This is a genomic window from Achromobacter veterisilvae, from assembly GCF_900496975.1.
Lineage (GTDB): Bacteria > Pseudomonadota > Gammaproteobacteria > Burkholderiales > Burkholderiaceae_B > Achromobacter > Achromobacter veterisilvae.
Genome location: NZ_UFQC01000017.1, coordinates 1 through 55781, shown reverse-complemented (window position 1 = coordinate 55781; position 55781 = coordinate 1). Strand labels below are relative to the sequence as shown.

The 55781-nt window shown below is 69.0% G+C and carries 51 protein-coding genes and 1 tRNA gene (1 of these 52 running past the window's edge); 30 read left to right on the top strand and 22 right to left on the bottom strand.

The annotated features are described in order from the left end of the window. Nucleotides 1-189: the final stretch of a metallophosphoesterase gene (locus tag AVE30378_RS17035; protein WP_129242051.1), read on the top strand. Its footprint begins 507 nt before the window's first position; 189 of the gene's 696 nt are visible here — the last part of the coding sequence; the start codon falls outside the window, past its left edge; the stop codon is at nt 187-189. A 141-nt stretch (nt 190-330) separates the two neighbouring features. On the opposite strand, the gene AVE30378_RS17030 is transcribed toward AVE30378_RS17035, so the two are convergent. Both AVE30378_RS17030 and xth read right to left on the bottom strand, forming a co-directional pair. Next, nucleotides 331-406, bottom strand: a tRNA-Ala gene (locus tag AVE30378_RS17030). Between the two features lie 65 nt (nt 407-471). Continuing rightward, on the bottom strand, nt 472-1254 hold the full coding sequence (gene xth, locus AVE30378_RS17025) for an exodeoxyribonuclease III (RefSeq protein ID WP_129242050.1): 783 nt from the start codon (nt 1252-1254) through the stop codon (nt 472-474). Between the two features lie 303 nt (nt 1255-1557). On the opposite strand from xth, the gene AVE30378_RS17020 reads away from it, so the two are divergent. Continuing rightward, complete coding sequence (locus AVE30378_RS17020; protein WP_129242049.1) at nt 1558-1785, top strand: hypothetical protein; 228 nt, start codon at nt 1558-1560, stop codon at nt 1783-1785. A 17-nt stretch (nt 1786-1802) separates the two neighbouring features. Beyond that, nucleotides 1803-2021, top strand: coding sequence for a hypothetical protein (locus tag AVE30378_RS17015; protein WP_129242048.1), 219 nt, complete (start codon nt 1803-1805; stop codon nt 2019-2021). A gap of 9 nt (nt 2022-2030) precedes the next feature. Here the strand turns inward: AVE30378_RS17015 and AVE30378_RS17010 are convergent, their stop codons facing one another. Both AVE30378_RS17010 and AVE30378_RS17005 read right to left on the bottom strand, forming a co-directional pair. Further along, nucleotides 2031-2813: a 3-oxoacyl-ACP reductase gene (locus AVE30378_RS17010; protein WP_129242047.1), complete on the bottom strand. Its 783-nt coding sequence runs from the start codon at nt 2811-2813 to the stop codon at nt 2031-2033. A gap of 18 nt (nt 2814-2831) precedes the next feature. Beyond that, nucleotides 2832-3635: a FadR/GntR family transcriptional regulator gene (locus AVE30378_RS17005; protein ID WP_129242046.1), complete on the bottom strand. Its 804-nt coding sequence runs from the start codon at nt 3633-3635 to the stop codon at nt 2832-2834. A 238-nt stretch (nt 3636-3873) separates the two neighbouring features. On the opposite strand from AVE30378_RS17005, the gene AVE30378_RS17000 reads away from it, so the two are divergent. Continuing rightward, on the top strand, nt 3874-5310 hold the full coding sequence (locus AVE30378_RS17000) for an aldehyde dehydrogenase family protein (protein WP_165360221.1): 1437 nt from the start codon (nt 3874-3876) through the stop codon (nt 5308-5310). Nucleotides 5311-5412: 102 nt separating this feature from the next. Further along, nucleotides 5413-6117, top strand: coding sequence for a riboflavin synthase subunit alpha (locus AVE30378_RS16995; RefSeq protein WP_129242044.1), 705 nt, complete (start codon nt 5413-5415; stop codon nt 6115-6117). A gap of 18 nt (nt 6118-6135) precedes the next feature. On the opposite strand, the gene AVE30378_RS16990 is transcribed toward AVE30378_RS16995, so the two are convergent. The 3 genes from AVE30378_RS16990 to AVE30378_RS16980 all read right to left on the bottom strand — a co-directional run bounded on the left by AVE30378_RS16990 (nt 6136) and on the right by AVE30378_RS16980 (nt 9923). Continuing rightward, nucleotides 6136-7629, bottom strand: a complete 1494-nt coding sequence (locus AVE30378_RS16990; RefSeq protein WP_129242043.1) for a M81 family metallopeptidase — start codon at nt 7627-7629, stop codon at nt 6136-6138. 179 nt (nt 7630-7808) lie between these two features. Next, on the bottom strand, nt 7809-9530 hold the full coding sequence (locus tag AVE30378_RS16985) for a methyl-accepting chemotaxis protein (RefSeq protein WP_165360216.1): 1722 nt from the start codon (nt 9528-9530) through the stop codon (nt 7809-7811). Between the two features lie 78 nt (nt 9531-9608). Next, nucleotides 9609-9923, bottom strand: coding sequence for a hypothetical protein (locus AVE30378_RS16980; RefSeq protein WP_129242042.1), 315 nt, complete (start codon nt 9921-9923; stop codon nt 9609-9611). Nucleotides 9924-10102: 179 nt separating this feature from the next. Between AVE30378_RS16980 and speG the strand changes: the two genes are divergently transcribed. After that, a complete protein-coding gene (gene speG, locus AVE30378_RS16975) occupies nt 10103-10687 on the top strand; it encodes a spermidine N1-acetyltransferase (protein WP_129242041.1) in 585 nt (194 codons plus the stop codon). A gap of 20 nt (nt 10688-10707) precedes the next feature. Here speG and AVE30378_RS16970 read toward each other — a convergent pair whose 3' ends face one another. After that, nucleotides 10708-13065: a heavy metal translocating P-type ATPase gene (locus AVE30378_RS16970; protein ID WP_167507614.1), complete on the bottom strand. Its 2358-nt coding sequence runs from the start codon at nt 13063-13065 to the stop codon at nt 10708-10710. A gap of 100 nt (nt 13066-13165) precedes the next feature. Between AVE30378_RS16970 and cadR the strand changes: the two genes are divergently transcribed. Next, on the top strand, nt 13166-13600 hold the full coding sequence (gene cadR / locus AVE30378_RS16965) for a Cd(II)/Pb(II)-responsive transcriptional regulator (RefSeq protein WP_129242040.1): 435 nt from the start codon (nt 13166-13168) through the stop codon (nt 13598-13600). A 101-nt stretch (nt 13601-13701) separates the two neighbouring features. Then, nucleotides 13702-14295, top strand: a complete 594-nt coding sequence (locus tag AVE30378_RS16960) for a nitroreductase family protein (RefSeq protein WP_129242039.1) — start codon at nt 13702-13704, stop codon at nt 14293-14295. A gap of 374 nt (nt 14296-14669) precedes the next feature. Here AVE30378_RS16960 and AVE30378_RS16955 read toward each other — a convergent pair whose 3' ends face one another. Then, nucleotides 14670-15257, bottom strand: coding sequence for a MarR family winged helix-turn-helix transcriptional regulator (locus AVE30378_RS16955; protein ID WP_129242038.1), 588 nt, complete (start codon nt 15255-15257; stop codon nt 14670-14672). Nucleotides 15258-15460: 203 nt separating this feature from the next. Between AVE30378_RS16955 and AVE30378_RS16950 the strand changes: the two genes are divergently transcribed. From AVE30378_RS16950 to AVE30378_RS16915, 8 genes are read left to right on the top strand one after another with little or no spacing between them, the layout of a single operon-like run. Next, nucleotides 15461-16495 carry an ABC transporter substrate-binding protein gene (locus AVE30378_RS16950; RefSeq protein WP_129242037.1) on the top strand — a complete coding sequence of 345 codons (1035 nt, stop codon included), beginning with the start codon at nt 15461-15463 and terminating at the stop codon, nt 16493-16495. 24 nt (nt 16496-16519) lie between these two features. Then, nucleotides 16520-17611 (top strand): ABC transporter ATP-binding protein, encoded by a 1092-nt coding sequence (locus AVE30378_RS16945; protein WP_129242036.1) that lies wholly within the window; start codon nt 16520-16522, stop codon nt 17609-17611. Next, complete coding sequence (locus tag AVE30378_RS16940; protein ID WP_129242035.1) at nt 17608-18456, top strand: ABC transporter permease; 849 nt, start codon at nt 17608-17610, stop codon at nt 18454-18456. The genes AVE30378_RS16945 and AVE30378_RS16940 overlap by 4 nt, the downstream gene beginning before the upstream one ends. Then, on the top strand, nt 18453-19244 hold the full coding sequence (locus AVE30378_RS16935; RefSeq protein WP_129242034.1) for an ABC transporter permease: 792 nt from the start codon (nt 18453-18455) through the stop codon (nt 19242-19244). The genes AVE30378_RS16940 and AVE30378_RS16935 overlap by 4 nt, the downstream gene beginning before the upstream one ends. 14 nt (nt 19245-19258) lie before the next feature. Continuing rightward, nucleotides 19259-20077 carry a polysaccharide deacetylase family protein gene (locus AVE30378_RS16930; protein WP_129242033.1) on the top strand — a complete coding sequence of 273 codons (819 nt, stop codon included), beginning with the start codon at nt 19259-19261 and terminating at the stop codon, nt 20075-20077. Beyond that, complete coding sequence (locus AVE30378_RS16925) at nt 20074-20820, top strand: SDR family NAD(P)-dependent oxidoreductase (protein ID WP_129242032.1); 747 nt, start codon at nt 20074-20076, stop codon at nt 20818-20820. The genes AVE30378_RS16930 and AVE30378_RS16925 overlap by 4 nt, the downstream gene beginning before the upstream one ends. Nucleotides 20821-20866: 46 nt before the next feature. Beyond that, a complete protein-coding gene (locus AVE30378_RS16920) occupies nt 20867-21604 on the top strand; it encodes an SDR family NAD(P)-dependent oxidoreductase (protein ID WP_129242031.1) in 738 nt (245 codons plus the stop codon). Between the two features lie 30 nt (nt 21605-21634). Further along, entirely contained in the window at nt 21635-23017 is a 1383-nt protein-coding gene (locus tag AVE30378_RS16915; RefSeq protein WP_129242030.1) for an amidase, read from the top strand. Nucleotides 23018-23026: 9 nt separating this feature from the next. On the opposite strand, the gene AVE30378_RS16910 is transcribed toward AVE30378_RS16915, so the two are convergent. From AVE30378_RS16910 to AVE30378_RS16895, 4 genes are all read right to left on the bottom strand, one after another. Further along, a complete protein-coding gene (locus tag AVE30378_RS16910; RefSeq protein ID WP_129242029.1) occupies nt 23027-23992 on the bottom strand; it encodes a Bug family tripartite tricarboxylate transporter substrate binding protein in 966 nt (321 codons plus the stop codon). 81 nt (nt 23993-24073) lie between these two features. Beyond that, nucleotides 24074-25261: a CaiB/BaiF CoA transferase family protein gene (locus AVE30378_RS16905; RefSeq protein WP_129242028.1), complete on the bottom strand. Its 1188-nt coding sequence runs from the start codon at nt 25259-25261 to the stop codon at nt 24074-24076. Next, nucleotides 25258-26361 carry a hypothetical protein gene (locus AVE30378_RS16900; protein ID WP_129242027.1) on the bottom strand — a complete coding sequence of 368 codons (1104 nt, stop codon included), beginning with the start codon at nt 26359-26361 and terminating at the stop codon, nt 25258-25260. Before AVE30378_RS16900 ends, AVE30378_RS16905 begins: the two co-directional genes overlap by 4 nt. 14 nt (nt 26362-26375) lie before the next feature. Continuing rightward, nucleotides 26376-28118, bottom strand: coding sequence for a TetR/AcrR family transcriptional regulator (locus AVE30378_RS16895; RefSeq protein WP_129242026.1), 1743 nt, complete (start codon nt 28116-28118; stop codon nt 26376-26378). A 182-nt stretch (nt 28119-28300) separates the two neighbouring features. Between AVE30378_RS16895 and AVE30378_RS16890 the strand changes: the two genes are divergently transcribed. The 5 genes from AVE30378_RS16890 to lpdA all read left to right on the top strand — a co-directional run bounded on the left by AVE30378_RS16890 (nt 28301) and on the right by lpdA (nt 34723). After that, nucleotides 28301-29491, top strand: coding sequence for an acyl-CoA dehydrogenase family protein (locus tag AVE30378_RS16890; protein WP_129242025.1), 1191 nt, complete (start codon nt 28301-28303; stop codon nt 29489-29491). A 215-nt stretch (nt 29492-29706) separates the two neighbouring features. Next, nucleotides 29707-30939 carry a 3-methyl-2-oxobutanoate dehydrogenase (2-methylpropanoyl-transferring) subunit alpha gene (locus AVE30378_RS16885; RefSeq protein ID WP_129242024.1) on the top strand — a complete coding sequence of 411 codons (1233 nt, stop codon included), beginning with the start codon at nt 29707-29709 and terminating at the stop codon, nt 30937-30939. Between the two features lie 2 nt (nt 30940-30941). After that, nucleotides 30942-31985, top strand: a complete 1044-nt coding sequence (locus AVE30378_RS16880; RefSeq protein WP_129242023.1) for an alpha-ketoacid dehydrogenase subunit beta — start codon at nt 30942-30944, stop codon at nt 31983-31985. A gap of 3 nt (nt 31986-31988) precedes the next feature. Then, entirely contained in the window at nt 31989-33320 is a 1332-nt protein-coding gene (locus AVE30378_RS16875) for a dihydrolipoamide acetyltransferase family protein (protein ID WP_129242022.1), read from the top strand. A 2-nt stretch (nt 33321-33322) separates the two neighbouring features. Beyond that, on the top strand, nt 33323-34723 hold the full coding sequence (gene lpdA, locus AVE30378_RS16870; protein ID WP_129242021.1) for a dihydrolipoyl dehydrogenase: 1401 nt from the start codon (nt 33323-33325) through the stop codon (nt 34721-34723). 79 nt (nt 34724-34802) lie between these two features. On the opposite strand, the gene AVE30378_RS16865 is transcribed toward lpdA, so the two are convergent. After that, the gene (locus AVE30378_RS16865; RefSeq protein WP_129242020.1) at nt 34803-35714 is read right to left on the bottom strand and encodes a LysR substrate-binding domain-containing protein; all 912 of its coding nucleotides are present in this window, start codon (nt 35712-35714) and stop codon (nt 34803-34805) included. A 91-nt stretch (nt 35715-35805) separates the two neighbouring features. On the opposite strand from AVE30378_RS16865, the gene AVE30378_RS16860 reads away from it, so the two are divergent. Further along, nucleotides 35806-37089, top strand: coding sequence for an amidase (locus AVE30378_RS16860; protein WP_129242019.1), 1284 nt, complete (start codon nt 35806-35808; stop codon nt 37087-37089). A gap of 1 nt (nt 37090) precedes the next feature. Beyond that, nucleotides 37091-38071 carry a Bug family tripartite tricarboxylate transporter substrate binding protein gene (locus AVE30378_RS16855; RefSeq protein ID WP_129242018.1) on the top strand — a complete coding sequence of 327 codons (981 nt, stop codon included), beginning with the start codon at nt 37091-37093 and terminating at the stop codon, nt 38069-38071. A 13-nt stretch (nt 38072-38084) separates the two neighbouring features. On the opposite strand, the gene AVE30378_RS16850 is transcribed toward AVE30378_RS16855, so the two are convergent. After that, nucleotides 38085-39245, bottom strand: coding sequence for a CaiB/BaiF CoA transferase family protein (locus AVE30378_RS16850; RefSeq protein WP_129242017.1), 1161 nt, complete (start codon nt 39243-39245; stop codon nt 38085-38087). A 116-nt stretch (nt 39246-39361) separates the two neighbouring features. After that, nucleotides 39362-40264: a LysR family transcriptional regulator gene (locus AVE30378_RS16845; protein WP_129242016.1), complete on the bottom strand. Its 903-nt coding sequence runs from the start codon at nt 40262-40264 to the stop codon at nt 39362-39364. 144 nt (nt 40265-40408) lie between these two features. Here AVE30378_RS16845 and AVE30378_RS16840 point away from each other — a divergent pair, with 144 nt between their 5' ends. Then, nucleotides 40409-41392, top strand: coding sequence for a tripartite tricarboxylate transporter substrate binding protein (locus tag AVE30378_RS16840; protein ID WP_129242015.1), 984 nt, complete (start codon nt 40409-40411; stop codon nt 41390-41392). Between the two features lie 28 nt (nt 41393-41420). Continuing rightward, entirely contained in the window at nt 41421-41882 is a 462-nt protein-coding gene (locus AVE30378_RS16835) for a MaoC family dehydratase (protein WP_129242014.1), read from the top strand. 82 nt (nt 41883-41964) lie between these two features. On the opposite strand, the gene argH is transcribed toward AVE30378_RS16835, so the two are convergent. Beyond that, nucleotides 41965-43386: an argininosuccinate lyase gene (argH, locus tag AVE30378_RS16830; RefSeq protein WP_129242013.1), complete on the bottom strand. Its 1422-nt coding sequence runs from the start codon at nt 43384-43386 to the stop codon at nt 41965-41967. A gap of 136 nt (nt 43387-43522) precedes the next feature. Between argH and AVE30378_RS16825 the strand changes: the two genes are divergently transcribed. The 3 genes from AVE30378_RS16825 to AVE30378_RS16815 all read left to right on the top strand — a co-directional run bounded on the left by AVE30378_RS16825 (nt 43523) and on the right by AVE30378_RS16815 (nt 47433). Then, nucleotides 43523-44845 carry a mechanosensitive ion channel family protein gene (locus AVE30378_RS16825; protein WP_129242012.1) on the top strand — a complete coding sequence of 441 codons (1323 nt, stop codon included), beginning with the start codon at nt 43523-43525 and terminating at the stop codon, nt 44843-44845. Nucleotides 44846-44901: 56 nt separating this feature from the next. Beyond that, nucleotides 44902-46962, top strand: a complete 2061-nt coding sequence (locus tag AVE30378_RS16820) for an NAD(+) synthase (RefSeq protein ID WP_129242011.1) — start codon at nt 44902-44904, stop codon at nt 46960-46962. Between the two features lie 132 nt (nt 46963-47094). Beyond that, nucleotides 47095-47433 carry a P-II family nitrogen regulator gene (locus tag AVE30378_RS16815; RefSeq protein ID WP_129242010.1) on the top strand — a complete coding sequence of 113 codons (339 nt, stop codon included), beginning with the start codon at nt 47095-47097 and terminating at the stop codon, nt 47431-47433. Nucleotides 47434-47625: 192 nt separating this feature from the next. On the opposite strand, the gene gspF is transcribed toward AVE30378_RS16815, so the two are convergent. Continuing rightward, nucleotides 47626-48831: a type II secretion system inner membrane protein GspF gene (gene gspF, locus AVE30378_RS16810; protein ID WP_129242009.1), complete on the bottom strand. Its 1206-nt coding sequence runs from the start codon at nt 48829-48831 to the stop codon at nt 47626-47628. Nucleotides 48832-49011: 180 nt separating this feature from the next. On the opposite strand from gspF, the gene gspD reads away from it, so the two are divergent. After that, nucleotides 49012-51582 carry a type II secretion system secretin GspD gene (gene gspD, locus AVE30378_RS16805; RefSeq protein ID WP_129242008.1) on the top strand — a complete coding sequence of 857 codons (2571 nt, stop codon included), beginning with the start codon at nt 49012-49014 and terminating at the stop codon, nt 51580-51582. Beyond that, entirely contained in the window at nt 51579-53006 is a 1428-nt protein-coding gene (gene gspE, locus AVE30378_RS16800; RefSeq protein ID WP_129242007.1) for a type II secretion system ATPase GspE, read from the top strand. Before gspD ends, gspE begins: the two co-directional genes overlap by 4 nt. Nucleotides 53007-53022: 16 nt before the next feature. Here the strand turns inward: gspE and gspN are convergent, their stop codons facing one another. From gspN to AVE30378_RS16780, 4 genes are all read right to left on the bottom strand, one after another. Continuing rightward, complete coding sequence (gene gspN / locus AVE30378_RS16795) at nt 53023-53772, bottom strand: type II secretion system protein N (RefSeq protein ID WP_129242006.1); 750 nt, start codon at nt 53770-53772, stop codon at nt 53023-53025. Between the two features lies 1 nt (nt 53773). Continuing rightward, nucleotides 53774-54358 (bottom strand): type II secretion system protein GspM, encoded by a 585-nt coding sequence (gene gspM / locus AVE30378_RS16790; protein ID WP_129242005.1) that lies wholly within the window; start codon nt 54356-54358, stop codon nt 53774-53776. Beyond that, nucleotides 54355-55347 carry a type II secretion system protein GspL gene (gene gspL / locus AVE30378_RS16785; protein ID WP_129242119.1) on the bottom strand — a complete coding sequence of 331 codons (993 nt, stop codon included), beginning with the start codon at nt 55345-55347 and terminating at the stop codon, nt 54355-54357. The genes gspM and gspL overlap by 4 nt, the downstream gene beginning before the upstream one ends. Beyond that, the coding region (locus AVE30378_RS16780; protein WP_165360214.1) for a type II secretion system protein GspK at nt 55344-55781 on the bottom strand (438 nt) is incomplete at its 5' end. The genes gspL and AVE30378_RS16780, both read right to left, overlap by 4 nt.

Below are 55781 nucleotides of genomic sequence, written 5' to 3'. Positions count from 1 at the left end.
GACCGCTATCGGATGCAGTATGCCCAGCCCGTCCGCAATGTGCGTGCCGTGGTCCATGGACACATGACGCTGCGCAAGCCCGCGCAACTCGGCAACGTCTACTACATCGATACCGGGGGATGGCAGAACGGCGGCAGGTTCACGTTGCTGGATCTGCATACGCTCAAGCCTTGGTCCCGCCGATCTTGATGGGGGGGGCTTGCGCGCCGGCGGGCGAGGGGAGGACCCCCAGGCAGTCCCGGGTTTGCCCCGAGCCAATGAAATCAGGCGTGCAGAAACAAAAAAGCCTTGGAACACATAGTGGTCCCAAGGCTTTTCCGTCTGGAATTATGGTGGAGCGGAGGAGGATCGAACTCCCGACCTTCGCATTGCGAACGCGACGCTCTCCCAGCTGAGCTACCGCCCCAAAAGCAAGACCGCAACTATACATAAAGCCAAGCGCGGACGCAAGCGATGTCCGCGATTTTTGCTTCAGACGAATTCCAGGGTGGCGACCACGGGGGCGTGGTCCGAGGGTTGCTCGTTGCGGCGGGGTTCCTTGTCGATGGCGCAGGCGATGCAGCGCTTGACCAGCGGGGCCGACAGCAGGACGTGGTCGATGCGCAGGCCGGCGTTGCGGCGGAACGCGAACTGGCGGTAATCCCACCAACTGAAGGATTTCTCGGGCTGCTCGAACAGGCGGAACGAATCGGTCAGGCCGAGGTCGAGGAGAGCGCGGAAGGCGGCGCGCTCGGGTTCCGATACGAGCACCTGGCCTTCCCACTTTTCCGGGTTGTGCACGTCTTCGTCGGCAGGCGCCACGTTGTAGTCGCCCAGCACCGCCAGGCGCGGGTACTGCTGGATCTCTTCGGCCAGCCACTTGTGCATGGCTTCGAACCAGTCCAGCTTGTACGCGTACTTGTCCGAACCGACGGACTGGCCGTTGGGGCAATAGGCGCAGACCACCCGGACGTCGCCTTCCGGGCCGGGAAAGGTCAGCGCCAGCACGCGCTGCTGCGGGTCTTCGTAGCCCGGGATGTTGCGTTCCATGGAGGTGCCGGGAACGCGCGAGACGATGGCGACGCCGTTGTACGTTTTCTGGCCGGCCCAGACGGCGTGGTAGCCGGCCTCGGTGAAGGCGGCTTCGGGGAACTTGTCGTCCGTGAGCTTGAGTTCCTGGATGCACAGCACGTCGACGGGATTGGCGGCGAGCCAGTCCAGTACTTGCGGCAGGCGCACGTTCAGGGAGTTCACGTTCCAGGTGGCTAATTTCATGTTTCGCGTAGACCGTTCATTGATGCGGCACTCAGGCCATCTGCGGGAATCGCGGCCAGCGGGCGGATCCCGCCGCGTCTGCCGCTCGGGACCGGGGCCGGTCGAACGTCGGATGATACCTCGCCATCATCCAGCCAGCGCTCCCGCCCGATATGTGAGCAGGTATGTCCCGGCGTGCGCCCGCTTCCATTCGAAGCCCAAAATCCGATCAATATACAAAATGTTCGATTTTCTCGGCATTACTAATACTTAAAGGTTCAATCAATGGATACGCTCCTAACCGTTCCCTGAACGGAGAGCGGCATGAAAGGCCTTGATTTGGAAACGGTTTCTCCCGGTGTCCCGATAGTCGGCTGGCTGCTGGACGGGCCGCAGCCCGAATTCACCGATGTGGTCAGCGTCGCGCGCCGGTGGATGTCGGACGGCCAGCGCGTCACGGAAGTGATACGCGCGGAGGACTGGCGGAGGATGCCGATGGCGGATCCGGGCCGGCACGTGATGCGCGCCTGCGGCCTCGCGGGCCGGCGTTGAGGCGCGGGGAAGCGGGCATGAGAACGGGAACGATCAGGCTGAACGGCTATCGGCTCGAATACGAGCTGCGGCCGCTTGCGGCCCGCACGGGCTACGAGGCCTGGGTGCGGACCGCGCCCCACCATGAATGGACCCGCATCGGGGTGGGCGATTCGACGTTCGTCAGCGAGGATGCCGCGCTCAAGGGCATCCGGTACGCCGCCGGCGAGATCAGCGCCCGCCGGCTTCAGGCATAGCGGCGCGGGTCAGCCTTTCACCAATCCGCCGTCCACGATCAGGTTCTGGCCGGTCACGGCCCGCGACCAGGGGCTGGCGAAGAACAGCACGGCGTCGGCGAACTGCGCGGGCGTGGTGACTTCGCGCAGCGGCGTGCCCGCAGCGATCATGTCGAACACCGCATCCGGCGTGGCGGCCGAGGCGTCGGTGGTGCGCAGCAGGCCGCCCGAGACCATATTGACCGTGATGCCGTCCGCGCCCAGTTCGTGCGACAGGGTGCGGGTGAAGGCCAGCAGCGCGGCCTTGGCGGCGGTGTAGTCGTGGTACGGCACGACCGGGTTCTGGACCAGGTTGGTGCCCACGTTGACGATGCGTCCGCCGCCGGCGGCGCGCATGCCGGGCAGGACGGCCTGCGTGGTGTTCAGCGCGGCGCGCACGCTGCCTTCGATCTGCGCATTCATCTGGGCCCAGTCCAGCGTGTCGGCGTGCGGCCGCGCGTCGCCATTGAACTGGAAGGAGGGCAGGGCGTTGTTGACCACCGTGCTGACGGGCTGGCCGAAGTGTTCGCTGGCCTGCGCCACCATGGCGGCGACGGCCGCCGCGTCGCGCACGTCGGCCCGCAGCGCCAGCGCTTGGCCGGGCGCGTCCGCGGCCAGCGCCTGCGCGCGTTCGGCGCTGTTCAGGTAGTTGACGACGACCTTGGCGCCTTCCCGCAGGAAGGCCCGCGCGATGGCGGCGCCCAGGCCGCGGCTGGCGCCGGTGACGATGACGAGTTGCTGGTCCAGATTCAGTGCGGGGCGTTGCGATGACATGGGTAAAGGGTTTCCTGCTCAGTGTTCCGGGCCGCTGTTCAACATGCGGCTGCGGGCTTTTTCGATATGGGCGCGCATGACGTTGCGCGCGCCTTCGGCGTCCTGTTCCTGGATCAGCCGGTAGATGTGGCGGTGTTCGTCGATGGCGGCGCGGGTGCGTTTCCAGGGTTCGCTGTGGACCAGGTGGCGCATGACGTTGACCGCGTGGCTGACGTCGTACTCCAGCGATTTCAGCACCTGCACGAAGCGCTGGTTGCCGGTGGCCGCGGCGACGGCGCGATGGAATCCGTAGTCGTGGTGGTGGGCGATGGCGCCGGACGCGTCGGCCTCTTCGTAGCCCGTCAGCATGCGGTCCATCTCGCGCAGGTCGTCGTCGGTGCGGCGCAGGGCGGCCAGGTAGGCGCATTCGGGCTCGATCACCATGCGCAGCTCCAGGCCTTCCAGGATGTGGCCGACCCGGCGCGCCGGGTCCACCGCGGGCATGCCGCCCATCAGGTCGGGCTTGGCGCGCACATACGAACCCGAGCCCCGGATGGAATCCACCAATTGGTCTTCGCGCAGGCGGTCCAGCGCCTGCCGCACCACCGGGCGCGACACCTCGAAGAGCGCCGCCAGTTCCAGCTCGGTGGGGAGCTTGCTGCCGGGCGCGATCTTGCCGGTGGCGATCGCGTAGAACAGGCTTTCGTACACGCGTTCGGCGAAGCGTTCGGCGCGCACGTAGCCCAGGCCGGACGCCACTTCCGCCAGCACGTCCAGTTCGGGGCGGGGGCGGTTCGCGGCTTCCAGCAGCGATGCCAGTTGCGGGTCACGCACATTGCTCATCGGCGCGCTCCTTCCTGTTTCAGTGTGGGGGCGGGCTTGTCAGTCGCCATGACAAGTCCGTTGCGGCGTTAAGCCGCTGAATTATTAGGGATAACCCGGGGTGACAGGAAAATATCCTGACCCTTGGGACAAAAGCTGTCAATTCAATTGACAAGTTATCGGCGGCTCCCGTAACTTGGTCCGATCGCGCAACGCACTTTTCCGCAACCGGCCGTCCGGCCGCTACTTTACTCCGCACATCGTGACTCAGAAGAACTTTATCGCCAACCAATGGGTGGCCGCCGCCACCGGTGAAACCATTCCCGTCCTGAACCCGTCCGATGGCAAGCCGTTCGAGGCGATCGCGCGTTCCGGCCAGGCCGACGTGGACCGCGCCGTGACGGCGGCCCGCGAGGCTTACGAAGGCGAGTGGGGCCAGATGGCGCCCGCCGCGCGCAGCCGCCTGCTCATGAAAATCGCCTTCGCGCTGCTGGACCGCCAGGAAGAGCTGGCGCAACTGGAATCGGCCGACACCGGCAAGCCCATCAAGCAGGCGCGCGCCGACGCCGCCGCCGTGGCGCGCTATTTCGAGTTCTATGCCGGCGCGGTCGACAAGCTGCATGGCGAGACCATTCCCTACAACCCGGGCTTCACGGTGCTGACGGTGCGCGAACCGCACGGCGTCACCGGCCATATCGTGCCCTGGAACTACCCCTTGCAGATCTTCGGCCGCAGCGTGGGCGCGGCGCTGGCCGCCGGCAACGCCTGCGTGGTCAAGCCCGCCGAAGACGCCTGCCTGTCGCTTCTGAAGCTGGCGGAGATCGCCGCCGAAACGGGCCTCCCCGCCGGCGCCCTGAACATCTGCACCGGCTACGGGCATGAGGCCGGCGCGGCGCTGTCCGCGCATCCGGGCATCGACCACATCTCGTTCACCGGTTCGCCGCAGACGGGCAAGATGGTCGCGCACGCCGCCGCCGAAAACCATGTGCCGGTCACGCTGGAACTGGGCGGCAAGTCGCCCCAGATCGTGTTCGACGATGCCGACCTGGACGCCGCCCTGCCGGTGCTGCTGGCCGCCATCATCCAGAACGCGGGCCAGACGTGCTCCGCCGGCAGCCGCGTGCTGATCCAGCGCGGCGTCTATGAAACCGTGCTCAAGCGCCTGTCGGACGCATTCTCGGCCACCGTCACCGGCCCGGCCGCGGCCGACCTCGACGTCGGCCCCCTGATCAACGCCCGCCAGCAGGACCGCGTGCGCGGCTTCCTGGCCGAAGCGGAAGGCGCCGGCATGAAGGTTGCCGCCCGCGGCAAGCTCAAGGAAGGCACGCCCGAGGCCGGCTTCTACCAGCCGCCGGTGCTGTTCCGCGACGTTCCGTCCGACAGCCGCCTGGCGCAGGAAGAAGTCTTCGGTCCGGTGCTGGCCGCCATGGTGTTCGACACCGAGGAAGAGGCGCTGGAAATCGCCAACGGCACGCTGTACGGCCTGGTGGCCGGCGTCTGGACCCGCGACGGCGGCCGCCAGTTGCGCCTGGCCCGCAAGCTGCGGGCCGGCCAGGTCTTCATCAACAACTACGGCGCCGGCGGCGGCGTGGAACTGCCGTTCGGCGGTTCGCGCCAGTCGGGCTACGGTCGCGAGAAGGGCTTCGAGGCCCTGTACGGCTTCACCACGCTGAAGACCATCGCCATCAAGCACTGAGCCTCTCCGGCTCGGGAAGACGCCGCGGCGGACCCTGGCAAAATATCGGTTAACGTTGATGTTTTGCTTGCAGGGGCCGCCGCGCCCGCTTCCAGGATTCCCATGTTCACAGGTATTGTCCAAGGCACCGCGAAGATCGCGAAGATCTCCGACCGCGAGGGCCTGCGCACGTTTACGCTCGATTTTCCGCCCGGATTCTGCGTGGATCTGGCGGTGGGCGCCAGCGTGTCGACCGACGGCGTCTGCCTCACGGTCACCGAACTGCTGGGCGAGAACCAGGCCACGTTCGACGTGATGCGGCAAAGCCTGGCCATCACCACGCTGGGCGGCTACCGGGAAGGCGACCGCGCCAACGTCGAACGCGCGGCCAAGGACGGCGCCGAAATCGGCGGCCATCCGCTGTCCGGCCACGTGGACTTCACCTCCGAGGTCCTGATGGTGAAGTCCTCGGACACCAACCGCCTGATGCGCTTCAGCATCCCCCCGGATTTCCGCAAGTACGTGTTCGCCAAGGGCTACATCGCCATCAACGGCGCCAGCCTCACCGTGTCGGAAGTCAACCGCGCGGAAGGCTGGTTCGAAGTGTGGCTGATCCCCGAGACCCGCCGCATGACGGTCTTCGAAGACAAGCAGGCGGGCGATTCCGTCAACATCGAGATCGAGCGCAGCACGCAGGTGGTGGTCGACACCGTGCGTGAAACCGTCCAGGAAAGCCTGGGCAGGCTGCAGCCGCTGCTGGAAGCCATCCTGAAGGAAAAGGGGCTGACGCTGGAGGATTTCGTCAGCCCGCAAGGCAAGTTGAAATAGCGGCTGCCGCCGGGCGGCTCAGTACGAGAACGCCCGGCCCAGCGGCCTGGTCCGCATGCCCGGCTGCAGCCGGGTCCAGGGCAGGTCCGCGGGGTCGGCCTGCATGGGGCCGGGCGCTTTGGCCACCAGCACCTCGTGCGCGATGGGCTGGAAGTCCGCGCGGAAGTGCACGGAACTCTTCACGACCAGGATACCCATTTCCTCGGGCTGCACGCCGCCGACGCGGAACAGGTTGCGGTCCAGCATCTGCGACTTGGTGGCGCTGACCACGACCCGCACCCCGCCGATCCGCAGGCCGGCCACCGCGCCCAGGTCCACGTCCATGCCGTTCATCATCGGCCCGTCGAAGCGCAGCTTGCCGGGCGACAGCGTTTCGACCGTGAACTCGCCTTCGAACGCGGCGTCGCCCGCGACGCCGGATTGGCCTCCCAGCTTCAGCCGGACCTTGCTGCCGATGCCGGCCTCGCTGGCCAGGCGCACCGCCTCCGGGTCGTAGAACAGCCCGAGCGCGGCATTCTGCGCATCGGCTTCGACCAGCGCGCGCAGCATGCCCGTGGTGTTGGCGTCGCCGCCGGCGCCCGGGTTGTCCTGCGTGTCCGCGATCACCACGGGGCGCGCCGCGCCCGCCGCCAGCGCCTGGGCGCGGCGCACGGCCTCGGCGGGTTCCAGGAAATCGGGCGACCACTGCGGTTCCAGTTCCAGCACGCGCTGGTAGAGGGTTTCGGTCACGCGCTCGACCGCCGCGGCGTCGGTGCCGTAGGCCCATACCACCGGCCCGCATTCGGGGAAGTCCGCGGCGGGAAAGCCCGGAGCGAACGAGATCGACGCCACGCCGGGCGTGCGCTCCAGTTGCACCAGCAGTTCGTACACGCCGCGCGACGGCTCCAGCATCGTGCACATGCCGTTGATCGGAATCAGGAAGGGCAGGCGGCGCTCGCTGCGGCTCCAGCCGCCGCCCGCGGCGTTGCGGGCCTGAAGCAGCCGCGCGGCGTGTTCGCCGGTGTCCGCCATGTCCACGTGCGGATAGGTGCGGAACGCGGCCAGGCCGTCGGCCGCCCGCAGCATCTGCGCGGTGACGTTGGCGTGCAGGTCCAGGCTGGCGATCACCGGCACGTCCGGCCCGACGATCTGGCGCATGCGCGCCAGCAGTTCGCCTTCGCCGTCGTCCAGGTGCTGGGCGACCATCGCGCCGTGCAGGTCCAGGTAGACGGCGTCATAGGTCCCGGCGCGCGCGGCGTCCAGGATTTCGCCGGCGATCCGCTCGTAGGCGTCGCGGGTGACGTGGGCCGAGGGGCTGGCGCCCGCCCAGATCACGGTCTGGACGGTGTGGCCCTGGGCCAGCGCCGCGTTGATGAAGCCGCCGGCGGGAATGTTGACTTCGCGCAGCGCCAGCATGCCCTCGCCGCGCACCATGGCCGGGAAGCCCTCGCCGCGGACGAAGTTCTCGTACCCCGCCAGGGACGGCGCGAAAGTGTTGGTTTCGTGCTGGAAGCCAGCAACCAGAATATGCATGATGGGTTTCCTGTGGGTTTGGAGGTCCGGCGCGGGCCGGTGGCCGCCGCTCCCTTCAGGTACTGGGAAGGGACTCCGCCCAGAATACCGTGTATCCGGCCCACAGGAACCCGGCAGCCGGCGCAATCGCGGTCAGGGAAAGCGCGAATTGCGGCGGCCGGCCACAACAGGGACGGCGCCTAGAATGTGCCCCAGTTCTGGTCCCCGGCGTTGCGCGCGGCCACGCCGCCCAGCGCCAGCGCGCTTTCCCGCGGGGCCTTGCCGCGGCGTCCGCCGGTGCCGGCGGCGATGGCCTCCGCGGGCGACGCGGGGCGCTTGTCCACGTGATGGGCGGGGACGTCGATGACGTCCGGGGCATTGACCTTGAACACGCTGACCGCCTTGCGCAGGCCCTGCGCCTGTTCCTCCAGCGATCCGGACGCGGCCGCGGCCTGTTCGACCAGCGCGGCGTTCTGCTGGGTCACTTCGTCCATCTGGGCGACCGCCCGGTTGACCTGGTCGATGCCGGAGGCCTGTTCCTCGGACGCGGCGGTGATCTCGCCCATGATGTCGGCCACGCGGGTAACGGACCTGACGATGTCCTGCATGGTGGAGCCGGCCCGTTCGACCTGGCCCGAGCCCGCCTCCACGGCGGCGGCCGAGTCGGTGATCAGCCGCTTGATTTCCTTGGCGGCCTGGGCGCTGCTCTGCGCCAGCGAGCGCACCTCGCCGGCGACCACGGCGAAGCCCTTGCCCTGGTCGCCGGCCCGGGCGGCCTCGACGGCGGCGTTGAGCGCCAGGATGTTGGTCTGGAAGGCGATGCCGTCGATGACCGACACGATTTCCACGATCTTGCTGGAACTGGCGGTGATGTTCTGCATGGTGTGGACGACTTCCGCCACCGCGGCGCTGCCGCGTTCGGCCACTTCGGAGGCGTCGGCCGCAAGCTGGTTCGCCTGGCGCGCGTTGTCGGCGTTCTGCTTGACGGTGGCGGCGATCTGTTCCATGGAGGCGGCGGTTTCCTCCAGGGAGGCGGCCTGTTCCTCGGTGCGGCTGGACAAGTCGTGGTTGCCGCTGGCGATCTGGTGGGCGCCGACGGTGATCTCTTCCACGCCCCGATGGACGGCCGAAACCGTGCGCGTCAGGCTGTCCTGCATGCGCTTGATGGCGGCGAACATCAAGCCGATTTCGTTGGCGTTGCGGACGTCGACCCGGCCCGTGAAGTCCCCTTCGGCGATTCTTTCGAAGCAGGCGCCGGCCTCGTGGAGGGGGCGCAGCACCACGCTGCGCAGGAACACCCACGCGGCCAGGGTCAGCGCCAGGGAAACCGCGATCATCGCAATGGCGATGGCGCGGGCGCGTTCGTGGTCGACGCGGGCGTCGTCGACCATGGCGTTGGTGGCCCTGTCGATGAAATCCAGGAAGCTCATGGCGGCTTCGTTGAACGTCAGCGTCACGCTGCGCGATTCCGCCGCCTGCGCGCGGAAGGCCTCGGTGTCCCGCGCGGCAAGCGCGCGCACCTGGGCATCGATCGCGCGGCGGTAGGACGCGGCGGCCTTCTCCAGTTCGGCGACGTGGGCGGCGGTGCCGTCCAGGTGCGGCGCGCGGATGAACGCGTCCAGGCGCTTGCTGGCTTCGGATTGCAGTTCGGTGGCGAGCTTCAGTTCCTCGTCGGCCTCTTTCTGCCGCTGTAGCTGCTGGTCCATGAAGGTGTTGGCGAGCAGCAGGCGCGCGCGCAGGAACAACAGGTAGGCGCCGTTGAGTTCGCTGGCCTGCAGCGAATAGGACTCATTGACCTGAGCCAGGTTGCGGTTGCTGGCATTAAGACTCAGCCATGATGTGCCGTTGGACACGAGCATGGCGCCAGACAGCAGGAACAGCAAAGCGAGTACGCAGGTGCGCACCTTGAGGTCACGGAACATCGGATTTCCTTTAGGGGGAGGGCAGGCGCGGCGCTGCCGGCGCCTGCGAGGGAATGCCGGCGAGGCGTCGCCGGCGCGTCACACATGCGAGCGCGGGCGCACCTTTTCCCACACATCCGCGGGAATCAGCGCGGAGAGCCATTCCTGACGCTGGCGCAGGGCGTCGTCGTGCTGGGGCGTGCCCAGCGCCTGCGCGAAATCGCCTTCGATGGAGCCGCCCAGCGACTGTTCGATCCGGCCCTGAAGCTCCGGCATGCCGTAGAGCGCGCCGTGCACGCCGATGACGACGGTGCGCAGGGCCTCCAGTTGCGCGTGGCTGAGCGCGACCGCGTTGGCGAGCTTGCGGACGGTGTCCGCCAGGGTGAGTAGAAGATCGCGTTCATTGATTTCCATGGCGCCGTCCCCTCCGTATGCCGACGGCCGGCCATGAGCCAGCGTCTTGCAGCAGCAAATTTAGTAAATCGTTGAAAAGAGTTGAAATGTTGCTGCATCTCCCGCGGCGCCGGGATAAGAATTTTCTGGAAATTCAGGGACGGGCAGGGAATAGAATGGATCCACTTCCGGAGGTATCCATGTCGGCCGTATCCGATATCAAACTGCGCCCGCTGGAGCGCGGCGACCTGCACTTCGTGCACAAGATCAACAATAACGACGTCATCATGCGCTACTGGTTCGAAGAGCCCTACGAGGCCTACGACGAACTGGTCGCCCTGTACGACCGCCACCTGCATGACCAGAACGAGCGGCGCTTCATCATCGAGCACGACACCGGCCAGCCCGCCGGCCTGGTCGAACTGGTCGAGATCGACTACATCCACCGCCGCGCGGAATTCCAGATCATCATCGCGCCCAGCTACCAGGGCCGGGGCTACGCCAAGGCGGCGACCCGCATCGCGGTGGGCTACGCCTTCCGCGTGCTGAACCTGCACAAGGTCTACCTGGTGGTGGACAAAGAGAACAGCGCCGCCGTGCACGTCTACGAGCGCTGCGGCTTCCGGATCGAGGGCCTGCTCAAGGAAGAGTTCTTTTCCAACGGCGCCTACCGCGACGCCTACCGCATGGCGCTGCTGCAGAAGGACCACCTGCGCGACGTCGGCCCCGGCGCGCCGGACGCGCCCGTGCTGCGCGACTGGCCGCAGGAAGAGCAGGCGGGCTGAAGCCCGCCGGCCCTGGTGCTTTACTGCGCGCCGGCGGGGTGCGCGGCCGGGGCCGCCCGCAGCAGCCGCAGGCCGTTGGCCACCACCAGCAGGCTGGCGCCCACGTCGGCGAACACCGCCATCCACAGCGTCGCGTTGCCCGTCATGGCCAGCGCCAGGAACACCGCCTTGATGCCCAGCGCCAGCACGATGTTCTGCATCAGCACGCGGTGCGTGGCGCGCGACAGGCGCAGGAAAGTGCCGATCTTGCGCAGGTCGTCGTCCATCAGGGCCACGTCGGCCGTTTCGATGGCGGTGCCGGTGCCGGCCGCGCCCATGGCGAAGCCGATATCGGCGCGGGCCAGCGCGGGCGCGTCGTTGATGCCGTCGCCCACCATGCCGACGCGGCCGTCGCGCGCCAGCTTGCTTTCGATGGCGGCCAGCTTGTCTTCGGGCAACTGGTCGCCGCGAGCCTCGTCGATGCCGACCTGGCGCGCGATGGCCTGCGCCGTGTGCGTGTTGTCGCCCGTCAGCATCAGCGTGCGCACGCCCAGGGCGTGCAGGTCCGCGATGGCGGCGGCGCTGGTGGGCTTGACGGTGTCGGCCACGGCGGCCAGCGCCAGCACGCGGCTGCCGTCGGTCAGCGAGATGACGCTCTTGCCCTGGCGTTCCAGTTCGTCCATGCGCGCTTCCAGTCCGGGGCTGGACACGCCCGCTTCGCGCATCAGGCGAAGGTTGCCTAGCTGGAAGCTCACGCCGTCGATGGCGCCGGACACGCCGCGGCCGGGCAGGGCGGCGAAATCGGCGACGTCCAGCAGGTTCTTGCCGGCGTCGCGCGCCGCGGCGGCGACGGCCAGGGAGACCGGGTGGTCGGAACGCGCGGCCAGGCTGGCGGCGACCAGCGCGGCCGGCTGGCGGCTCGAATCGGACGTTTCCCAGTCCTGCATGTCGGTCTGCACCGGCTTGCCGTGGGTGAGCGTGCCGGTCTTGTCCAGCGCCAGCCATTTCAGGTTGCGGCCTTCTTCCAGATAGACGCCGCCCTTGACCAGGACGCCGCGCCGCGAGGCCGCCGTCAGGCCGCTGACGATGCTGACCGGCGTGGAAATCACCAGCGCGCAGGGGCAGGCGATGATGAGCAGCGCCAGCGCGCGATAGATGGCGTCGAACCAGGGCTGGCCCCACAGCAGCGGCGGCGCCACGGCGACCAGCACGGCCACGGCGACCACGGCCGGGGTGTAGATGCGCGAGAAGCGGTCGATGAAGCGCTGGGTCGGCGCGCGGGCGCCCTGAGCCTGTTCCACCGCGTGGATGATGCGCGCCAGCGTGGTGTTGCCCGCCGCCGCGGTAACGCGGTATTCGAAGGAGCCGGAGGCGTTCACGGTGGCGGCGTAGACCGGATCGTCCTGCGCCTTTTCGACGGGCAGGCTTTCGCCGGTGATGGGGGACTGGTCCACGGCCGAACTGCCGCTGACGATGATGCCGTCGGCCGCGATGCGTTCGCCCGGCCGCACCCGCACGATGTCGCCCACGCGCAATCCGGCGGCGGGCATTTCGGCCCAGCCGCCGTCCGCCTGGCGCACCGTCGCCGTTTCCGGCGCCAGGTCGAGCAGGCCGCGGATGGCGTGGCGCGCGCGGTCCAGCGACCGCGCTTCGATGAGTTCGGCCACGTTGAACAGGAACATCACCATGGCCGCTTCCGGCCACTGGCCGATCAGCACGGCGCCGGTCACGGCGATGCTCATCAGCGCGTTGATGTTGAGGTTGCCGTTGCGCACGGCGATCCAGCCCTTGCGGTAGGTGCTGACGCCGCAGGCCAGGATGGCGGCCACGGCCAGGGCCGCGGTCGCGCCCAGCGGCCAGCCCGCGAAATGCGATAGCTCGGCCAGGGCCGCCAGCACGCCCGCGCCGCCGATCAGCCACCAGTTCACGCGCGCGGCCGCGGGTGCCGGCCCGCGAGGCGAGCCTTCGGCCAGGGGTTCCGGCGTCATGTCCAGCGACCGGATGGCGGCCATGATGCGGTCCAGCGCGCCTTCGGCGTGCACCACCGTCAGGACGCGCTGCATCAGGTTGAAGTCCAGCGCGTGCACGCCGTCCAGATCGCCCAGCTTCTTGCGGATCAGCGTTTCCTCGGTCGGGCAGTCCATCTGGCCGATGCGCAGGCGGGCCAGCGACTGGCCCGGGCCGGCGCTCAGCGCCGCCGCGCCGGCGTCGGACACCGTGAACGGCTGGGCGGCATGGTCGTGGCCGCAGCAGGCGGCCGCGGCTTGGGCGTGTTCCCCATGGCCGTGGCCCGAGTGGCCGTGTCCTGAATGGTCCTGCGCCTTGCCGTCGCGCCCGCAGCAGGCGGCGCCGTGGTCGGCGGACGCGTGTTCATGTTGTTTGACCGGAGGTAAAGACATCGTCCTCTGCCTTGAAATATGCTGGTGATGCTATTGGACACCTTGGAGTTACTATAGGGTCAACCCCCAATATCAATCGGATTCGATCCGGGAGGCAACGATGCGTATCGGCGAATTGGCCACGGCGACCGGCACCACGGTCGAAACTGTCAGGTACTACGAGAAGGAAGGGCTGCTGCCCGCGCCGGAACGGGGACTGAACAACTACCGCAGCTATGGACAGCCTCACCTGGAGCGGTTGCGCCTGATCCGCAACTGCCGGGCGCTGGACATGACGCAGGACGAAATCCGCGCCATTCTGTCCCTGGCGGACAACCACCAGACGGGTTGCGGCCCCATTAACGAACTGTTCGACGAACACATCTCCCACGTGGACGAGCGCATCGCCGAACTCACGCAACTGAAGGCCCAACTGACCGACCTGCGGCAGCGCTGCCTGTCGGCCCAGCCCGACGCGGAGAACTGCGGCATCCTGCACGGCCTGAACGAGATGCAGGTCGAAGAGCGCCACGAACGGCACACGCATCTGGGCTGAAGCCGTCCGGATGCCCTTGCTGCGCGCCGGGGGATCGGGCCCCCGGCCGCGGCCATCGCGTAATATGAGAATATGTTTCTTTCCTATTTGCGCAGGAATCCATGACCCTTACCCAGACCGCCACGCCGCTGCATGCGCTGATTTCCCGCCGTTCCTTCAAGTTCCTCCGCGCCCCGGCGCCCAAGCCCGAGGAACTCGAACAGATCCTGCAGGCCGCCATGTCGGCGCCGGATCATGGCGCCTTGCGCCCGTGGCGGTTCGTGGTGATCCAGGGCGAGGCCATCGGCAAGCTGGCCGATCTGGCGCTGGACGCGGTCAAGCGCAGCGGCGACCCGCGCATGACGCCCGAAAAGGAAAAGTCCGTGCGCGAATGGATGGCAAGCGTGCCGCTGTTCGTCGCGGTGGCGCAGAAGATCGCGCACGACAACACCAAGATCCCCGAGCAGGAGCAGTTGCTGGCCACCGGCGCGGCCACCATGAACCTGCTGAACGCCGTGCACATGCTGGGCTACGCCGCGTTCTGGAGCACCGGCGTCGGCACCTACGTGGAAGACGTGCAGAACGCGCTCGGCCTTGACGCCCTGGATTACCGCTTCCTTGGCTTCCTGGCCATCGGCACGCCGGCTTGCGCGGTGCCGCAGGCCAAGCGCCCGGATTTCCGGGAATTCGTCACGGAGTGGAATGGGCCGGCCTGAGCGGCGCTGTAGTCCCCGTGTCTGACACCCGTACGAGATGCGCATGGCCAGCGGCGATGCGGCCGGGTGTCTGACACCGAAGCGTTGTGCGCTTTTGCTGGTGTCTGACACCCGGCACCGTCTGCTTCAGCCGGACGGACATTTCGTACGGGTGTCAGACACTGGGGCGTGGCTTGCGCGGCGCTGTAGTCCCCGTGTCTGACACCCGTACGAGATGCGCATGGCCAGCAGTGGTGCGGCCGGGTGTCTGACACCGAAGCGTTGTGCTCTTCTGCTGGTGTCAGACACCCGGCACCGTCTGCTTCAGCCGGACGGACATTTCGTACGGGTGTCAGACACAGAACATTTCCTACGAGTGTCAGACACAGAACATCTCATGCGTCAGTGTTGGGCGTCTGCCCCAGTTCGGGGGCGTTGGCCACCAGCATCCGGCTGAGCAGCCGCGCCAGGGTGTCGCGTTCTTGCGGCGTGAACATGGCGAGCAGGTCTTGTTCAGCCTGCGCGTGCGCGGGCATGGCTTTGTCGGCGAGATGCTTGCCTTTGGTGGTCAGCGTGACCAGCACGCCGCGGCGGTCGGCCTTGTCGACCTCGCGGCGCACCAGGCCCTGGCTTTCCAGCCGCTTGAGAATGTTGGACAGGCCGCCCGAACTGCACAGCAGCCGCGCCTGCAATTGCGAAGGCGCCAGGCAGTAGGGCGCGCCGTCCACCCGCAAGGTGGTCAGCACCGCGTACTCGATGTACTTCAGGCCGTAGGGCTCCTGCGACGCGTTGATGGCGCGCAGCACCACTTCCTCTAGCCGGATCAGCCGGCCCACGACTTCCTTGCCCGAACTGTCGATGTCCGGCCGTTCGCGCCGCCACTGCGCGATGCCGCGGCCGATGAGATCGTCGTCGGGATTCAGGTGCGAATAGGGCGTGGCGGCGTCGGCCGCCGCTTGCGTCGGGTTGTCGCGATGCGTCATGGATGCGTCCGGGATCGCCGGGTCTGTCCTGTCTGGAGAAGCATTTAACGCATTCCCGACTGTCTTTGCAAGCAGCGTGAAAACCCTCATTGATTATATCTTTTCAAAAAGATAAATTTCCGAAAAGCACCAAATGCCAGGGGTTTCGCTTGACGGTTTTGTCAAAGTGGAAGCTTCGGCCCATCTTCCCGCGAGGAGGTTTCATGGACGTCAGGATTTCCAAGGCGCTTGCATGCGCCGCCGTGGTCGGCATGTTCAGTTGGGGCGGCACGGCGCTCGCGGCCGACCTGGTGGTGGGTCTTTTCGGCGGTTCGTTCCTGGACGCCTCGCGCGAATGCCAGATCAAGGCCTTTGAAGAAAAAACCGGCGCCCGGGTGCGCACCAAGCTGGGCAGTTCGGCCCAGTTCGCGGCTGCGGTCCGCGCCACTGGCGGCAAGTCCGACTTCGATGTGGTGTACCTCGACAATTCGCTTGCCACCCAGCTCAGGAACGAGAAACTGCTCGAACCCATCGACCGCGCGCGCCTCGCCAATGCGAAAGCGGTGTCGCCGTCGGCCTTCGATGGCGATTCTCCTTCCTATGTAAGCTTCATGACGGGCTCCACGGTCATTGTCTACGACACGACGCAGGTCAAGACGCCGCCCAAGTCCTGGAAAGACCTGGCCGACCCGGCATACGACGGCAAGCTGGCGATCGGCGACATCAGCGGCACGGCCGGCTCGCAATTCCTGCTGGCGCTGAACCGGATGCACGGAGGCACGCTCGACAACCTGGACGCGGGTTTCGCCGCCATCGCACCGCTGGCGAAGGCGTCGGCGCTGCTGTACACCCAGGCCGACCAGATCGTGTCCCTGTTCGAGCGCAAGGAAATCGCGGTGGCGGTCTGGTATTCGGACCGCGCCGGGTCGGCCATAGACAGCGGCCTGCCATTGGCGGTGGTCTACCCCGAAGAGGGCGCGGTGGGCATCCTGCCCTCGGTAGCGATTCCCAAGGGCAGCAAGAATCCCGAACTGGCCACGCAGTACATCGACGCGCTGCTGTCCAAAGAGGTGCAGACCTGCTTCGCCGAGAAAAAGTACGCGGGGCCGGTCAACACCGAGGTCCGGCTATCGGAGAAGGCGTCGCGGATCGTGGCGGTAGGCAAGCACTTCGACGAGCTGTGGCTGCCCGATCCGGCGGCGGTGGCGCGGGGCATGCCGGCCTGGGTCGGCCGCTGGCAGCGCGAGGTCGCGCGCTGAGGCGCCGGCATACGGGACATCATCATGCCTGCATTGACACTGGAGCGCCTGGAAAAGCGCTATGAGGGGCACACGGCCGCCGCCGGCGTATCGCTGTCCGTGAAGGACGGGGAGTTCGTGTCGCTGCTGGGCCCCTCGGGCTGCGGCAAGACCACGGTGCTGCGCATGGTGGCCGGGCTGATCGCGCCGACCAGCGGCCGCATCCTGGTCGACGACCGCGACATCACCCGCCTGCCGCCCAACCGGCGCCAGGTGGGGCTGGTGTTCCAGTCGTACGCGCTGTTTCCCCACATGACGGTCTTCGAAAACGTGGCCTTCGGGTTGCGCCGCCAAGGCATCGATGGGGCGTCCTTGCGGACTCGGGTCGAGCAGGCCCTGGCCAGCGTGCGTCTGTCGGGCCTGGGCGAGCGCATGCCCAGGCAGCTCTCGGGCGGCCAGCAGCAGCGCGTGGCGGTGGCGCGTTCGATCGCGCCGCGCCCGAGCATCCTGCTGTTCGACGAGCCGCTGTCCAATCTGGACGCGGTGCTGCGCGACGAGATGCAGATAGAACTCAAGCGCCTGCAGCGCGAGGTCGGCATTACCACGTTGTTCGTCACGCACGATCAGACCGAAGCCATGAGCATGTCCGACCGGGTCTGCGTGCTGGCCGGGGGCGTGGTGCAGCAGTTCGACACCCCCGAGGCCATTTACCACCGTCCGGCCACCGGCTTCGTGGCCGGTTTCATCGGGCGGCCCAATCGGCTCCAGGGCCGCCTGGCGATGGACGGCGACGGCCCGCAGGCGGAACTGCAGGGCGGGCACCGCCTGCCGGTGGAACGCGCCGACGGCCTGGCCGCGGGCGACGCGCTGGACGTGGTGCTGCGCCAGGAAGACCTCTCCATACAGCCCTTGAAGGACGCCGCCGGCGCGGGCCTGCCGGGCACGATCGCGCTGCGCTCGTTCGTGGGCGCGCGGGTCCAGTACGTGGTGGCGCTGAAAGGGGGCGGGGAACTCATCGCCGATACGCCCACCAACGGTCCGCAGTCCGGCCTGGCGGCGGGCGACGAGGTATGGCTGGGGGTGCGGCCGCGGCACGTATACGCCACGCGCCGCGCAGGCGCGGAGGCCGCGGCATGAGCCGGCGGCCGGCGGGCGCGCTGCTCGCGTCGCCTTTGCTGCTGGTGCTGCTGCTGGCCTTCGTCGGGCCCGCGCTGTTCATGCTGCCGTTGAGTTTTCGTGAATATGTGCCGGGTTCCGGCATCGGCGCGGGCTACACGCTGGGCAACTACACCCGGCTGGCCACGGATCCGTTCTACCGCGAAGTGATCCTGCGCAGCCTGGGGCTGGGTTTGAGCGTCACGGTGCTCTGCCTGCTTCTCGGCTATCCGCTGGCCTGGGTCATCGCGCATGCGCGGCCGCGCCTGAAACTGGCGCTGACGCTGCTGGTCATCTTCCCCATGCTGCTCAATCTGGTCGTGCGGTCTTTCGGCTGGATCGCGCTGTTGTCCAATCGCGGCCTGCTGAACAACGCGCTGATGGACCTGGGACTGATCGAGCGCCCGCTCAAGCTCATGTTCAACCTGACCGGCGTGCTGGTGGGCATGGCCCACATTTTCCTGCCGTTCATGGTGCTGATGCTGGTCCCCGTGATCCAGGCCGTGCCGCGGGACCTGCGGGACGCGGCCTACACGTTGCAGGCCGGCAGGCTGCGCACCTTTCTGTCCGTGACGCTGCCGTTGACGGCGCACGGCATCCTGGCCGGATCCATCATGGTGTTCGTGCTGACGATCAGCGCGCTGGTCACGCCGCGCATGCTGGGCGGGCCGACCTACAAGGTCATGGCCACCATGATCTACGACGATTTCCTGCTGACCCTGGACTGGCCGTCGGGCGCGGCGATGGCATTCACGCTGACGGCGTTGACGCTGGCGGTGATCGGCGTATCCAGCCGGGTATTGAAGCGCTGGGGAGGAGAACAATGAGCGAACGCCGCGCGAGCGGGCCGGTGCTGACCGGCATCGCCTTCCTGGTCGTGCTGTTCCTGCAGGTGCCGGTGCTGGTGGTGGTGCTCGCCGCCTTCAGCGACACGGCCTACCTGACCCTGCCGCCGAAGGGCCTGACCCTGAAATGGTTTGCCGCGGCCCTGAACGATCCCGACTACCTGGAGGCCGCCTGGACCAGCCTGTGGCTGGCGGCCGGCTCGACCGCGGCGTCGCTGATGCTCGGACTGGCGGGCGCTTGCGCCATCCAGCGCCGCATGGTGCCCGGAGCCGCCTGGCTGAACGCGCTGTTCATGGCGCCGCTGATCCTGCCTTCGGTGGTGCTGGGGGTGGCGCTATTGCAGTACTACGCGGCCGCGGGGCTGCGCGGCAGCAGCGTCGGCCTGTGGCTGGCCCACGTGGTCATCACCGCGCCCTACGTGGTGCGCGCCAGCCTCGCCAGCCTGGCGTCGGCGGACGAAGCCTTGGAGGACGCGGCATGCGTGCTCGGCGCCGGGCGCCTGGAAGCGTTCCGCCTGGTGACGCTGCCGCTTCTCAAACCGGGCCTGGTGGCCGGCGGCCTGTTCGCCTTCATCACCTCGCTCGACAACGTGCCGGTATCGGTGTTCCTGCTGTCCGCCAGCCAGAACACCCTGCCGGTCAAGATTTTCACGTCGGTGGAGCAAGGCGTGGACCCGTCCGTGGCGGCGGTTTCCGCGCTGCTCATCCTGGTGACGGGCATTGCCCTGGTGCTCGCCGAGCGCTGGACGGGTTTTCACAAGCATGTGTAACGCAAGGAGCGGCAATGTCCGTGACGAGTAAGGGGTTTCCATTGTTCCTGACGTTCGACGTGGACGCCGAGACCATGTGGACGGCGCGCGACGCCGCCTACGCCAAGCGTCCCATCCTGATGTCCCAGGGCGCGTATGGCTGGAAGGTCGGCGTGCCGCGCGTGCTGGCGCTGCTGGCGCGCCACGAGGTCAGGGCCACGTTCTTCGTGCCGGGCGTGGTGGCGCTCGCGCATCCGGACATGGTCCGCGTCATCGTCGATCACGGCCACGAGGTGGCGCACCACAGCCACACGCACCGCTGGATCGTCAACCTGACGCCGGAGGAAGAGCGCGAGGAAATGGAACTGGGCATGGACGCGCTGGTCCGCACCGCCGGCTACCGGCCGCGGGGCTGGCGTTCGCCCGCGGCGGAGTTCAGCGAGATCACGCTGGATCTGATCCGGGAATATGGATTCGACTATTCGTCGAATTTCTTCGACGACGATTCGCCCTATCTGCTGGAAATCGGCGGCCAGTCCACCGACATCGTGGAACTGCCGTTCCGCTGGGTGCTGGACGACGCGCCCTTTTTCCAGTATTCGATCGTGCTGCCCGGGCGCACGATGCAGTCGCCTTCCGCCGTGCTGGAGGCATGGAAGCGCGAGTTCGATCTGTTGTACGCCGAGGACCGCATGATGATGCTGGGCATGCACCCCGAAATCATCGGCCAGCCCTCGCGCCTGTACGTGCTGGACGAGATGATCCAGTATGCGAAGGCGCATGAGCGGGTCTGGATAGACCGTTGCGACGCGATGACCGACGATATCCGGCCACGCCTGCGGAGCGCGGCATGAGCGCGGGCCGGCGGTATCTGGTGGCGGGCGGCGCCAGCGGTATCGGCCTGGCGTTCGCGCGGCTGGCGGCGGGCCAGGGGGCGGCAGTGGCGGTCCTGGACCGGGATGCCGCCGCGCTGGCCGAGGCCGGCCGGGAACTGCCGCTGGCCGCCGCGCTGGCCTGCGACGTGACGGACAGCGCGGCCGTCGAACGGGCCGTGCAGGAGGCGGCCGGCGCGCTGGGCGGCATCGACGGCGTGGTCAATTGCGCGGGGATAGACCTGCGCTCCGACCTGGAGTCCACGCGGGACGAGGACTGGAACCGCGTGCTGGCCGTGAACCTGAGCGGGCCCATGCACGTCTGCCGCGCCGCGGTGCCGCATTTGAAGCGGGCGGGCGGCGGCAGCATCGTCAACGTGTCCTCGGCGGCCGGCCTCAGCCCGCTGCCGCAGCGCAGCGCCTATTGCGCGGCCAAGGCCGGGGTCAATATGTTCGGCAAAGTGCTGGCGATGGAGCTGGCCGCCTTCGGCATCCGGGTGGCCACCGTGTGCCCGGGCGCGGTGGACACGCCGCTGTTCCGCTCCAGCTACGAGGACGGCCCCGATCCGCAGGCCGGCCTGGCCGCCATCCGCGCGCGCTACGCCCTGGGGCGCATCGCCAGGCCGGAGGAGCTGGCCGAGGCCATTCTGTTCCTCAGCGGGCCCGGCGCCAGCTATATCACCGGCGCGACCCTGGCGGTGGACGGCGGCCGGAGTTTCCATTGAGGCGGCGGGGGCGGGCCGCCGCCATGAACGAAGCGAGGGCCGTGCCATGAACGCGCGTTTCGAGGGCAGGATCGTCGTCGTGACGGGCGGCGGGCAGGGCATAGGCGCGGCCGCGGTCCGCCGTTACGCGGCGGAGGGCGCGCGGGTGGCGGTGCTCGATCTCGACGTGGCCGAGACGCGCCGCGCGGGACTGGCGGCGCTGGCGGTCGAGGGCGACTGCACGGAGGCCGCGGTGATGGCGGATTTCTTCGCTCGCGTGGAATCCGAACTCGGTCCGCCGGACGTGCTGTTCAACAACGTGGGGCAGAGCGCGCGGGAACGGTCCGGCCCTTTCGCGGAATCGGAAGAAGCGACCTGGCGCTTCGTGCTGGAAGTGTCGCTGCTGACGGCGATGCGCGCGTCGCGGCTGGTTGCACCGGGCATGCGGGCGCGCGGCTATGGCCGCATCGTCAACATGAGCAGCGACGCCGCCTTCGCGGGAGACGCCGGGTTGGCCGACTACGCCGCCGCGAAGATGGGAGTCATCGGATTCACGCGTTCATTGGCGCGTGAATTGGCGCCCGCCGGAATCACGGTCAACGCCGTGAGCCCCGGCGCGGTCCGCACTCGCGCGCACGAGCGGCTGGCGCCCGAGATCCTGGAGCGCATCGTGGCGCAGACGCCGGCGGGTTTCGTGGGCGACCCGGACGACGTGGCGGCCGCCGTGGCATTCCTGGCGTCCGAAGAGGCGCGTTTCATTACAGGGCAGACCCTGTTGATCGATGGCGGCCGCTGGATGGTCTAGCGGCACACGTATGACGGAGACGGGAAGGCAATGGACGAATTGACGGGCATGGACGCGGTAACGCTGGCCGCCGCGATCCGGCAGGGGCGGGTATCGCCGGTCGAGGCTGTGTCGGCGGCGCTGGATCGCATCGCGGCGCGGAGCGATCTGAACGCGTTCATCACGGTGACGGCGGATTCGGCGCTGGCCGCTGCCCGCGAAGCCGAGAGGGCGGTGCGCCGGGGCGATGCGCTGGGGCCGCTGCATGGGGTGCCGTACTCGGTCAAGGACCTGACCCTGACCGCCGGCGTGCGCACGACGATGGGGTCCGCCATTTTCGAGCATTTCGTGCCGCGCGAGGACGCCGTGGCCGTGGCGCGGGCCAAGGCGGCGGGCGCGATCCTGATCGGCAAGACCACCACGCCGGAATTCGGGCACAAGCAAAGCACCGATGCGCCCCTCTTCGGCCGCACGCTCAATCCCGTCGATCCGCGCTACACCTGCGGCGCTTCCAGCGGCGGCGCGGCGGTGGCCGTCGCGGCGGGCATGGGGCCGCTGGCGCTTGGGACCGACGGCGGCGGGTCGATCCGCATTCCCGCCTCGTGCTGCGGCATCGTGGGCATGAAGGCGACGCTGGGCGCGATCCCCAATCTACAGCCGGCGGACCTGTTCGGCGCGAATTCCTACGTGGGGCCGATGGCCCGCAACGTCGCCGACACCGCCTTGCTGTACGGTGTGCTCCAAGGCGAGGACCGCCGCGATCCCTATGGCCAGCTTGCGCTTCCGGAACGCGCGCCGGCGCGGGCCACGCTGGCCGGACTGCGGGTCGCCTATCTGCCCGCTTGCGGCAACCCGGTAGACCCGCAGGTGCTGGCGGCCACGGACGCCGCGGTCCGGCTCATGGAGCAGGACGGCGCCCGCGTGGAGCCGGTGTCGCTGGATTTCGTGTCGCTGGAGCGGCATTTCCTGGTCATTCTCGAATCCGTGACGGCTTCGCGCGTGGGCGCCAGGCTGGAGGCGTTCCGCGAACGCCTGGACCCATCCCTGGTGGCGACGGTGGAGCGGGGCCGCGGGCACGGCGCGGCGGCGCTGCTGGATGCGGTGGCGGCGCGCACGCAGGCGTTCAGTGCCTTGCAGGCGGTGTTTGAACGCTACGACGTCCTGGTCTCGCCCACGGTTTCCGCGCCGCCGCTGCCGGTGGGGCAGGACCCAAATGGCATTGTCGAGATCGCCGGCAAGCCGGCGGGCACCATCCGCGGCGCCTGGTATCCCTATACCTATCCCATGAACCTCACGGGCCATCCCGCGCTGTCCATGCCTTGCGGCCGCTCGGCGGGCGGATTGCCCATCGGCTTGCAGCTTTGCGGCCGCTGGCACGAGGACTGGCGGCTGCTCGACGTGGCGGCGCGCGTCGAGCGGCTATTGGCCGGCTGACGGCGCGGGTCAGTTCGGCTGCACGTCGGCCTGCTTCATGACGTCCAGCCATTTCCTGTTTTCCGCCGCGGCGAATGCCGCGAATTCGTCGGCGTCCATTTTGCTGGGGATGATGCCCTCGGTGGACAGCCGCCGGACGACCGCGGGCATGGCGGACGCGTCGCGCATGCTTTGGTTCAGGCGCTCCACCACGTCGCGCGGCGTGTCTTTCGGCACCCAGTAGCCGTACCAGGAGGTCACGTCGAAGTCGGGAATGCCGGATTCGGCGATGGTGGGCACGTCGGGCAGGAGGTCGATGCGCGCGGCCGAGGTGACGGCCAGGGCGCGTAGCTTGCCGCCCTTGATCTGGGGCAGCGCGCTCGCGACCGAGGCGTAGAGGACCTCGACGTGTCCGCCCAGCACGTCCGTCAGGGCCTGGCCGGTGCCGTTGTACGGAATGTGGCTGATCCGCACGCCCGAGCGCACATTGACGAGTTCGCCCACCAGGTGAGGCAGCGATCCCAGGCCGCCGGAGGCGAAGGTGATGCTTGCGGGCTTGGCGCGGGCGGCTTCGATCAGGTCGCGAAAGCTCTTGATCGGAGACTGGGCCCGCACCACCGCCACCATGGGCGCGAAGCCGAACACGCCGACCGGCGTGAAGTCTTTCATGGGGTCGAAGTGCAGCGTCTTGAATATGCCCGGGTACATGACCTGGATGGAGGCGTTCATCAATCCGGTGTAGCCGTCGGGCTTGCTCAGCGCGACATCGCGCGCGCCGATGGTGCCGGCCGCGCCCGGGCGCGATTCGATCACGATCGGCTGGCCCAGCAGCGTGCTCATCTCGGGCGTGAGCATGCGGCCGAACGTCTCCGTGGTGGAGCCCGCCTGGTGCGGCACGACGATGCGGACGGGCTGCGCCGGAAAGGGGGTTGCGGCCATGGCGTTCGGACCGGAAATCAGGATAGCCGCAAGCAAAGGCAGGTGATGCAATTTCATGGTTGTCTCCCTGTTTGTCGTATTGCCGGATGCCGCTGTGCCGCGGTTTATCTGATGGACGGCATGGCGCGCCGCCGGAATTCAGCGGGGCGGGCCGAGCGCCCCGGTGTCTCGCAGGCGGGCGATGTCGGCCGCGCCGTAGCCGGCTTCCCGAAGCACGGCTTCGCTGTGTTCCCCGGGCAGGGGAGGAAGCGTCCGCAGCGCCGCGGGCGTGCGGCTCAGCTTGACGGGAAAGCCCGGCCCGCGGTATTCGCCCTGGGCGAGCGCCATCTCCCGGTGCGCCGCATGCGGCGTTGCGATGGCTTCGGCCACGTCGAGGATGGGCGCGACGGGCACGCCGGCGGCGCTCAGGGATTCGGCGAGCGCGCGGCCATCCAGGCCGGCCAGCAGGCGCGCAAGCGCCGCGCGCAGTTCGGCGCGGTTGGCAATGCGGTCCACGTTGCGCAGGAACCGCGGGTCCCGCGCCAGCTCGGGACTTCCCAGTTCCGCGCACAGCGTGGCGAATTGCCGCTCGTTGCCCACCGCGATATACACCGGAACCGTGGCGGTGTCGAAAGCATCGTAGGGCGCGATGTTGGGATGGCCGTTGCCGGAGCGTGCCGGCGTCTTGCCTGTCCATAAGTAATTGGCCAGGTGCGGGTGGGCGACGCTCAGCGCGCAGTCATGCAGCGCCACGTCGCACAATTGCCCGCGGCCGGAGCGGGCGCGCTCGGCCAGCGCCGTGAGGACGGCGATCGTCGCCTGCATGCCGGTGGCGAGGTCCACCATGGGCACGCCCAGCCGCAGCGGCGGACCGTCCGCTTCGCCGTTGACGCTCATCAGGCCGCAGGCGGCCTGCACCGCGGCGTCGTAGCCGGGCCGGCCGCCCAGGGGGCCGTCGTCGCCGAAGCCCGTGATGCGGCAGTGGATCAGCCGCGGATAGCGTTCGCAGAGGGCGGCGGGGTCGGGGATGCCCCAGGATGCCAGCGTGCTTGGCTTGAAATTCTCGATCAGCACGTCGGCGCCTTCCAGCAGGCGCCAGAAGACTTCGCGCGCGTCCGCGCGGTTCAGGTCCAGGATGACGCCGCGCTTGTTGCGGTTCAGGGCCTGGTAGTAGGCCGCGCCGCCGGCATTCACCGGGGGGCCGAACGTGCGGGTTTCGTCGCCGGCCGGCGGTTCGATCTTGATGACGTCCGCGCCGTGATCGCCCAACATCTGGCCGCAGTACGGACCGGCGAGCACGCGCGAGGCATCGATCACCCGCAAGCCGCCGAGGCTGGATCCCGTCATGTCCGGCCTCCGGGGATGGGGCCGACCAGGATGCCGCGCGGCGCGATGCGCCACTCGAATGCCCCTTCGCCCTGGTCCAGCCGGCGCGCGACCTTCAGGTCCAGCCGGCGATCGTGCGCCGACAAGGCGCCTTCCAGCAGGCAGTTCCAGGCGTCGAACGCCGCGCCGTGCAATTGGGTCAGGCCGGCCATCAGCTTCCAGCTTGTCTGGCGCACGCCGGGCGCGCCGCCGTCCGCGATCAGTTCGGCCTCGTCTCCTTGGGCCTGCGCCAGAGCCACCATGAAACGCGCGAAATCCTCCGCGGATCCCTGGTCCGGCAGGCCGAAGGCGGCGGCGGTATCGCTGTAGAACTGCATACCGACCAGCCGGGCGGCGATGCCGCCCAGCCAGGCGGCTTCGTGCGGGCCGTGCAGGGCGATGAGTTCGGGCAGGGCCGTGCGCACGTATTCCATGGCGTAGTTGCGCCGCGCTTTCTGCAGGCGGTCCTGCGGCCAGGTGGCGGTGGGCAGCGTGGGCGCGCGGGACGGGTCGAAGTCGGGAGCCTCTTCGCCGCGGGCGTAGCGCAGCCGCTCGTCCTCGGAGAGGTCCCGGTCGTACTCGCAGTAATAGCCTTCCAGGCCGGGCTGGCCATCCATGGCCTGCTTGGTGCAGACGAAGCCGAGCCGGCGCGTGCCCAGCGAGACGCCGTTGTGCGCGTGCCAGCCGCGCAGCACGGCGCGGGAGACTTCGCCGGGAATCGCGCAAAGCGCGGTGCCTTGCCAGGCCCAGCGCGGCGTCGGATAGCGCACCCAGACCTTGCGGGACGACTCCTCCATGTATTCCACGCGCACGCCGCCGATGGCGTTCGAGAGATAGTGGTAGCGCGCCGCGGCCACGGCGGGAGGCAGGCCGGCGATGCCCAGTTTTTCGAGGCCGGGCAGGAAGCGTTCCAGATGCTGGCGGCGGAAAATGTGGAAGACGAGTTCGGCCGCCTCGCGGCTGCCGAGGCGAGTGACCATGGTCATCACCAAGCCGGTGAAATAGGCGTGGTGCCACTCGGCGACGGCGGACCAGCGGGCCGCGTCGCTGCCTGGGACGGCATGGGCCGGGAAGGTTTGCATGGTTATCGTCCGAGTCAGTGTCGATGGGCGGCGTCGGCCGGAGCGTCTGCCTGCGTGCCGGCGGCGGGCTGGTAGGCCTGGGTCAGGCCGGACAGTACGAAGGTGGCCAGGTGCGCGGCCAGGCGCTCCCGGTCCGCCGCGGTTTCTCCGGGACGGGGCTGGTACCACATGGTGGTCCAGTTGATGGCGCCGAACAGCGGTTTCGCGGCCAGGCGGGGATTCTGGCGAGGCAGTTCGCCCGCTTCGATAGCTTGCGTCAGCACACTCACGAATAGCTCTTCGTAGTGGTCGCGCAGGCTGATGACTTCGTCCAGGCGCGCGCGCTGTTCTTCATTGATGCGGCCCATGAGGTGCGATTCCAGTCCCTGCACCGCCACGCGCTGGTAGGACAGGTGCTTCATCACCTGCATCGCGTGCGCATAGGCCATCCGGTACAGCCTGTCGATCGCGCGCGCGCCGGGCTGCCGGGCGATGGGCTCGACCGTGGCGATGTTCATCTCCAGGGCGCGCTGGTACACCGCGGTGAACAGGTGCGCCTTGCTCCGGTAGTGGTGATAGATGCTGCCCTTGGTGACGCCCAGCGCGTCGCCGATCTGGTCCAGGGTCGTGGCGTCGTAGGTCTGTTGCGTGAAGGCGTCGGCGGCGGCGTCGAGAATTTCCGCGACGCGGTCGGGCAATTCGGCGGTGCGGGGATTCGGGGCGTGAGGCATGGCGGATGAGGTTCTGGAAGCGGTGGGAGACAGGGAAGGGCGAATGCCGCCGGCAAGCAGGACGGTCTGAGCTTCTTGCGTGCCGGCGGTCGCCTGGTGGATATGGCGTGCGCGCAGCAGCGCCTGCAGTGCGGCGGGGTCGGCCAGGGGGGATGCGCCGGCGAACTTCATGGCCGCCGCCAGCATCCGCTCGGCCGACTCGCCCGCCGATAGCAGCGCCATGGCGCTCGGCAGCCGGATGTTCTGGCCGGCATGCGCCGCGGTTGCGGCTTCGTGCAGCAGCGCTCGCGCCGCGGCGAACGCGCTGGCGCAGACCGCCAGTTCCTGCGCGCCGAGGGACGGCGCGGCATCGTCGAGCGGCAGCGCGCCCGCTGCTTGCGCGTAGGCTGCGAGCGTGACGCCATTGGCTTGCGCGGCCGCGGCGAGTCGGCGCAGGGCGTCGCTGCGCAGCATGGCGTCGCGGGCCTGCCCGGCCGCACCCAGAAGGTGCCCCGGGCCCACGCTGAGATCCACTCTGGCCGTGCCGCTGGCGGGACCGGTTCGGTCCGATTCGATGCCAGGAGCGTCCACCGGCAGCAGAAAGGCGGAGATCGCGTCGGCCTCGGTGTGGTGAGCGAACACCAGGAGCGGCGCGCCGGTCTCGGAACCGATCCAGCGGCCTTCGCCCTGGACTCGCCAGGAACGGCCTTCCGCGCGGGTCAGGAAGGCCGGCCGGCCGCTGGCCGGGTCCAGCGCCTCGGCCAGGTTGGCGGCTGCGGCCGGCCGTTCCCGCCTGGCGCGCGTGGCGGCAAGCTCGCCCATCGCGGCCGCGGCGCACCAGGCGGCGGCCAGGGCGGCCGACAGCGCCGGCCTCGGCGCGGACAGGATTTCGATCACAGCCAGGAGGGTGGCGGGAGGAGATGGCTGTTGCCCGCCGCAGAGCGCGGCGAGGCCGGACTGCGCTACCGAGGGGAGCGCGCCAGCGTCTTCGGGCTGGGCGGCCAGCCGGCGCGCGTGCGCCAGCCAACGGGCGGGCACACCGGGAGCAGAAGGCCAAGAGAGTGTCATGGAGCGTGGATCCTTGTGCGTATCTAAGTCCATACTTGTGAGCATGGTAGGAGCAGGCCATCTATATTTCAATAGAAAAATAGGATTGATTTATAAAGGAAAACCCTTGGGTATGAAATTGACCATACGCATAAGTATGTAGTTAGACTTTGACTTCCACGACGACGAAACCGAGGACGTTCATGAACACCGCTTTCCTTCCCTTGCACCAGCGTGAATCGATGGATCTGCCCTTTTTCGAGGCTGCCCACAAGGACTATCTGCGGCGGGTGGAGGCCTTTGCCGACGGTCGCGACGATCCGCCGGCGACCGCCGCCAACGTCGACGCGAATTGCCGCGGCCTGGTGCGGGCGATGGGCGCCGCGGGCCTGCTGCGCGCCTGCGTGCCGCTAGCCTACGGCGGCGACGCGCCCGCCATCGAGTCGCGCCGGCTGGCGCTGGCGCGCGAAGCGCTGGCCTATCGGCACGGCCTCGCGGACTTCGCCTACGCAATGCAAGGCTTGGGCAGCGGCGCCATCAGCCTGGCCGGATCGGAGGCATTGAAGGCCGAGATCCTGCCCAAGGTCGCCAGCGGCCAGTGCATTCCGGCCTTCGCGCTGTCGGAGAAGGGCGCGGGTTCGGACGCCGCGGGCATGGCCTGCCGCGCCCGCCTCGAAGGCGGCCATTACGTCATCGACGGAGAGAAGACCTGGATATCCAACGGCGGCATCGCGGACGTCTACACGGTGTTCGCCCGCACGGAGGAGGCGGCCGGGACGCGCGGGATTTCGGCCTTTGTGGTCTATCCCGGCGATCCCGGGTTTTCCGTCAGCGAACGGATCGACGTCATGGCGCCGCATCCCCTGGCGACGCTGCGCTTCGAGAATCTGCGGATCCCGGCCGACCGGCTGCTGGGCGCCCAGGGGGAGGGTTTCAAGCTGGCCATGCGCACGCTGGATATCTTTCGTGTGTCGGTGGCGGGCGCGGCGCTGGGATTCGCGCGCCGCGCGTTCGACGAAGCCCTGGCCCACGTGCGCGAGCGCCGCCTGTTCGGCGGCAGGCTGGGCGATCTGCAGCTCACGCAGGCGAAGCTGGGCGACATGGCGGTCGCCATCGACGCGGCGGCGTTGCTGACGTACCGCGCGGCATGGCGCCGCGATGCCCAGGGCCTGCCCACCACCCGCGAGGCCGCCATGGCCAAGCTGGCGGCGACCGAGAACGCGCAGTCCGTGGTGGACATGGCCCTGCAACTGTTCGGCGCGCGCGGGGTGCGGGTGGGGGAAACCCTGGAAAGCCTGTACCGGGAGATCCGGGCGTTGCGCATCTACGAGGGCGCCAGCGAAGTCCAGAAGGTCATCATCGCCCGCGATGCCTTGAAGGCCGCGGCCGCATGACCGCCGGCATTGGGTTGCGAGGCACGAATGGCCCGCAGCGCCAGTCTCCATGCGGGTCGCCCAATGGCAACGGCGGCTGTGCTATTGTTTTTAACCGGCCGGCCACGATCATCATTCCGTGGTCGAGCCGGCGATGATGCGGCACGAGGCTACCTCCTTGCGCCGCGTCCTTGGCAAGAATAAACGCATGACACGATCAAGCGTGGAGACAATACATGAGCCAATATGGGCCGTTGAAGTTGCACGTCCCGGAGCCCACTGGGCGCCCGGGTTGCAAGACCGATTTTTCCTACCTGCACCTGTCGCCGGCCGGCGACGTGCCCAAACCCCCCATTGATGTTGCCGCGGTCGATACCGGCGGGCAGGCCTACAGCCTGGTCCGGGTGATCGACAACGACGGCCGCGCCGTCGGTCCCTGGGCGCCGGAGCTCAGCGACGATCTGCTGCGCGCCGGCATGCGGACCATGCTGAAGACGCGCATTTTCGACGGACGCATGCTGACGGCGCAGCGCAAGAAGAAGATCTCGTTCTACATGCAGAGCCTGGGCGAGGAGGCCATCGGGTCGGCCCACGCGATGGCGCTGGAGCAGGGCGACATGTGCTTCCCGACCTACCGGCAGCAGAGCATCCTGCTGGCGAGAGACGTGTCGCTGGTCACGATGATGTGCCAGCTCATGTCCAACGAGCGCGATCCGCTCAAGGGCCGCCAGTTGCCGGTGATGTATTCCGACCGGGAAAGGGGCTTCTTCAGCATTTCGGGCAACCTGGCCACGCAGTTCATCCAGGCGGTGGGCTGGGCCATGGCCTCGGCCATCAAGGGCGACACGCGCATCGCGTCCGGCTGGATCGGCGACGGCGCCACCGCCGAGGCGGATTTCCATACCGCGCTGACCTTCGCCCACGTGTACCGCGCGCCGGTGATTCTGAACGTGGTCAACAACCAGTGGGCCATTTCCACCTTCCAGGCGATCGCGGGCGGCGAAGGCGCCACCTTCGCGGGCCGCGGCGTGGGCTGCGGCATCGCTTCGCTGCGCGTGGACGGCAACGATTTCCTGGCCGTGTATTCGGCTTCAAGCTGGGCCGCCGAGCGCGCCCGCCGCAACCTGGGCCCGACCCTGATCGAATGGGTGACCTACCGCGCGGGCCCGCACTCCACCTCCGACGATCCCTCCAAGTACCGTCCCGGCGACGACTGGAGCCACTTCCCCCTGGGCGACCCGATCGAGCGCTTCAAGAAGCACCTGGTCCTGCGCGGCATCTGGTCCGAGGCCGAGCACGACGCCGTCCGCGCCGAGCTCGATGCCGAGATCCTGGCCGCGCAGAAGGAAGCGGAAAGCTACGGCACGCTGGTGGACGGCCACGTCCCCAGCGCCGCCAGCATTTTCGAAGACGTGTACAAGGACATGCCGGAACACCTGCGCCGGCAGCGCCAGCAGCTCGGAGTCTGATCATGGCAAACGATAACAACATCGGTCCGGCGTCCGCGTCGATGACCATGATCCAGGCTTTGCGCTCGGCCATGGATGTGATGCTGGAGCGCGACAACAACGTGGTGGTGTTCGGCCAGGACGTGGGCTATTTCGGCGGCGTGTTCCGCTGCACCGAAGGCCTGCAGACCAAGTACGGCAGTTCGCGCGTGTTCGATACGCCGATCTCCGAAGGCGGCATCGTGGGCGTGGCGGTGGGCATGGGGGCCTACGGCCTGCGCCCCGTCTGCGAGATCCAGTTCGCCGACTATTTCTATCCGGCGTCGGACCAGATCGTGTCCGAGGCTGCGCGCCTGCGCTACCGCTCGGTCAATGAATTCATCGCGCCCATGACGATCCGCATGCCCTGCGGCGGCGGCATCTACGGCGGGCAGACGCACAGCCAGAGCCCCGAGGCCATGTTCACGCAGGTCTGCGGGCTGCGCACGGTGATGCCGTCCAACCCCTACGACGCCAAGGGCCTGCTGATCGCGGCCATCGAGAACGACGATCCGGTGATCTTCCTGGAGCCCAAGCGGCTGTACAACGGCCCGTTCGACGGCCATCACGACCGCCCCGTCACGCCCTGGACCGGACGTCCGGGCAGCGTGGTGCCCACGGGCTACTACACCGTGCCGCTGGATTCCGCCGCCATCGTGCGGCCGGGCAGCGAGCTGACCGTGCTGACCTACGGCACCACGGTGCACGTGTCGCTGACCGCGGCCGAGGAAACCGGCATCGACGCCGAAGTGATCGACCTGCGCAGCCTGTGGCCGCTGGACCTGGACGCCATCGTCAATTCGGTGAAGAAGACGGGCCGCTGCGTGGTGGTGCACGAAGCCACCCGCACCTGCGGCTTCGGCGCCGAACTGATCGCGCTGGTGCAGGAACACTGCTTCCATCACCTGGAGGCGCCCGTCGAACGCGTGACCGGCTGGGACACGCCGTATCCGCACGCCCAGGAGTGGGCGTACTTCCCCGGCCCGCGCCGGGTCGGCGCGGCGTTCAAGCGCGCGATGGAGGGTTGAGAGATGGGTATTCATATCATCAAGATGCCCGACATCGGCGAAGGCATCGCGGAAGTCGAACTGGTGGGCTGGCACGTCAAGGTGGGCGATACCGTCGCCGAGGACCAGCCGCTGGCCGACGTGATGACCGACAAGGCCACGGTGGAGATCCCGTCGCCCGTGGTCGGCCGCGTGCTGGCGCTGGGCGGCGAGGTGGGCGAAGTGATGGCCGTGGGCGGGGAATTGATCCGCCTGGAAGTGGAGGGCGAGGGCAACGCCAAGCCGGGCGCGGACGCGCCGCCGGCCAAGGCGCCCGCCGCGGCTGCCGCCGTGGGCGAGGTGTCCGCAACCCAGGTGCCAGACACCCAGCCCGCGAAAGCGCCTCAAGCCCCCGCGGCCCAGGTGTCCGACACCCCCAGGCCCGCCGCACGCCAGCCCGCGCGCCAGGCGCCATCCGCCGCCGTCGCCCGCCAACCCGGCGAGAAGCCGCTGGCGTCCCCCGCCGTGCGCAAGCGCGCCTGGGACCTGGGCATCGAGTTGCGCTACGTGGCCGGCAGCGGCCCGGCCGGCCGCATCCTGCACGAAGACCTGGACGCCTACCTGCAAGGCCAGGGCGCGACGGGCCAGGCCCGCGGCGGCGCCGCATACGCCGAGCGCAACGACGAAGAGAACGTGCCGGTGATCGGCCTGCGCAGGAAGATCGCGCAGAAGATGGCGGAGTCCAAGCGCCGCATCCCGCATTTCAGCTACGTCGAGGAAATCGACGTGACCGAACTGGAGGACCTGCGCGTCCAGCTCAACCTGAAGTGGGGCGAGTCGCGCGGCAAGCTGACCTTGCTGCCGCTGCTGGCGCGCGCCATGGTGGTGGCGCTGCGCGATTTCCCGCAGATCAATGCGCGCTATGACGACGAGGGCGGCGTGGTCACGCGCTACGGCGCCGTGCACATCGGCATCGCCACGCAAAGCGACGGCGGCCTGATGGTGCCCGTCATGCGCCACGCGGAAGCGCGCGACCTCTGGTCGATGGCGGCCGAGATCGGGCGGCTGGCGCAAGCCGTGCGCACCGGCAGCGCCGGGCGCGACGAACTGTCGGGCTCGACCATCACCATCACCAGCCTGGGGCCGCTGGGGGGCATCGTCACCACGCCCGTCATCAACCATCCCGAGGTGGGCATCGTGGGCGTGAACCGCATCGTCGAGCGGCCCGCCATCCGCAACGGCGCCGTGGTGGCGCGCAAGCTGATGAACCTGTCGTCGTCCTTCGACCACCGCGTGGTCGACGGCATGGACGCCGCGCGTTTCATCCAGGCCGTGCGCGCGCTGCTGGAACAGCCCGCGCTGCTTTTCGTGGAGTAAGCATGAGCCAGACAACCAAGACGACAACCCTGCTGGTGATCGGGGGCGGACCTGGCGGCTATGTGGCCGCGATCCGCGCGGGCCAACTGGGCGTGCCCACCATCCTCGTGGAGGGCGAGCGCCTGGGCGGCACCTGCCTGAACATCGGCTGCATTCCTTCCAAGGCCCTGATCCACGCGGCCGAGGAATACGAAAAAGCGCGGCATTACGCGGACGGTTCGGCGCTGGGCATTTCGGTGACCTCGCCGTCCATCGACATCGCGCGCACCGTCGCGTGGAAGGACGGCATCGTCGGCAAGCTGACCGGCGGCGTGGCCGCGCTTCTGAAAAAGAACGGCGTGGAAGTGGTGCAGGGCTGGGCCCGCCTGCTGGATGGCAAGACCGCCGAGGTCGAGACGGCCGCCGGGCCGGTCCGCATCCAGTGCGAGCATCTGCTGCTGGCCGCGGGCTCCGAGCCGACGCCGCTGCCGTCCGTGCCCTTCGGCGGCATGGTGGTGTCGTCCACCGAGGCCCTGTCGCCCGCCGACATCCCGAAGAAACTCGTGGTGGTCGGAGGCGGCTACATCGGCCTGGAACTGGGCACCGTGTACCGCAAGCTGGGCGCGGAAGTGGCCGTGGTCGAAGCCCAGGACCGCATCCTGCCGACCTACGACGCCGAACTCACCAAGCCCGTGGCGGCCGCCTTGGCCAAAATGGGCGTCGAGCTGCACCTGGGCCGCAAGGTGCTGGGGCTGAACGGCAAGGGCAACGCGGTGCGGGTGCAGGACGCCTCCGGCGCCGAAACGCAGTTGCCGGCCGACCGCGTGCTGATTGCGGTGGGGCGCCGTCCGCGCACGCAGGGCTGGGGGCTGGAAAGCCTGCAACTGGACCGCCACGGCAATGCGCTGCGCATCGACGACCAGTGCCGCACCTCCATGCGCGATGTGTGGGCCATCGGCGACATTGCCGGCGAGCCGATGCTTGCGCACCGGGCGATGGCGCAGGGCGAGATGGTCGCCGAACTGGTGGCCGGCAAGCGGCGCCATTTCACGCCGGCGTCCATTCCGGCCGTCTGCTTCACCGACCCCGAGGTCGTGGTGTCGGGGCTGTCGCCCGCCGACGCGGAACGCGCCGGGCTGGACTGCCTGTCCGCTTCGTTCCCGTTCGCCGCCAACGGCCGCGCGATGACGCTGGAATCCACCGACGGTTTCGTCCGGGTGGTGGCGCGGCGCGACAACCACCTGGTGGTGGGCTGGCAGGCGGTGGGGCGCGGCGTGTCCGAACTGGCGGCGGCGTTCTCGCAGTCGCTGGAGATGGGCGCCACGCTGGAAGACGTGGCGGGCACGATACATGCGCATCCGACGCTGGGCGAGGCCGTCCAGGAGGCCGCGCTGAAGGCCTTGGGGCACGCGCTGCACATCTAGCGCGTGCGAGCAGCGTCGTCCGGCAGCGACGCTCCCTCCGGACAGGCCCGCCTTGCGGGCCTGTCCGGAGCCCCGGCCCCTAGCGGCGCGCGCCCGATTGCGCCAGCGCCGCCCTGAATCCTTCCACGGCGGGATTGCCCTGGTCGCGCAACGCGGCCAGCACGACCTGCGCCTTGACCCCCTGAATGTCCCGCAGCGGCAGGAACCGCAGCGAGTCGGCGCGCATCCGGCTCAGGGACAGCGGAACGATCGCCGGCCCCACGCCGGCCTCGACCAGCGTCAGCAGGGTGGGGATGACGCTTTCCTGCGCCATCCGCGGCTTTAACTGCGCGTGCGCGAAGAGTTCCTGGATCATGTGGCGGAAGTAGGGCGAAATGTCCTGCCGGTAGCCCACCAGCGGGTAGGCCAGCAATTCCTCCAGGGAGACGTCGCGCCGGTTGGCCAGCGCATGGTCGTACCGCAGCGCGACGCGCAAGGGTTCCTCGTGGACGACCTGGGTCTGGATGTCGCCATCCAGCGGATGCGGGCGCATCAGGGCCACGTCCACGACCCGCGCGCGCAGCGCGGATTCCATGTCCACCGAATTCATTTCGCGCAGGTCGATGCGGACTTCCGGATGCGCGTCGCGGTAGTGGCTCAGCGCCGAGACCAGCGGCGAACTGGCGGCGCTGGGGGTGATGCCGATCACCAGCGCGCCCGTTTCGCCGCGCGCGGCGCGGCGCGCCTGCCGCAGCATGAGCTGCGTGTCCGCCGTGATCCCGCGCGCCCGTTCGTACATGATTTCGCCGGCCGGCGTCAGTTTCACCGAGCGCGTGGTGCGCGCGAACAAGGGCACGCCCACGATCGCTTCCAGCCGCTTGATCTGCTGCGTGAGGGGCGGCTGGGTCATGAACAGCCTGGCGGCCGCCCGGCCGAAGTGGAGTTCCTCGGCCACCGTGCAGAACAGGACCAGCAGCCTTCCGTCGAGGAAGATTAATTCTGATTTCGACATAATAAAGGCGAAATTATAAATTGGACGTAGATTAGTCCAGTTCCTAAGATGCCGCATCGGTTCATTCAGCCAGGCATTCGCGGACTCTTTCATGCCCCTCGCTCCCTTTCCTTCCTCAGTCGTCGACATCGCCCGGCGGGTCCGGTCCGGCGAAGCCGGGCCGCTGGCGGCGGCGCGCCAGAGCCTGGCCGCCATCGCGCGGGAAGATGCGCGCATACAGGCATGGAGCCATGTCCTGCCCGCCGCGCGGCTCGACGCGGCGGATCCGGCGGGGATCGCGGCGGGCGCGCTGGCCGGCGTGCCCATCGGCATCAAGGACGTCATCGACGTGGCGGACATGCCGACCGGATTCGGCGCGCCGGCCCTGGCGCCCGGCGCCGCGGCTTTCGATGCGTGCGCCGTCGGGATGCTGCGCGCCGCCGGCGCCGTTCCCGTCGGCAAGACGGTGACCGCCGAATTCGCTTTCAGGACGCCGGGGCCCACGCGCAACCCGCACGCGCCGGCGCATACGCCGGGCGGATCGTCCAGCGGCTCGGCGGCGGCGGTCGCGGCCGGCATGGTGCCCGCGGCGCTGGGCACGCAGACGGGCGGCTCCATGATCCGTCCGGCCGCGTTCTGCGGCGTGGTCGGTTTCAAGCCCAGCTTCGGCCGCGTGTTCCGCGACGGCATGAAGCTGACGTGCGAATCGCTGGACACCATAGGCTGGTACACGAACGGCGTGGAAGACGCCCAGGCGATCGCGGACGTGCTGCTGGGAGACGCGGGCCCGGAGGGCCCCGGGGACCGGCCGCCGACGATCGCGGTGCAACTGGGCAACCCCCGCGCCAGCCTGAGCGCGGAGAGCCGGGATGAGATCGCGCGGGCCTGCGCCGCGCTGCGGGCGCACGGCGTGCAGTGCGTGCCCGTGGAGGCCGAGCGCGAAACGGCGCTGCTGCTGCAGGCGCACGACGTGATCATGCACTACGAATTCGCGCGCAGCCTGGCGCCGGTGGCCGAGCGCCGGGGAGAGGCGCTGAGCGCCGCCTTGCGCCAGGCCGTCGCGCACGGCCTGGCCATCGGGGCGGGACAGTACCGCGAAATGCGCGACGCGCAGGCGTCGCTGCGGCAAGGCTGGCGCGCGCTCTACGGCGGCGCCGACGCGGTGCTCACGCCCAGCACGCCGGGGCCCGCGCCGCGCGGCCTGGACCATACCGGCGATGCGTCGTTCAACAAGATCTGGTCGGTGCTGGGATGGCCCTGCCTGCACCTGCCCACCGCCTTCAACCGCGCGGGATTGCCTTTGGGCATGCAATTGGTCGGCGACTGGGAGGGCGACCGCGCGTTGCTCGCCCTGGGCCGGAAACTACATCATCTGCTGATACAGCAAGGGGAATGACATGGGATTCGACAGAATGAAGCGAGGCGCGCTGGCGCTGTGCGCGGCGGCCGCCTTCGCGGGCGGGGGCGGGGCGCAGGCGGCGGGCTTTCCCGACCGGCCGGTCAACGTCTTCGTGCCCACGGCCGCGGGCGGGACGGTGGACATCGTCGCGCGCATCATGGCCGAAAAGCTCGGGCCGGAGCTCGGGCAGCCGGTGGTGGTCATCAACAAGCCGGGCGCGGGCGGCGTGGTGGGCACGCAGGCGTTCCTGCGCGAGCCGCAGGACGGCTATACCGTGCTGTTCACGGCGAACAGCAACCAGTTGATCGTCCCGTGGGTCTACAAGGACGCGAAGTTCGATCCGCTCAAGGACTTTTCGCCCATCGCCGCCGTGGGGGAGGTGCCCAACGTGCTGTGCGTGAATCCCGCCTTCCCGGCGAAGAACCTGGGCGAATTCATGGCGCTGGTCAAGGAGAACCCGGAAAAATACCAGTACGCGTCCGCGGGCGCGGGGACCCTGAACCATCTGCTGGGCGTGATGCTGGACGAACTCGGCGGCCTGCGCATGCAGCACATTCCCTACCGCGGCGTGTCGCCGGCGATGGCGGACGTGATGGGCAACCAGGTGCCCATGCTGTTCGCCAGCCTGCCGTCGGCGGTCGAGGGCATCAAGGCCGGCAAGCTGCGCGCGCTGGGCGTCAGCAGCGAAAAGCGCAACGCGCTGTTGCCCGACGTGCCCGCCATCAACGAGGCCATACCGGGCTTCCGAGGCGACTTGTGGGTGGCTTTCTACGGCGCGAAGGATGCGCCGCCGGAGTCGGCCGAGACCCTGCACAAGGCGATCCGCAAGGTGATGGCCGACCCCGCGCTGCAACAGAAGTTCGCCCAGTTGGGCGTCACGATGATGCATGACGGCCCGGCCGAACTGGCGGCCCGCCAGGAGGCCGAGTTCATGCAGTGGAAGCAGGTGGTGCAGGCCTCGGGCGCGACCCCGGACTGAGGCATCGCGGGTCTTAGCGGCCGCCGTTCAGCCCCAACTCGGCCAGGATGGCGGCCGTGTGCTGTCCCAGCGCGGGCACGCCGCCCATCGCTGCGCCGGCCCCGGACAGGGTGGCGGGCGGCAGCAAGGCCTTGATCGGGCCGCCAGGCGTGGCCACGTCGCGCCAGCGCCCGCGCGCGGCGAACTGGGGATGGTCCCAGACCTCGTGCATGGTGTTCAGGGCTGAGTTGGCGATGCCGCCGCGGTCCAGCCTGGCCAGCACCTGTTCGCGCGACAGCGACGCGAAGCACTGCGCAATGCGTTCATCGAGCGCCTGGCGATGCCGCACGCGCAGCACGTTCGTGGCGAAGCGTTCGTCGCCGGCCAGCGCGGGGTCTTCCAGCACGTCGGCGCAGAAGTTCTGCCATTCGCGGTCGTTCTGCAGGCCGAATATCACCGGCTTGCCGTCGCCCGCCAGGTATTGCCCATAGGGCGCGATCGCGGGGTGCGCCACGCCGTTGCGGGCGGGTGGGGTGCCGCCGTAGTGCGCGAAGTTCAAAGCGTAGGACGTCCATTCCGTCAGCGCTTCCAGCATCGTCACTTCGACCCGCAGACCTGCGCCGGTGCGCGAGCGCTGTATCAGCGCGGAGAGGATGCCGGAGTAGGCGTACATGCCGGCCGCGATATCCGCGATGGAAATGCCGGTGCGCGCGGGCGCGTCGGGCGTGCCGGTCAGGGAAATCAAGCCGGACGCCGCCTGGATCAGCAGGTCGTAGGCCTTCTTGTTGCGGTAGGGGCCGTCGTCGCCATAGCCGGAGATGTCGCACACGATCAGCTTGGGGAAGTCCGCACGCAGGGTTTCGTAGTCCAGCCCCATACGGCGCGCGGCGCCCGGCGCGAGGTTCTGGATGAAGACATCGGCCCGGTCCAGCAGGCGCCGCAGCACTTCCGGCGCGCCGGGCGCCTTGGTGTCGAGCGTCAAGCTCTCCTTGCCGCGATTGGCCCACACGAAGAACGACGACTGGCCATGCACGGTGTCGTCGTAACCCCGTGCGAAGTCGCCCGCGTCGGGCCGCTCGATCTTGATGACGCGGGCGCCCAGGTCCGCCAGTTGGCGGCTGGCGAAGGGCGCGGCGACGGCGTGTTCAAGCGCGACGACGGCGATGCCGTCCAGGGGTCGGGATGCTGCGGTCATATCGTCCTGAGGTCGGGAAGCCGGGGCGCGTGCTGGACCCGGCGGCGGCGAAGCATTATGGAATGCCTCTTCTGCGCGCGGCCAGTCGATATTTTCAAAGCGGAGTTCGAGGTTTTCTAATCCTCGTCCAGCGCCGGATGCGGCTGCGTCACATAATTGACGAAAGCGCGCGCGTAACCGGGCAAGGAGTCCTGCCTGAGCATGACCGCGCGCTGTTCGCGCATGGCCCAGGCTTCTTCGATCTGCACACATTCGACTTTGCCCTGCGCCAGGGCGGTCACGGCGACCGAGCGCGGCACCAGCGAAATGCCGGCGCCTTCCTGCACACAGCGCAGCACGGCGTCGAAATTGGGCGCATGCACGCGGACCCGGGGCTTGAGCCCCATTTGCTCGGCCATCTGCTGCAGATACAGGAAATTGCTGCTCTTGCGGCCGATGGCGACCAGATCGTGCGACAGCGCGGTTTCGAGGGAAACGCGGGGGTGCAGGGTCAGCGGGTGGCGCGGTGGGACGATGAAGATCAGTTCGTCCTGGCCGTAGCGGATGAATTCCAATCCGCGCATTTCAATCGCACCGGCGACCAGCCCGATGTCTGCGCGGCCGTCCAGCACCGCCTTGACGGTTTCCTCGCTGAGATGCTCTTCGAGGTTCACGTTGACGTTCGGATAGGCGGCCAGGAACCGGCTCAGCGGCCCGGCTAGGCTGCTGAGGGTGCTGCTGTTGGCGTAGACGCGGATATGGCCTTCGACGCCGTCGGTATGGCGGCGCATTTCCGCCTGCAGCCGCTCGACATTGCCCAGTATGGTCTGCGCATAGCGCAGCACGGTCATGCCGGCGGCCGTGAGCGACATGCCTTTCTGGGTGCGCACGAATAGCGGCACGCCCATGGCCTGCTCCAGGTTCTTGAGGCGGTAGCTGGCCGACGGCGCGGTCAGGTGCAGGTCGGAAGCGCCGCCCGTGAGGCTTTTGGCTTCGGCAATGGCGACAAAGACGCGCAAGTCGGTCAGTTCGTAACGCAAGGCGGGCACCTGGGTTATGGCGGCGAAGCGCCGGGGCGGGCCGCTGTTAGAAAGGCTCTAAGCCGGATAAGAAACTTTCGACTATTCCTCGGTTCGGCCTCGTCTCTATATTGTGCCGCACACAAAAGACCAACGGAGACGAGCATGAAGCATGGATTTCCCTGGCGCGCGCTGGCAGGCGCCGCCGTGATCGCGTTGGGCGCGCTGGCCGCCGGCCCCGCGTGGGCGCAGGACTATCCCGCCAAGCCGGTGCGCCTGGTGGTGCCGTATGCGGCGGGCGGGCCCACCGACACCTTCGCCCGGGCGCTGGCGGAAAGCTGGAGCCGCAAGCTGGGCGCGACGCTGGTGGTTGAGAACCGGACGGGGGCGGGCACGCTGGTAGGCACGGAAACCGTGGCCAAATCGACCGCCGACGGCTATACCTTGCTGCTCACCACCGTGGCGCATGCCGTCAATCCCAGTATCCACGCCAGCCTGCCATACCGCACGGTGGAGGATTTCGCGCCCGTCGGGCTGGCCGCCAAGGCGCCGTTGGTGCTGGTCGTCAACAAGAACCTGCCCGCCGGCAATCTGCCGGAGTTCATGGCCTATCTCAAGGCCAATCCGGGCAAGGTCAACTATGGGTCGGCCGGAATCGGAAGTGCGCCGCACCTGGGCGGGGAGCTGCTGAACTACCTGGCCGGCGTGCGCGCCACGCACGTGCCGTACCGGGGTAGCGCGCCGGCCATGGCGGACGTCATCGGCGGCCACCTGGATTTCATGATAGACAGCGCGCCTACCGGTCTGGCGCAGGTCCAGGCAGGCACCGTCAGGCTGCTGGCGACGTCCATGGCGCAGCGCCTGCCGCAGACGCCCGATACGCCGCCCATGGCCGAGGCGGTGCCCGGCTACGAAGCCTACACTTGGAACGCCGTGTTCGCGCCGGCCGGAACGCCCGCGGCGGCCGTCGACAAGCTCAACGCCACGCTGCGCGCCGCGCTAGCCGATCCCGAATTGCGGCGGCGCGCCTACGACATGGGACTGGTGCTGCAGCCGGACACCACGCCGGCGGAACTGGCGGTCTTTCTGCAAAGCGAGCTCAAGAAGTGGGGCGAGGTCGCCCGCGCTGCCCACATGACCGCGAACTAGCACCCATCACATCGAAAAGGAATCTTGCATGATTAAGCACCAGCTTTGCGCGCAGCGCTATTTCGAGGATTTCGAGGTTGGCGAGGGTTTCCCGCTGCCTTCGCGCACCATGACCGACGCCTTGTTCGCCGCGTTTCAGCTTGCCAGCGGCGACAACCATCCCGTGCACTACGATGTCGAGTATTGCCGCGCCCACGGCATGCCCCACATGCTGGCGCACGGTTTCCAGGTCGCCATCCAGACCGCCGCCGGCGCGGGGCTGTTTCCGCACATGGTGGAGGACTCCCTCAAGGCGTTCCTGGAGCAGAGCAGCCGTTTCCTGAAACCCGTGTTCGTCGGCGATACGCTGTACGCGTCGCTGACCGTGTCGGAGCTTGCGCCGGGACGCACGACCGGCGTGCTGACCATGCGGAGCCTGGTGCGCAACCAGCGCGACGAAACGGTGATGGACGGGGTGCAGAAGTATCTGCTGCGCAAGAGGACGTCGTAGCGCGAAGCCCGCCGCCCGCCGTTCCCTGCGACAAGGCCCCCATGACGGGGGCCTTGCGGGGCAAGCGGGCCGGCAGCGGGAATCAGCCTTGGGCCGTTTCCGCCAGGACGCGCTGCGCTTCTTCCTTGACGCGTTCCGGCGCGGTGCCACCCACGTGCTTGCGGGCCGCGACGGAGCCTTCCAGGGTCAGGACCTCGTGGACGTCGTCGCCGATACTGGCGTGATAGGCCTTCAGGTCGGCCAGCGACAGGTCGGCCAGGTCGCAGCCGCGCTGTTCGCAGTCGCGCACCGCGTGCGCCACCACTTCGTGGGCGTCGCGGAACGGCACGCCGCGCTTGACCAGGTAATCGGCCAGGTCGGTGGCGGTGGCGAAGCCCTGCAGGGCGGCGGCCCGCATGTTGTCGGCCTTGACCTTGATGCCGCCGGCCATGTCGGCGAAGATGGTCAGCGTGTCGCGCACGGTGTCCACGGTGTCGAACAGGCCTTCCTTGTCTTCCTGGTTGTCCTTGTTGTAGGCCAGGGGCTGGCCCTTCATCAGGGTCAGCAGGGCGACCAGGTGGCCGTTGACGCGGCCGGTCTTGCCGCGGGCCAATTCGGGCACGTCGGGGTTTTTCTTCTGGGGCATGATCGAGCTGCCGGTGCAGAAGCGGTCGGCCAGGTCGATGAAGCCCACACGCGGGCTCATCCAGAGCACCAGCTCTTCGGACAGGCGCGACACGTGCGTCATGATCAGCGCGCCGGCGGCGCAGAATTCGATGGCGAAGTCGCGGTCGGACACGGCGTCCAGCGAATTGCGGCACACGCCGTCGAAGCCCAGCGTCTTGGCGACGCGTTCGCGGTCGATCGGGAAGGACGTGCCGGCCAGCGCGGCGGCGCCCAGCGGCAGGCGGTTCACGCGGCGGCGGCAGTCGGCCAGGCGCTCGGCGTCGCGGCCGAACATTTCGGCGTAGGCCAGCAGATGGTGGCCGAAGGTGACGGGCTGGGCGACCTGCAGGTGCGTGAAGCCCGGCATGATGGTGCCGGCGTTTTCCAGCGCCACGGTGGCCAGTGCGTGCCGCAACTGGCGCAGCAGGTCCTGCAGGTTGTCGATCTCGGCGCGCAGCCACAGGCGGATGTCGGTGGCGACCTGGTCGTTGCGCGACCGGCCGGTGTGCAGGCGCTTGCCCGCGTCGCCCACCAGTTCGACCAGGCGTTTTTCGATGTTCAGGTGCACGTCTTCGAGGTCCAGCAGCCATTGGAAGCTGCCGGCGTCGATTTCGGACAGGATCTGGGTCATGCCGCGCTGGATGTCGGCCAGGTCCTGGGCGCCGATGATGCCCTGGGCGGCCAGCATGTCCGCGTGCGCGAGCGAGCCCTGGATGTCGTAGCGCGCCAGGCGCTTGTCGAAATCCACGGACGCCGTATAGCGCTTGACGAGTTCGGAAACCGGTTCCGAGAACCGGGCGGACCAGGCCTGCGCCTTGTTGGCGAACTGGTTTTGATCGGGAGAGGGAGTCTTTGCCATGATGGGCGGAATTATAGGGCCTCGCGCGGAGCCGGGCGACGGCCGGCGGGGTTTTGCGGGCCGGGAGCGTGCAAGCGCGGCGACTTGGCCGATAATCCAGGGTTAGTTTCAGGACTTTAGAGCGAGAAGTAACCCTATGCCCTTGGAATGGGAAGAGCTGGTCACCCAATTGGATACCCACCTGCCGCGCGAAGCCTGGGCGCAGACGCTGATCGGGATCGGCGCGCTGATCCTGACCGCGCTGTTCGTCCAGTGGGTCGTGGCCCGGATCGTGCTGCTGCTGGCGCACCGCCTGCTGGTGGTGAGCGGCCGGGGGGACTGGGACAAGGCCTTGCAGCGCCGCCGCGCCTACCAGAATCTTTGGTACGCGGTGCCGTTCGCCGTGGTGTCGATGGGCATCGACCTGGTGCCGCACGTCGAGCGGGCGGCCACGGTCGTGGGGCGGCTCGCGCATGCGGGGGCCTGGATCTGCGTGTTCGTGGCGTTCTCGGGCGTGCTGAGCGCCTGGCAGGACACTTATTCGGCCACGACGCGGGCGCAGACCCGCTCCATCAAGGGCTACATCCAGATCGGCAAGCTGATCCTGATGGCGGTATGCACCGTTCTGGTGCTTTCCATCCTGATCGACCGCTCGCCGCTCTGGATGATCTCCGGCCTGGGCGCGCTGTCCGCCGTGCTGCTGCTGGTGTTCAAGGACACCTTGCTGTCCCTGGTGGCCAGCACCCAGCTCACCAGCAACGACATGCTGCGCATCGGCGACTGGATCGAGATGCCGCAGTCCAACGCCGACGGGTTCGTGAAGGACATCGCGCTGCACACGGTCAAGGTGCAGAACTGGGACAACACGGTCACCACCGTGCCGACCTACAAGCTGTTCTCGGAAAGCTACCGCAACTACCGGCACATGTTCGAGTCCGGCGGCCGGCGCATCAAGCGCACCCTGCGCATCGACGCGGCCAGCGTGCGTTTCCTGAGCGACGAGGAGTCGCAGCGGCTGATGCGCTTCCGCCTGCTGCACGACTATCTCCAGGCCAAGACCCACGATATCGCCCAGGCCAACCAGACCATGGGCGAACTGGCCAGCGTGCCGGCCAACCGCCGCCGCCTGACCAACATCGGCACCCTGCGGGCCTATGCGCTGGCCTACCTGAAGCAGAATCCGGAGGTCCGCCAGGACATGGCGATGATGGTGCGCATGATGGAGCCCACCTCCGAGGGCATCCCGGTCGAGGTCTATTGCTTTACCGCGGTGACCGCCTGGGTGGAGTACGAGCGCATCCAGGGCGACATCTTCGACCATCTGCTGGCCATCCTGCCGGAACTGGGCCTGCGCCTGTACCAGCAGCCGTCCGGCGCCGACATCGGCGCGATGGGAAGCTATCTGCGCGAGGGCGCCTTGCAGGCGGCGCTGGCTTCCCCGGCCGAACGGGGGCTGACCGACGCCAAGATGCCGCGCTAGCGCGGCCCGGGGCGCATGAGATAATTTGGCCTGTTGCCGTCAATGGGCCCTAGCTGATGTCGAACCCGTTCTTCAACCTGTATTCCCACGGCTTCGCCCGGGTCGCGGTCGGCGTGCCCGAATGCCGGGTCGCGGACCCGGCGTTCAACGCCGCGCAGACCATTGCGCTGGCGCAGCAGGCCGCCCAGGGCGGCGCGGTGCTGGCGGCGTTTCCCGAGCTGGGCCTGTCCGCCTACACCTGCGACGACCTGTTCCACCAGAAGGCGCTGCTGGATGCCTGCGAAGCGGCGCTGGCCGAGGTGGTGGCGGCGACGGCCGAACTGGACATCGCCATCATCGTCGGCGCGCCGCTGCGCGTGGCCCACCAGTTGTTCAACTGCGCCGTCGTGGCCGCGGGCGGCCGGGTGCTGGGCGTGGTGCCCAAGACCTACCTGCCCAACTACGGCGAGTTCTATGAAGCGCGCCAGTTCAGCGCCGCCGACTGCGCCGCCGCGGCCGAGATCCGCCTGCTGGGCCAGACGGTGCCGTTCGGGTCCGAGCTGGTCTTCCAGATGGAGCAACTGCCGCTGTTCCAGTTCCACGTCGAGATCTGCGAGGACGTCTGGGTGCCCATCCCGCCGTCCTCGTTCGCGGCGCTGGCCGGCGCCACCGTGCTGGTGAACCTGTCGGCATCCAACATCGTGATCGGCAAGTCGGAATACCGCCACCAGCTTGTGGCGCAGCAATCGGCGCGCTGTCTGTCCGCCTATATGTACACCTCGGCCGGCCGGGGCGAATCCTCGACCGACATGGCCTGGGACGGCCAGGCGCTGATCTACGAAAACGGCGAATTGCTGGGCGAAACCGAACGGTTCCTGGGCCATTCGCACCTGCTTTTCTCGGACGTGGACCTCGAACGCCTGTCGCGCGAGCGCATGCGCCAGACCACCTTCGGGCAGTCCGTGCGGCGCCACCAGGACGAGGTCCGCAAGTTCCGCACCGTGCCGGTTCCCGTGCAGCCGCCGCTGGACGACGCCGAACTGCCGCTCGAACGCCGGGTGGCGCGGTTCCCCTACGTGCCGGCCGACCCGCGGCGCCGCGACGCCCGCTGCAAGGAGGTCTACAACATCCAGGTGCAGGCCCTGGTCCAGCGCCTGTCGGCCAGCGGCATGTCCAAGGTCGTCATCGGCATCTCCGGCGGGCTGGACTCCACCCATGCGCTGCTGGTCTGCGCCGAGGCCATGGATGCCCTGGACCTGCCGCGCGCCAACATCCTGGCGGTCACGATGCCGGGCTTCGCCACCAGCACCCGCACGCTGCAGCAGGCGCGCCGGCTGATGGCGGTGGTGGGCTGCACGGCTTCCGAGATCGACATCCGGCCCAGTTGCCAGCAGATGCTCAAGGACCTGGGCCATCCCTACGCGGACGGCAAGCCGGTCTACGACATCACCTTCGAGAACGTGCAGGCCGGCGAACGCACCAACCACCTGTTCCGCATCGCCAACTTCAACAACGCCATCGTCATCGGCACGGGCGACCTGAGCGAACTGGCGCTGGGCTGGTGCACCTACGGCGTGGGCGACCACATGTCGCACTACAGCGTCAACGCCAGCGTGCCCAAGACCCTGATCACGCACCTGGTGCGCTGGGTGGCCGAGTCCGGCCGCCTGGGCGACGAGGGGGCGGGGGTGCTGCTGGACGTGCTGGGCACCGACGTCAGCCCCGAACTGGTGCCGGGCGGCGCCGACGACAAGCCGGTCCAGAAGAGCGAAGACGCCATCGGCCCTTACGAATTGCAGGATTTCAACCTGTACTACACGCTGCGCTACGGCTTCGCGCCGACCAAGGTCGCCTTCCTGGCGCTGGCCGCCTGGCGCGACCGCGAGGCCGGCGCCTGGCCCGAGGGCGGGCACGTGGCCCGCAACCAGTACGATCTGGCCGCCATCAAGCGCAACCTGAAGATCTTCCTGGACCGGTTCTTCCGCCTCAGCCAGTTCAAGCGCACCTGCGTTCCGAACGCCCCGAAGGTGGGCTCGGGCGGTTCGCTGTCGCCGCGCGGCGATTGGCGCGCGCCCAGCGACTCCGAGTCGGCGGTGTGGATGCGCGACGCCGACCGCATTCCGGACGAATCCGCCTAGGCAGCCGGGTTTTCCCGCCGCGCGCAAACCCCGCTTTTTCCCGGCGCGGCCGGTGGTATTCTCTTATCCATCGCGCCTTTCCGCCATGCCGCGGCGGGCGCCGAAACAGATCGAAAAACCAGGAAGACCAACGTGAAACAAGTCACCGCCATCATCAAACCCTTCAAGCTCGACGAAGTCCGCGAAGCGCTGGCCGAAGTCGGCGTCAGCGGCCTGACCGTTACCGAAGTGAAGGGTTTCGGCCGCCAGAAAGGCCATACCGAGCTCTATCGCGGGGCCGAATACGTGGTGGACTTCCTGCCCAAGATCCGCGTCGAGGTCGTGCTGCCGGACAACCAGGTCGAAGCCGCCATCGAAGCCGTCGTCAAGGCCGCCCGCACCGGCAAGATCGGCGACGGCAAGATCTTCGTCACCCCCGTGGAGCAGGCCATCCGCATCCGCACCGGGGAAAGCGACGAAGAGGCGTTGTAGGCGCTTGTTTGCGCGGGGAGGGTGTCAGACACCCTTTGAACGGCGGCGCAAGCCCGCAGGCTGTCTCCCCAGGGTGTCTGACACCTGACCTGGCCCAGGGTGTCAGACACCTGAGTTATGCCAGGTGTCTGACACCCCTACGAGACGGCCGTCAAGCAGCCACGACGCTTCCCGGGTGTCTGACACCCACCCCTACCGTATTAGCTGATTCATCTCCAGGATCGGCATCATCACCGCCAGCACGATCAGCAGCACGAATCCCCCCATCAGCAGGATCAGCGCCGGTTCCAGCAGGGCCGTCATCGCCATGGCGCGCCGCTCCAGGTCGCGCGAGAGGTTCTGCGCGCCGCGGTCCAGCAGCTCGGGCAGGCGGCCGGTCTTCTCGCCGCTGGCGATCAGGTGCACGAGCAGCGACGGGAAGACCTTCTGCGCGCCCAATGACGCGGACAGCGCCGCGCCTTCGCGCACGCGCGCCGATGCGTTGTCCACTGCCTGCCGCAGCACGTCGTTGCCCAGGGTGCGGCGCGCCGCCTCCAGCGCCGTCAGCAGCGCCACGCCGCTGCCCGACAGGATCGCCAGCGTGGAGGCGAAGCGCGCCGCGTTCACACCCAGCACGAAGCGTCCGGCCAGGGGCAGCCGCAGCACGCGGGCATGCCAGGCGCGCCGGGCCGCGGGCGCCCTCAGCGCATAGCGCCACAGCGCGATCGCCGCGGCCAGCGCCGCGCCGGTGGCCGCGCCCCATTCGCGCACGTAGTCCGACAGCGACAGCATCATCCGGGTCAGCAGCGGCAGTTCCTGCTTGGCCTGGCTGAACGCCGACACCACCTGCGGCACCACGTAGCCCAGCAAGAAGATCACGATGACCACCGACACGCAGGCCACGACCGCGGGGTAGATGAAGGCGGTCATGACCTTGCTGCGCAGGGCATTGCGTTCCTCGATGTAGTCCGCCAGCTTTTCCATCACTTGCGCCAGGTTGCCCGATTCTTCGCCGGCGGCGATCAGCGCGCGGTAGATCTCCGGGAAATCGCGCGGCCTGGCGGCCAGCGCCACGGACAGCCGGTGGCCGGCGCGCACGTCGTCGCGCACGCCGCCCAGGCTGGCGGCGATGTGCTTTTTCTCGGCCTGTTCCAGCGTGGCGCTCAGGGCCGCGTCCAGCGGCAGGCTGGCGGCCAGCAGGCTGGCGAGCTGGCGCGTGATCCAGGCGAGGTCGGCATCCGACAGGCGGGCGCGCAGCGAGGCGCCCAGCCCTTCGGCGCGCGCCGCCGGCGAGGTCGACAGCGGCAGCAGGCCGCGGCCGCGCAACTGGTTGCGGGCGCCGCGCTCGGAGTCGGCGTCGATCGTGCCGCGCACGAGTTTTCCCAGCGCGTCGGCAGCTTCGTAACGAAAGGATGGCATGGTCGCAAATACAAGGGGCCGCGCGCGCGTCCGATCGCGCGAAAGCCCCGTATTCAAAGGGTTTCCAGGCCGTCACCTTGCCTTTGGATTATGACCGGAGTGTTGCACTGCCACCCCGTATACTCCGACGCGCTTTCACGTTTTTCCACCTGTTTCCACGTTCCAGGCACCTATCCCGTCATGCGTCACATCGCGCAATTCAGCCTTGCGGTTCTGCTTGCGGCAAGCCAACTCGGACCCGCGGCCAGCACGGCTTACGCACAACAGGCCGACAATCGGGTCAGCCTGAATTTCGTCGACACCGACATTCCCGCCGTGCTGCGCGCGCTGTCGCTGTTCACGCAGCGCAACTTCCTGGTGGATCCCCGCGTCAAGGGCAAGCTCACGCTGGTGTCGGACCGGCCGGTGGACAGCGGACAGGCGCTGGCCATGCTCACGGGCGCGCTGCGCCTGCAAGGCTTCGCCATCGTCGAGGTCGGCGGCGTGACGCGGGTGGTGCCCGAGGCCGACGCCAAGCTGCAGGGCAGCGCGGTGGTGGGGGAACCCCGGCCGCCGGTGCCGGTGTCGGCGTTCGCCAAGGGCGCCGGCGGCAGCGGCGAAATGCTGACGCGCGTGTTTCCGTTGAAGTACGAGAACGCGGCCAACCTCGTGCCGGTGCTGCGCCCCATGGTGCCGCCGAACAATCCCGTCAACGCCTATCCGGGCAACAACACGCTGGTCGTGACCGACTACGCGGACAATCTCGAACGGATCGCCGCGGTCATCGCGCGCATCGACGTGCCCAGTTCCATCGACACCGACGTGGTGCCGGTGCGTTCGGGCATCGCGTCCGACATCGCGGTCCTGGCCGCGCAACTGCTGGACACGCAAAGCAGCGATCCCACCCAGCGCATCGCGGTCGTCGCGGATCCGCGCAGCAACAGCGTGCTGGTGCGCGCGGGCAGTCCGGCCCGCACGCGCCTGGCCCGCGACCTGATCCTGAAGCTCGACGCGCAGCAGAACCGGGCGGGCAACCTGCACGTGGTGTACATGCGCAACGCCCAGGCCACGCGCATCGCCGAGGTGCTGGGCGGCCTGCTGGCGGGGCAGGCCAATTCCGCGCCCGGCGCGGGCGGCGGCGCGGGCGGAACCGCGGCGGCCCAGCCCGGCGCGCGCGCGCAGAACACGGTCGGCAACAACACGGCGCAGGCGGGCCTGGGCATGTCCGGCGGATCGGGCTCGGGCAAGGGCGGCCTGTCGGGCGACCAGGAACGCATCGCGCGCGACGACCCGGGCACGCAAGCGGTGTCGTATTCGGCCGGCGGCGCCACGATCCAGGCGGACCCCGCGACCAATTCGCTGATCATCTCGGCCCCCGAACCGCTGTACCGCAGCCTGCGCGAAGTGATCGACCAACTGGACCAGCGCCGCGCGCAAGTGCTGGTGGAAAGCCTGATCGTGGAAGTGAGCGAAGAGAAGGCCGCAGAATTCGGCATCCAGTGGATGACGGGCGCGGGCAACATCAACAGCGGCGGCACCAGCTTCATCGGCGGCACGAACCTGGGCGGCAGCGGCCTCACGGGCGCCGGCCCGGCCTCCATCGACGCCCTGGCCAACGGCCTGAGCCTGGGCGTGGTCAAGGGCACGGTCGACGTGCTGGGCAACGAAGTCATCAACCTGGGCGTGCTGGCCCGCGCCATGCAGAACACGGGCGAGGCCAACATCCTGTCCACGCCGAACCTGCTGACGCTGGACAACCAGTCGGCCAGCATCCTGGTGGGCAAGACCGTGCCTTTCGTGACGGGGCAGTACGTGACGTCGGGCAGCAACGGCAGCTCCAACCCCTTTCAGACGATCGAACGCGAGGACGTGGGCCTGAAGCTGAACATCCGCCCGCAGATTTCGGAAGGCGGCGCGGTCAAGCTGGACATCTACCAGGAAGTCAGCAGCATCGACGAAACCCGCTCTTCGCCGACGACCGGCATCGTGACCAACAAGCGCGCCATCGATACCAGCGTGCTGATCGACGACGGGCAGATCATCGTGCTGGGCGGGCTGCTGGAAGACAGTGTGTCGCTCAGCTCGGACAGCGTGCCGGGGCTGGGATCGATTCCCGTGCTGGGCGCGCTGTTCCGCTACGACACCCGCAAGCGCACCAAGACCAACCTGATGGTGTTCCTGCGGCCCTATGTGGTGCGCGACGCGCGCCGCAGCGCCAGCGTCACCATGGACCGCTACGACTACATGCGCCGCGCGCAGGCGGTCGCCCAGCCGGGCAAGCACTGGCTGCTGCCGGACCTGCAGGCGCCGATGCTGCCGCCGCCGGGGTCGGCGCCGTCGGTGTCCAACAACGCCTACGACATGCGGCCGGAACAACTGGCGGACACGATGCGCCGGCCGCCTCCGGCCACGGTGGAGTCCTTCGCGGTGCGGCAATATCCCGCGGCGGCGCGGGCCAGCGATCCGTCGCTGCCGATCCGCGTGAACCTGCCGCGGGGCGTGAGCGTGGCGGTGGATCCCGAGTCGCTCTACGGCGAGGCGGACCGCGGCAGCGCCACGCTACAGTTCGCGTCCGTCGATTCGCGCGCCGACGCGGACAGGATCGCGCAGCGGGTCCGGGCCAGCGGCCTGCAGGCCTACGTGCAACTGGGCCCCGGCGGCACGGGCTACGTGGTGCGCAGCCAGGTGGCCAAGGATCCCGGCACCATTTCGACCGCCACGGCGCTGCTGCGCGAGCTGGGCTACAAGAGCGAAGTGGTCTCGCAGCTATGAGCGCGCATCCCTTGCCCTACGCCTGGGCCCGCGCGCAGCGCGCGGTGCTGTCGCTGCGGGGCGGGGCGGCGCAACTGACCGTCAGCCCGCGCACGCCGGAATGGGCGGTCCGCGAGATCCGCCGGTGCCACGGCGACGTCGCGCTGGCCCAGGTGGACGACGAGGCGCTGGAAACCCTGCTGACCGCGGCCTACAGCCATTCCGAGGACGCCGCGTCGGTCATGGGGGTGGCCGAGAACGAGATCGACCTGGACCGCCTGCTGCAGGACATGCCCGAGGTCGCCGACCTGCTGGAAGCGCAGGACGACGCGCCCGTGATCCGCATGATCAACGCGCTGTTCGCGCAGGCGGCGCGCGACGGGGCCAGCGATATCCACATCGAACCGTTCGAGACGCATTCGGTGGTGCGCTACCGGGTGGACGGCACTTTGCGCGACGTGGTGTCGCCGCGCAAGGCGCTGCACGCGGCGCTGATCTCGCGCATCAAGATCATGGCGCACCTGGACATCGCCGAGAAACGCCTTCCGCAGGACGGCCGCATCGCCTTGCGGGTGGGCGGGCGGCCGATAGACGTGCGCGTGTCGACCCTGCCCACGGGGCATGGCGAACGCGCCGTGCTGCGCCTGCTGGACAAGGAGGCCGGGCGCCTGCAACTGGAGCGGCTGGGGATGGCGCCGGGCGTGCTCGAACGGCTGGACCGGCTGATCCGCCAGCCCCACGGCATCGTGCTGGTGACCGGGCCCACCGGCAGCGGCAAGACCACCACGCTCTACGCCGCGCTGAGCCGGCTGGACGCGGCCACCAGCAATATCCTGACGGTGGAAGATCCGATCGAGTACGACCTGCCCGGCATCGGCCAGACGCAGGTGAACGCCAAGATCGACATGAGCTTCGCGCTGGCGCTGCGCGCCATCCTGCGCCAGGATCCCGACGTGATCATGATCGGCGAGATCCGCGACCTGGAAACCGCGCAGATCGCCGTGCAGGCGTCCTTGACCGGCCACCTGGTGCTGGCCACCCTGCACACGAACGATTCGGTGTCCGCCGTGACGCGGCTGACCGACATGGGCGTGGAACCGTTTCTCCTGGCTTCGTCGCTGCTGGGGGTGCTGGCGCAGCGGCTGGTGCGCAAGCTGTGCCCCGAGTGCAAGCGGCCGGCCATGCAGGACGGCGCGCGCGTGTTCCATCCGGCGGGATGCGCGGCCTGCAACCACACGGGCTACAGCGGGCGTTCGGGCATCCATGAACTCTTCACCGTGGACGACGAGGCGCGCCGGCTGATCCATGAAGGCCGCGACGAGCGCGAATTGCGGCGCGCGGCCGCGGCGTCGGGCATGCGGACCATGCGCGAGGACGGGCAGCGCTGGGTGGACGGCGGACAGACCTCGCCCGAGGAAATCGTCCGCGTCACGCGCGACGCGTAGGCGCGGCGCCGGGCGCCTACGCGCCGAATTCCACGCTGTCGCCCGACCGCCGCCCCAGCATGGACATCAGGCCGTCCAGCGCGGCGCGGTCGGCTTCGCCGGCCGAACCGGCGTAGCTCGCACGGCCCTGGAAGCGCAGGCCGCGGCGGCCGACGCTGCCCTGGCCCGTCACGTCCAGAAGGCCGCTTTCCGTGCTCAGCGCCAGCGCGGCGCCCATCTTGCCGCCTTGCACGCGCAGCAGGTAGGTGCCCACCGGCGCGACCGGCGAGAGCGCAGTGCCGGCGTTGCGCCAGCGCAGCGCCGCCAGCGGGCCGGCGGGAAGCGCGGCGCCCAGGCGCAACGGCTGCCAGGCCAGCTCCAGCATGCCCTGCGGCGCCAGCGTGTTCCACGGCGCGCCCAGCGCGGCCAGCACGGAGGCGGGCGCGCGCAGGGACTGGGCCGACAGCGACACGCCATTCCAGGCCAGCCCCGCATGGAGCGGGCCTTGCAGCCAGGGATGCGAAATTTCCACGGCCAGCGCATCCCAGCGCCATCGCCACTGCACCGGCTGGGGCAGCACGCGGCGCGCGCCCGGCGGACCCAGCGCGATCCAGGCGCTGCCGCGCCACAGCGTGCCGCCGGCATCCGCCAGCGCGACCGGCGCGTCGGCGGGCAGCGCGGCCAGCAGCCAGCGCGCGGGCATGACGGCGACGCCCGCCGCGGCCGCGCAGACCATGCCCGCCAGCCACAGCGCGGCGTTCTTTCGGGAAAAGCGCGATCCGGCCATGTCAGTGCTTCTCCGCCGGCGGAGTCAACGTGACTTTGCCGTTGACCAGTCCCGGTAGCGGGCGCCCGTAGGCGTTGGCGGCGCGCGCCAGGTCGGCCTGCTGGACGGCCAGGCCCCAGTCGCGGGCCGCGCCGTCCAGCCAGCGCAGCAGCGCCGAAGCGGGCGCCTGGGCCAGGGTCAGCAGCACGCCCGGGCCTGTCTCGGGTTCGCCCAGCGTCCATTGCGCGGCGGGCAGCCCGGCGCGTTCGAGCGACGCGGCAAGTTCGGCGCGCGTGGGCATGGCGCCGGCGGGCGCGGCGGAGCGCCGCCGCAGGGCCGCGGCCTGCGCGCCCAGGTCCGCGACGATGGCGGCCTGCGCGCGCAGCGCCGGCAGTTCGGCCTGGAGCTTGCGCACCGTGTTCAGGGGCGGTTCGATCAGGACGCTGAACGCCAGCGCGCCGCCCAGCAACAGCGCCGCGCCGGCCAGCAGCCGCCGTTCGCGCGGCGCCAGCGCGCGGTAGCGCTGGCGGGCGCGGTCCAACGCGGGATCCAGGGGTTTGCGGACGGACAGCCAGGCCGCGTGCAGGCGTAGCGAGAGAGCATTCATGGTTGAGCGCGCGCGATGCGCCAGGTGTGGTCGGTGTCGGCGCGTTCCAGTTTCAGGCCCAGGGCGGAAGCCTGCTGGATCAGCGCGGGCGTTTCGGCGATGCGCTGTGATGGCTCGCCGGCGTCGGCCAGTTGCAGTGTGAGTGTCTGGCCGGTGTAGGCCAGGCGGGCGACCTTGTCGGCGGCGAAGGGCAGCGCCTGGGCCGCGGCCCGGGCCAGCGGCAGGAAGTCGGCGGCGCCGGCCGCGCCCCGGCTGGCCTGCAGCGCGTCCAGGCCCTGCTGCGCCTGGCGCGCCGGGTCCAGCACCACGGGCAGGTCGGGGAAGGCGGCCAGCACCTGCCGGCGCATGCCGTCGCGCAGCGCGTCCGCTTCGGACCGGAGCTGCGACGCGTAGAGATTCAGCCCGCCTATCCATACCGCGGCGGCGGCCGCGCCCCAGCGCCACGCGGGGCGCCAGCGCGAGGTCCGCGCGGGCGCCAGTTGGGGCATGGCCAGCGACCAGGAAGGCGAGGGCGCAAGCCAGCGCGGATCGGCCGGATCGCGCAAGGGCGTCCGGGTTTCGGGGCCGAGGGTCTGCGGCGCGATGAGGGCGTGGGCGCGCAGGCCGTGCGCGTTCAGCAGGCTCCAGGCGCGGCGCACGGGCTCCCGCGCCGCCCAGGCCAGCGGCACCGACCCGTCGGCGGCCCTTGGCCCGTGGCCGACCGCCAGGGCGTCCAGGCCGCTCAGCACCAGCGGCTCCAGCGCGCCCTGGACGGCGGCGGCGTAGCGGGCGCGGGCGACGGCGGGGATCTGCACGGTGGCCGCGATCACGTCCGACGGATGCAGCACGGCTTCGCAGGCGGCCTGCGGGTATGCGCGGCCCAGGGCGCGCAGCGTCAGTTCGCCCTGCCGCGCGCAGCGGCCGCGCCGGTCGAACCAGGCATGGGGCAGGGGAGAGTCCTCGCCGAATTCGGCGAGGACGGGCAGCGCGATCCGCAAGGTGTTCTTCAAGGGGTTTCTCTTGTCCATATTGTGTCGGGCGCGGCCGGCGGGGCGCTGCGCACCAGGGCCTGCATGGAGATCCGCGCGCGCTCGTAGGCGACGGTGCCGCTGGCGAGGAACCAGCCGCTGCTGGTGGCGACGGCGGGCGCGGCGGTCTTGATGCCCGCGCCGGCCAGGCGGTTGGCGAAGTCGCCGGCGTTGTTGAACCAGTTGCCGCGGTCGCGCTCGCCCGCCATCGACCGGGCCTGGCTGAGCGACAGCCCCGGCACCAGGGCCGCGATGACTTCGGCGGGCGCGGTGTTGACGTTGACCGGCGTGGCCACGGGCAGCACCGTCATCGTGCGGCGCAGTTCGTTGCGCGCCGGCGGATCCAGCGCCAGCAGCGCCGCGATCTCGTCCACGCCGCGGGGCAGCGGCGCGCGGGGGCCGGGGCCGGCCTCGGG

Coding starts and splice junctions, on each gene's coding strand:
- AVE30378_RS16945 (WP_129242036.1), top strand. CDS start 16,520: ATGCCTGCATTGACACTGGAGCGCCTGGAAAAGCGCTATGAGGGGCAC.
- AVE30378_RS16980 (WP_129242042.1), bottom strand. CDS start 9,923: ATGGAAATCAATGAACGCGATCTTCTACTCACCCTGGCGGACACCGTC.
- AVE30378_RS16960 (WP_129242039.1), top strand. CDS start 13,702: ATGACCCTTACCCAGACCGCCACGCCGCTGCATGCGCTGATTTCCCGC.
- AVE30378_RS16930 (WP_129242033.1), top strand. CDS start 19,259: ATGTCCGTGACGAGTAAGGGGTTTCCATTGTTCCTGACGTTCGACGTG.
- AVE30378_RS16860 (WP_129242019.1), top strand. CDS start 35,806: ATGCCCCTCGCTCCCTTTCCTTCCTCAGTCGTCGACATCGCCCGGCGG.
- cadR (WP_129242040.1), top strand. CDS start 13,166: ATGCGTATCGGCGAATTGGCCACGGCGACCGGCACCACGGTCGAAACT.
- gspM (WP_129242005.1), bottom strand. CDS start 54,358: ATGAATGCTCTCTCGCTACGCCTGCACGCGGCCTGGCTGTCCGTCCGC.
- AVE30378_RS16995 (WP_129242044.1), top strand. CDS start 5,413: ATGTTCACAGGTATTGTCCAAGGCACCGCGAAGATCGCGAAGATCTCC.
- AVE30378_RS16910 (WP_129242029.1), bottom strand. CDS start 23,992: ATGAAATTGCATCACCTGCCTTTGCTTGCGGCTATCCTGATTTCCGGT.
- gspD (WP_129242008.1), top strand. CDS start 49,012: ATGCGTCACATCGCGCAATTCAGCCTTGCGGTTCTGCTTGCGGCAAGC.
- gspE (WP_129242007.1), top strand. CDS start 51,579: ATGAGCGCGCATCCCTTGCCCTACGCCTGGGCCCGCGCGCAGCGCGCG.
- AVE30378_RS16935 (WP_129242034.1), top strand. CDS start 18,453: ATGAGCGAACGCCGCGCGAGCGGGCCGGTGCTGACCGGCATCGCCTTC.
- AVE30378_RS16820 (WP_129242011.1), top strand. CDS start 44,902: ATGTCGAACCCGTTCTTCAACCTGTATTCCCACGGCTTCGCCCGGGTC.
- xth (WP_129242050.1), bottom strand. CDS start 1,254: ATGAAATTAGCCACCTGGAACGTGAACTCCCTGAACGTGCGCCTGCCG.
- AVE30378_RS16835 (WP_129242014.1), top strand. CDS start 41,421: ATGATTAAGCACCAGCTTTGCGCGCAGCGCTATTTCGAGGATTTCGAG.
- AVE30378_RS16890 (WP_129242025.1), top strand. CDS start 28,301: ATGAACACCGCTTTCCTTCCCTTGCACCAGCGTGAATCGATGGATCTG.
- lpdA (WP_129242021.1), top strand. CDS start 33,323: ATGAGCCAGACAACCAAGACGACAACCCTGCTGGTGATCGGGGGCGGA.
- AVE30378_RS16940 (WP_129242035.1), top strand. CDS start 17,608: ATGAGCCGGCGGCCGGCGGGCGCGCTGCTCGCGTCGCCTTTGCTGCTG.
- AVE30378_RS16885 (WP_129242024.1), top strand. CDS start 29,707: ATGAGCCAATATGGGCCGTTGAAGTTGCACGTCCCGGAGCCCACTGGG.
- gspF (WP_129242009.1), bottom strand. CDS start 48,831: ATGCCATCCTTTCGTTACGAAGCTGCCGACGCGCTGGGAAAACTCGTG.
- AVE30378_RS17020 (WP_129242049.1), top strand. CDS start 1,558: ATGAAAGGCCTTGATTTGGAAACGGTTTCTCCCGGTGTCCCGATAGTC.
- AVE30378_RS16950 (WP_129242037.1), top strand. CDS start 15,461: ATGGACGTCAGGATTTCCAAGGCGCTTGCATGCGCCGCCGTGGTCGGC.
- gspN (WP_129242006.1), bottom strand. CDS start 53,772: ATGGCCGGATCGCGCTTTTCCCGAAAGAACGCCGCGCTGTGGCTGGCG.
- AVE30378_RS17010 (WP_129242047.1), bottom strand. CDS start 2,813: ATGTCATCGCAACGCCCCGCACTGAATCTGGACCAGCAACTCGTCATC.
- AVE30378_RS16915 (WP_129242030.1), top strand. CDS start 21,635: ATGGACGAATTGACGGGCATGGACGCGGTAACGCTGGCCGCCGCGATC.
- AVE30378_RS16985 (WP_165360216.1), bottom strand. CDS start 9,530: ATGTTCCGTGACCTCAAGGTGCGCACCTGCGTACTCGCTTTGCTGTTC.
- AVE30378_RS16900 (WP_129242027.1), bottom strand. CDS start 26,361: ATGCAAACCTTCCCGGCCCATGCCGTCCCAGGCAGCGACGCGGCCCGC.
- AVE30378_RS16855 (WP_129242018.1), top strand. CDS start 37,091: ATGGGATTCGACAGAATGAAGCGAGGCGCGCTGGCGCTGTGCGCGGCG.
- AVE30378_RS17015 (WP_129242048.1), top strand. CDS start 1,803: ATGAGAACGGGAACGATCAGGCTGAACGGCTATCGGCTCGAATACGAG.
- AVE30378_RS16865 (WP_129242020.1), bottom strand. CDS start 35,714: ATGTCGAAATCAGAATTAATCTTCCTCGACGGAAGGCTGCTGGTCCTG.
- AVE30378_RS16895 (WP_129242026.1), bottom strand. CDS start 28,118: ATGACACTCTCTTGGCCTTCTGCTCCCGGTGTGCCCGCCCGTTGGCTG.
- AVE30378_RS16905 (WP_129242028.1), bottom strand. CDS start 25,261: ATGACGGGATCCAGCCTCGGCGGCTTGCGGGTGATCGATGCCTCGCGC.
- AVE30378_RS16875 (WP_129242022.1), top strand. CDS start 31,989: ATGGGTATTCATATCATCAAGATGCCCGACATCGGCGAAGGCATCGCG.
- AVE30378_RS16850 (WP_129242017.1), bottom strand. CDS start 39,245: ATGACCGCAGCATCCCGACCCCTGGACGGCATCGCCGTCGTCGCGCTT.
- AVE30378_RS16840 (WP_129242015.1), top strand. CDS start 40,409: ATGAAGCATGGATTTCCCTGGCGCGCGCTGGCAGGCGCCGCCGTGATC.
- AVE30378_RS16925 (WP_129242032.1), top strand. CDS start 20,074: ATGAGCGCGGGCCGGCGGTATCTGGTGGCGGGCGGCGCCAGCGGTATC.
- AVE30378_RS17005 (WP_129242046.1), bottom strand. CDS start 3,635: ATGAGCAATGTGCGTGACCCGCAACTGGCATCGCTGCTGGAAGCCGCG.
- argH (WP_129242013.1), bottom strand. CDS start 43,386: ATGGCAAAGACTCCCTCTCCCGATCAAAACCAGTTCGCCAACAAGGCG.
- AVE30378_RS16880 (WP_129242023.1), top strand. CDS start 30,942: ATGGCAAACGATAACAACATCGGTCCGGCGTCCGCGTCGATGACCATG.
- AVE30378_RS16970 (WP_167507614.1), bottom strand. CDS start 13,065: ATGTCTTTACCTCCGGTCAAACAACATGAACACGCGTCCGCCGACCAC.
- AVE30378_RS16955 (WP_129242038.1), bottom strand. CDS start 15,257: ATGACGCATCGCGACAACCCGACGCAAGCGGCGGCCGACGCCGCCACG.
- speG (WP_129242041.1), top strand. CDS start 10,103: ATGTCGGCCGTATCCGATATCAAACTGCGCCCGCTGGAGCGCGGCGAC.
- AVE30378_RS16825 (WP_129242012.1), top strand. CDS start 43,523: ATGCCCTTGGAATGGGAAGAGCTGGTCACCCAATTGGATACCCACCTG.
- AVE30378_RS16990 (WP_129242043.1), bottom strand. CDS start 7,629: ATGCATATTCTGGTTGCTGGCTTCCAGCACGAAACCAACACTTTCGCG.
- AVE30378_RS16920 (WP_129242031.1), top strand. CDS start 20,867: ATGAACGCGCGTTTCGAGGGCAGGATCGTCGTCGTGACGGGCGGCGGG.